Here is a 57,671-nt window from a genome sequence, read left to right as displayed (position 1 = left end):
ATACTGTGATCGGGCTTGCGTCCAACGGCCTGCATACCAACGGTTACTCGCTGGTACGCAAGGTGTTCGGCATCGACCATGATTCGCTAGCTCTCAAGGTGATACATCCAGAGCTGGGCAGAACCCTGGGAGAGGAGCTGCTGGCGCCTCACCTCTGCTATTATAATGATCTCAAACCCTACCTGGGGGAGGTCCACGGCATCGCGCATATAACCGGAGGAGGGCTTGTGGGGAATATACCGCGAATCCTGCCTCAAAGCTGTTCGGTGGAGCTGGACAGGTCATCCTGGACGGCGCCGGCCATATATGAGCTCATCCAGAAGAGAGGCAATATCAAGGATGAAGAGATGTTCCGCGTCTTCAATATGGGCGTGGGCATGGTTGTGCTCTGCGACAAGGACTGTTCCGATAAGATATTGCAGACCGTGACCGGCGCGAGCGTAATCGGCAGGGTTATCAAGGCCAATGGCAGCGAGAGAGTGATAATACGGTAAGGGGGTAGCCATGCGAGCAATCCTGAGCGTTTCCAATAAGTCAGGGCTGGTCGATTTCGCCAAAAAGCTGGAGAGCCTCAAGGTCGAGATATTCAGCACCGGCGGCACCAGGAAATCGTTGACTGATTCAGGCCTCAAAGTATGCAGCATATCGGACATAACCAGATTTCCCGAGATACTGGACGGTCGGGTTAAAACGCTGCACCCAGCGGTGCACGGCGGGATACTTGCGCGGCGCGACCTGGACCGGCATATGCAGGAGCTTGGCAATCATAAGATCGGCTTGATCGACCTGGTGGTGGTCAATCTGTATCCCTTTGTCGAGACTGTTTCCAAAGCGGAAGTGACGCTGGAAGACGCGCTGGAGAATATCGATATCGGCGGCCCGACCATGATCAGGGCTGCGGCCAAGAATTTCCCGGCCGTTCTGGTGGTGGTGGATCCGGCGGACTATGATGAACTGATAGAAAAACTGAAGGCGGGACAGGTCGACATAGCCTTCCGCCGCAAGCTGGCGCAGAAAGCGTTTCAGCATGTTGCGCTCTATGACACGGCTATCTCACAGTACCTGCTGGAAGGAGAGGCCTTCCCCGGGGACCTTACGCTGGCCCTGAGCAAGATGTATAACCTTCGCTACGGCGAAAATCCGCATCAGCCTGCGGCGCTGTACGTCGAGAAGGTGGCGGGGCATAAACCCCGGGGTATCACCCAGGTGAAACGGCACTCCGGGCCAGAGCTTTCCTTTAACAACTTCCTTGATATCGACTCGGCATGGAACGTGGTGAGCGATTTTATGGAGCCCGCCGTGGCGGTCATCAAGCACACCAACCCCTGCGGCCTGTGCAGCAACAATGACCTTGTCGAAGCCTATGGCAGGGCGCTGGCCGGGGACCCCGTGGCGGCCTTTGGGGGCATCGTGGCCGTGAACAGGGTAATGGATATCGCCCTGGCCACCGAGGTGGACAAGACACATTTCGATGCAATCATAACGGGAGGCTATACTGACGAGGCGCTGGCATTGCTGGGACGCAAGAAGAGTTTGCGGCTGCTGTCCATGCCGGTTGAGCCGCCGGCTCCAGGCGGAAGGGCGGTGGAGTTTCGCCCTATCACGGGAGGGTTCCTCGCACAGCTCAAGGATTTTTATACGGAAGAAGAATTCAAGCCCAGGGTCGTAACCAAACGTGCTCCGAGCGAAACTGAATGGGAAGATCTCTTCTTTGCCTGGAAGGTGGTCAAGCATATTAAATCGAACGGCATAACTCTGGCCAGGGACCGCACTCTGCTGGGCATGGGAGCAGGCCAGCCCAACCGGTCGGTCAGCGCCCAGATTGCCCTGGAGCGGGCAGGCGGGAAATCGAAGGGGGCTGTGCTGGGCTCGGATGCCTTCATACCCTTCCCTGATACGGTGGAGCTGGCCGCAGCGGGCGGGGTGACGGCCATAATACAGGTGGGCGGGTCGATCAGGGACCAGCAGTCCATCGATGCGGCCGACAAGCACGGCATGGCTATGGTTTTCACAGGGGTCAGGCATTTCAAGCATTGAGCAAAGGCGGTAAAATAGCAGCAGGCGGTGCAACTATGCTGATGATAAATATCGATACATTTAACCAGGCCCGGGCCAAGCTCGGGAATACTGCCACCAGGCGTGAGGGTATCGAGGAACTGCGCAAATTTCTGGATATCAAGCAGGCGCACCTCTGGCGGTCGGAGGTCATTGCTCCCTGCTGCGGCAACCTGGGCGGATTCGCCTGCCAGCTGAGCGAGGAGACACAGCTTCTGGAGAAAGCGTTGCCCCTGCTGGAAAATGACGACCTGGACGGGGCGAAGCCCATGCTCGACCGGCTGGCGCAGCTGATAAGCTACGGCATGGGACAGAAGGAGACGCCGGATCTCATCCAGCGGCTGACCGACTCACCCGGGCCGGCACGTTAAAAATAAACATAACCGATTGGTTGTCGGAGGAAGATATGAGTAAGAGGCAGGCTATTATTCCCAAAGGCTGGGAGATTTACGAGCACCTTACCTTTGCGCCGGCCGTGCGCAGGGGCAATATGCTCTACATCTCTGGCACCGATGCCACGGAGATCGACCTTCAGACCGGCAAACTGTTAATCAGGGGAGACATCGTGCAGCAGTACAGGACGATCTTCCTCAAGATGAAAACCATACTGGATGCGGCGGGCGCTACCTTCGATGACGTGGTCTGGACCTGCGACTACATAAAAACCAAAGAGGGGTACAAGGGGACGGCGGCTGTGCGGCGGGAGTTCTTCGGCGCCAGCTTCCCCGCCTCCACCGGCATAGTGGTCCAGGACCTTCTGAGCAAGGACGCCCTGGTTGAGATGGATGCCGTAGCCATGCTCGACGGATAACATGCACAGGACTGTAGTCATCGCCCACCGCGGCTTCCACAGGGACTACCCCGAGAACACCATTGAGGCTTTCAAAGCCGCCCTCGATCTCGGGGCGGACGGGGTTGAGTTCGACGTGCAGGAGACCGCGGACGGTGGATTCGTCGTCCATCATGATGCGGATATAGACGGGCGCAGTATCGGCAGCCTTTCGCTGGCCGAGCTGGCTGCGTGCAGGGTGGCGGGCGGCTTCCGCATACCCACGCTTAGTGAAGCGCTGAATATACTGGGCAAAGGCCTGGTGCTGCTGATCGAGCTCAAACAGGTGCGCTCCCCGGACAAATTCCTGACCATACTGCGTGGCTATGTCGATAAGGCGTGGACGGTGCTGGTCTCTTTTGACGCCGCCCTGGTCGAGAGACTGGCAGTGCTGGCGCCTGAGTTGCCCCGCGCTGTGATCAGCGAGCCCACAGATAGCGGGCATAAGATTGCCTCAGCCGGGACCGCCGGTTTCACTCAGTTGGCTGCCGGTATGATGACGGGCGATACGGTTGAAAAAGCGCATGCCGGAGGAGATCTGGTGTTCGTCTGGGACGGCGGGGATGAGGATACGATGAGACGGGCTGTGCGCTGCGGGCCTGACGTGATCATGACCGACCGTCCCGATGCAGTGATCAGGGAAATCCGGAAGCTATAAGTCCCGACTTTTCAGGCGCTCCCGGGCCAGCTCACAGGCGGCCGGGGAGACATCGATGCCGATCCATCGGCGGCCCAGCTTGTGAGCGGCGGCCAGGGCTGTGCCGCTGCCGCAAAAGGCATCCAGCACGATATCCCCCTGATTGCTGCTGGCGGAGACTATTCTTTCCAGCAGGGCCAGCGGCTTCTGTGTGGGATAGTCCAGCCGCTCGCGGCTGGTCCTGCCCACCATGTTTATCTCCCAGTAATCTTTCATACCGACCTGCGTATACCAGCCGGCTTCATCCCGGTACTCAGCCACGCCCTGGAATTTGTATGGCTTGAGCCCGCGGTTGTACGATTTCTCCTTCAGCCCGTTGAAAACGTAATCGCCGGTTTTCGAATAGAAGAGGATAATATCGTGCTTACGCGAGAAGCGCCTGCGCGGGCTGGCGCCTCCCGACCTGTAACACCATACTATTTCGTTCTGAAAATTGCTGTAGCCGAACAGATCGGGACTGTCCAGCAGCACCTTGACGTAATGCGACGCATGCCAGTCGCAGTGATAGTAGAAACTGCCCGTCGGCTTTAAAACGCGGTGCAACTCTTTAATTCGTGGTTTCATATAATCGAGGTATGCGTTTACGCCATCGAACCTGTCTTCAAAGCGCCTGTCGACGGTGGTTTTGGGGGAGGTCCTGTAGTTGCGGTTGGAATTGAAGGGCGGGTCGATATAGATCAGGTCGATGCTGTGCGAGGTTATATCCCTCAGCTTCACCAGGCAGTCGCCGCAGTGGATAATGCCGGTCTTCACAGATTCATTGTATCATGCGGGAGATACCGGTTTAATGCTATTATTGGATAAAATCGATTACGCGAGAGGTTTAGTGTGACGGAATCGACGATCAACCAGGTAAAATCGTTAATTTTACCTTTGACGGCGTTGTTTATCATACCGGCCGCCATCCTGTGGGCGACCGGCTTTAAAATCGGCTGGGGATTGGGTCTGCCCTGGGATGCGGTGATCGTGCTGGCGGGCGGAATATCGATGGGTACCGGGCTGTATTACCTTTCCATTACCATACGGCTTTTCGTCAATATCGGAAAGGGCACGCTGGCGCCCTGGTCGCCCACTAAAAAACTGGTGATCATCGGACCCTATCGCCACGTGCGCAATCCCATGATCAGCGGCGTGCTGATGACGCTGCTGGGTGAATCTGTGGCCTTCGGTTCGATAGGAATATTCATCTGGTTCCTGCTGTTTTTCATCGTCAACCATATTTATTTCATATGTTCGGAGGAGCCGGGCCTGGAGAAGAGGTTTGGCGGGGAATACCTTATATATAAGAAGAACGTGCCCCGCTGGATACCCAGGCTGCAGCCGTGGACCGGACCATAAAAGGGATTAATATGGCATTTCAAAGGTCCGACCTGGTGAATTTCTATTCCCACCTGCTGGGCGCCGCGGCGTCACTGGCGGGCTACATAGTTCTGCTCTGCAACTCCTCCGGCTCCGCGACAAAAATCGTTCTTTCCAGCATTTACAGCCTGTGCGCCGTCTTCATCTTCACCTGCAGCGCCGTTTACCACGGGCAGAAGGCGGGCGAGGACGAGAGAAATCCGTGGCGGCGGCTGGACCACATAGCCATCTTCTTCATGATAGCGGGCACGTATACGCCTATAAGCTATATCTACCTGGACGGCTGGTGGCGCTGGGGCATCATCGGCGCGCAATGGCTGCTGGTCATCCTCGGATTCGTGTTTAAGATGGTTTATATCCACGGCCCGCGCTGGCTCACCACGGTGATCTACGTCGTGATGGGCTGGATGCTAATAGTACCCCTTATATGGGGCCCTTTGCTGTCGACCATGCCGCTTCAATCGCTCATATTGCTGTTGGCCGGCGGCGCTGCCTACACCCTTGGAGCGGTTTTCTACGCCATAAAGAAGCCCAACCCGCTGCCCGGCGTATTCGGGTTCCACGAGATATTCCACCTGCTGGTCATCGCGGGCGCGGTGCTGCACTATATGGTTATTTACTATGCCATAGCAGGATGACGGGACGAGGGTGGAGTATGAGAATCGAGATGCTGGGCGCCCACAATACTGAGACCGATAAGGCCCGGCTGCCATGTGTGCTGGTGGACGGTATCGTCGCGCTGGATGCGGGCGGCCTGACTGCTTCGCTGCCGCTGGAAAGGCAGCAGCAGATAAAGGCCGTATTGCTCACGCACCATCACTTTGATCACTGCAAGGACCTGATTATGCTGGGGGCCAACAGTCTGCCCTCTTCGACGGTTGATGTCTATGGCCTGCGCGACACGCTCGAAGTTGTTTACCCTTACCTGCTGGATGGGAAGCTGTATCGAGATTACACCAGCTGGCCCTCTGCGGAGAATCCGCGCATGAAGCTGAAGCCTGTTGCGCTCTTTCAACCCCTGTACCTGCAACACCTTGAAGTGCTGCCACTGCCCGTCAGCCATTCCGTCCCATCTGTCGGATACTTCATCAAAGCGGACGGCGGTAAAAGCCTCTTTTACGCGGGCGATACGGGGCCGGGTCTGCAGGAGTGCTGGGAGCGGATAGCGCCGGACCTGCTTGTTATCGAGGTTACGCATTTAAATCGCGCACAGAAAGACATGGAGAAGCTGCGCCACATGACGCCGGGGATGCTGGCGCAAGAACTTTTAGAGTTTCGCAAGGCCAGGGGCTACCTGCCCCGGGTGATCGTCAGCCATTTGCCTGTGGCGTACGAAGATGAGATGCGCGATGAGATAGCCGCGGCCGGCAAACAGCTTGAGATGGAACTCGAGGTTGGATACGAGGGACTGACGATCGAGCTATAGCTTGGTTACATCGAAGGGAGTCATCTTCCCATCGGGCGAGTAATCGTAGAAACCCTTGCCGACCTTGCGGCCCAGCCTTCCGGCCTTGAGCATTTTCTCCATCAGCGGCGATGACGCCGCGATATCCGTAGCGCCCAGCGCGGCGAAGGATTTGCCCACTCTTACATAAGTATCGATGCCTGCGTTATCGGCGATCTCGAAGGGGCCGATATTCCAGTTGAATCCGTAACGCATGCCTTTATCCACGTCTTCCACCGTTGCGATGCCGTTCTCTACCAGCGACAGCGCCTCCCTGAATGCTACGCCGCTCACGCGGTTCATGATGAACCCGGGTATATCTTTCATGACCTTGACCGGGTACTGCCCCAGGGAAGCTATAAAGTCCACGCTTTTCCTGAACACTTCATCCGAGGTCTTCTCGCCCTTGATGACCTCCACCAGCCGCATCATCGGCACCGGGCCGAAGAAGTGCAGTCCGACCACCCTCTCCGGATGTACGGTCAGCGAAGCCAGGCGGGTAATGGGTATGCTGGATGTGTTGGAGGCCAGGATGGTATCCACCGGGCAGGCGGCGTCCAGCTCCTTGAACATGTCCTTTTTTATTTTCTCGTCCTCGAAGACGGCTTCGATAACCCATTTACAGCGGGGGGCTGCGGAGAAGTCATTGACCGGATTGATCCTGTTTTGCACCACTTGAGCGCTGTCCCTGATCCTGCCCTTGGAGGCAAGCTTCTCGGTCGACCATTTTATCTGCGCCAGGCTCTTTGTGATCGCCTCTGAACTCATATCCTGCAGGTATACGTTGTAACCGGACTGCGCCGCCACCTGGGCTATGCCACCGCCCATAAAGCCTGCGCCGATGACCATGACGTTGTCCATAATAAAGCCCCCTGAGCGTGTTTTGTCTTCAGACATGAAGCCTGCTTATTGTGCACAAATTTATCAAATTTAGCAATATACTGTACTGGCCCATCGCATCGTTATATAATATTTAGCGTCGCCTCAAAGGGCGTCCTCCCACCGGGCGGTCGACAAATAATTTAATTACGGAGGTATCCCCAATGTCCTTAGTCGAATGGAGCGTTGACGAAAACGTCGCGTTGCTCACCATGAAGAGCGGTGAGAACAGGTTTAACATGGGCTTCTGCAACGAATTGCTCAAAGCGCTGGACGATATCGAGAATAATACCGCCGTCACCGCGCTTGTCGTGAAATCCGCCGACGAAAAGATCTGGTGCAACGGTATGGACCTCGACTGGCTGGTGCCCGCTATCGGACGCAAGGATCCCGACGTGGAGAAGTTTTTTGAGACGCAGGACAGGGTTTACAGGCGATTTACCTTCTATCCCATGAATACGGTGGCGGCGCTGACCGGCCACGCATTCGCCGGGGGCGCCATACTGGCCTGCTCCTTCGATTTTCTTTACATGCGCGCCGACCGCGGCTTCCTGTGTTTCCCCGAAGTCGATCTCAATATCCCCTTCCTGCCGTATATGGATGCTTTGATCAAGAGGACTTTGCCCTCAACCAAAGTGCGCGAAGCCCAGCTGACCGGGAAGCGTTACACCGCTGTAGAGCTGGAGAAGATCAACGTTGTGCGCAAAGCCTGCTCCTCGGCCGATGAGACCGTAAAAGAGGCGGTGGCCTTCGCTAAAAGCCTGAATAAGGGCAGAGGTATCGTGGGCGAGATGAAAAAAGTCATGAACGCACGCATCGGAAATCTCATGGACAATGTGGTTAGACCTAAACTGGATACGGGCGGCGTTCCCATTAAATAGCGGTTGACTCTGTGTGATATAAATTAAGCATATGCGGAATACAGCGGCCCGGCTCTTGATACTGCCGGTTGTTTTCATATCAGCGATGTTGTGCGGCTGCGGCAGCCCCGCAATCGTGGGTTCACTGGTGAAGGTGCAAGCCGACAATGCGGTCGTCAACGGCATAGTCATTAATCAGGACGGCTATATAGCTACCGGCAGCGGCGCGCTGGGCAACTCCACTGCTCTATCGGTTGAGCTCAAGCCCGGGCAGAGCTACGAGGGCCGTTTGGTCTGCAGGGACAGCGAGAGGGACCTGGCCCTGCTCAAAATAGAGGCGCCTGAGATCAAGGCGGCTTTACTGGGAGATTCTGACCTTGTGCGCCAATGGGATGAGGTGACGGTGTGGGGATTTAAACCCGGCGATACCGCTCCGATAGAGTCAAAGGGCAGCGTGACTTCGTTGCCCAAAGACGAGCAGATTACCTATTTACAGACCAACGCAGCCCTGGACCCATCGCTGGCGGGAAGCGCCGTATTGAACAAGGCGGGCGAGATGGTTGGCATGGTTTCATGGAATTCTGACCGGCCGGGTCGCGAAGGGTTCGCGCTGACATCCAACGAGATACAAAGAATGCTGGATCAGGCCGGGGAAGCTGAATCCGACCCGCTTGCCGTCGCTCCGGTCGATTCTCCTTCGGTCTTCAGCGACCGCGCGGTGATTTCCTGGCGGACCAACCGGCCGGCAACCGGCCAGGTTGAGTTCGGATTAAAAGGCTCTTATGGTAACAAGACAGCGCTGGACGAGACCATGCTGAATACACATGCAGCCGTGCTGCAGGGATTGGTGCCTAAAACGACCTATTATTTCCGGGTGCTTTCCGTCGACTGTTGCGGCAATACTGTGGCTTCAAAGGGATATACGCTCACGACCACGGCGGCCGGCGCCCAGGCGGGCGAGTTCAAGATCTCGAATGTTGACGTATACGATATCACCAGCACGGCCGCTTCGGTGAGATGGATTACCAGCAAACCGGCTACGGGCGCGGTTAACTACACTGCGGATAAAGAGACCGAATCCGACAGCGAAATGGATAACAGCTTTGTGTACGAACATAAATTCAGGTTGAACGGCCTCTATCCTCAGACTCGCTACAACGTGACCATAAAGTCCGAAACTGATTTCGATGAGTCTGCGCAACAGACGCTGAATCCTTTCACAACACAGCCGACCTCCCCCGTTTGCTGCAAGTTGAATTGCAGGATATTGGATTTCTCCTTTAAAACCCTTCAGGGAGATGACTTCACCAACAGTGATATAGCGGGCAAGAAGGTGTTTATTATCTTCACCAAGACCACCTGCCCGACCTGCATGCAGCAGGCGCTTTTTCTTAACGACGTCTATCGCGACTGGCCGAAGGACAGCGACCTGTTGATGTTTATGGTGGCAAGCGGCGAAAAGCAGAAGGATGTCGAGGAATGGATAAAGAAATACGGGCTGGTCATGCCCGTTTATATGGATCAGACGGCGAAGCTGGTCAGCGGATGCCAGTTCAGGACCATACCCTCAGCTCTCTTTCTGGATACGGGATCGGTCATAAGGGATTATAAGAGCGGCGGATTCGGTAATAGAAAGGATATGGAAGCTGCACTGAAGTATTTCTATGAACAAGAGCGATAGACTTTCATAAAAGGGAATGAGAGAGGCCGGCGTCCCCTGCGGGACGCCGGCCTTTGATTTAATGGTTAAGACCTGAACACGAAACTGAGAGCGCCTGCAAGATCGATAGTGTCACCATCTTTAATCGCCTGCCTGCCTGTGCCTTTGATGGAGGACCCGTTCAGCCTGGTGCCATTGGTGCTGCCATGGTCCTCGATGTAATACTGGCCGTTTTCATAGGAGACTGTGACATGTTGCCTGGATATAAGGTCTGCCTTATCCGGGGAAACCATATGCTGGAAGTCCCTGCGTCCCAGCGGCGCGCCGTCACCTGCCAGCGAAAGCTCGCTTCCGTTGGAGGCAACGAACTTGGCCGGCGGACCGACGGTTACCGGCGAGGTCTTGGGAGAGCCTGTTGCCGGCAGAGTGGCTACGGGTGAAGTGACAGCCGGCATCGTGCCTGAGCGCGCGCCGCTGTAATGAACGGCCTGCGCAGCGGGTTTCCTCAGCAGAAGGATGACTATGATTATGGCGGCTGCGGCCAGCAGCGCAACGAGCAGGATATAGGGCAGCCACCAGGACAGCGTCCCGTTACTGCTGCCGGTGGTGCTGACCGGGTTGGTGGCGGTGGAGGTGGCTTCGGTTGTGCCGCTATAGGTGCTGCTGGTGTAATAGGTGCTGCCGACATAGGGCGCCACCGTTACCGTGGTGCTGGCCACCACCGAGCCTGCGCTGTTCGACGCGGTAAGTGTATAAGTGGTCGTGTATGCGGGAGTTACAACGTAAACTCCCGTATTGGGCACCGAGCCGACCGAAGGCGATATGCTGACATTAGCCGTGTTGTTGACCGTCCACGACAACGTGGATGATTGCCCCGGCTGGATATAGCTGGGATTGGCCGTGAACGAGCTGATCACAGGCGCATAGACCGGAGAAGGTATGGACGGCACCACCACTACGGGATGGTAAGTGGAGATAAAAGGCCTGTAGTTATAGTAACAGGAATTGTAGGGGTAACACGGATATGGATAGGGCGGCCTGGGTGGCGGTGGCGGCGGAGGTGGAGGCGGAGGCCAAGGCGGAGGCGGCAATGGCGGAGGCGGAGGTGGCAATGGCGGAGGTGGCAATGGCGGAGGCGGAGGTGGCAATGGCGGAGGTGGCAATGGTGGAGGTGGTGGAGGAGGCAACGGTGGAGGTGGAGGAGGAGGCAACGGTGGTGGTGGTGGAGGTATAAAAGAGTCCGGTCCCGGCACCGATATCGCTGGATGGACCTGGACTGTAATTGGCGATGAAGGTGGCAGAGGGGGTGGCGGCAGCGCATCACCCGCAGGTAGTTCAGCCTGGGCGACCAGAATGGGCGGCTCAGGATCAGATGTGACCGTGGCCTCCTCCACAACAGTCGGGGTAGTTGTCTCTGTGGCTATGGACGTTTCCGACGATGCCGGTGCGTCGTCCGCAGAGGCAGGTGCCAGCGGCAGCATTAAGACAGAGCAGACAAGAAGCGCTGCCGCCAGTAACTGAACAATTTTTTTAGCAATCATTTTAACCTCCTCTTTGATTACTATGGTTGCTATATTTTAAAGGTGATAATCAATTTATCGGCCAGCTCAATGACATCGCCGTCCACGAGGGGTTGCTTGCCGCTTTCGCGGATCTCCTCGCCGTTGAGCCTGGTGCCGTTTGTGCTGCCCGGATCCTCGATGTAATATTTTCCATCCTCATACCATATGTTGATGTGCTGTCTTGAGATGAACGATGCCCGATCCGACGGCAGAAGTTGTTCAAAATCCTGGCGGCCGAGCGTTCTGGTATTGCCGGCAAGCAGCATCTCGCCGCCGTCGGGCATGATTAGCTTGGCGGGAGGAGCATCCGTGACGGAAGTCGACGCAGCCGAGGTGCCCGCTGTGGATGTAGCTGCGGCGGATGTAGCTGTACCTGCACTGGCGGCAGATGTGCGTGGCAGCTGCGATACCTTTGGTCTTTTCACCATCATAATCACTATTACGATCGCCGCTATAGCCAGCAGCGCCAGCAGGCCGTAAATGAGGTAGGGCGGTTGCTCGACGGTAACTGCGACGGCTGCCGTCTGCGTCGTGCCGTCGATATAGGTGGCGGTGAGGTTATACGTGGTCGTTTGATTGGGCGCTACTATCGTTGTGCCCGCGGCTTCGAAATTCCCCAGCCCGTCGATGTACACCTGTAAGGCGGCGGGGGCGTTCCATGAAAGCACGGTGGACTGCCCGGACTGTATGGTTGGTTGCTGCACGCTCAATGCAGGCGACACCCTCGGTATAACGTTGATAGTTGCGGAAGACGTCACCGTGCTTCCCGAGCTGCCTGTAGCCGACAGTGTGTAAGTGGTGGTCGCGCCGGGTGTTATGGTTGTCGATCCGGATGTCCCCACCGTGCCTATGCCGGGTGATATGGTAACGCTGCTGGCGTTGCTCGTGGTCCAGGTCAGTGTGACCGTTTGTCCGACGTCTATCGACGATGCATTTGCGCTGAAGGAATTGATCACCGGCTGATAGATCGGCCTGGGTGACGGCCCGCTGTAAGGAGAAATGCTGCCGCGTGTGTAATTGAAGCTCAGAGTGCGCTCCGACCATGAGAAGCCGGAGTTGTACCACATCTTCCAGACATAGAGCCCGTCGGGATCCCAGGACTCGGCACTGAACGGCCCGATGCGCCATACGCCCGCATAAGGCCTGTACCACCTGTAACACAGCCAGTGTCCGTAGGGTGTGGTCCCCGACGGATAGTATTCCCACAGGTAGAAGTAACCCGGGCCGTTAAACGAGACAAGCAGGTAGCACAGGTCGTTACGATAAAGATTGTAAAGTGTTTGGCCATAGCTGGTTACCAGGTAGGCGTTTACGATGGATCCGGCTGCTCCTGCCGGAGGCGAAGGCGGCACCGTCATCTGAAGGCTGGGCCAGGTCTGGTTGTAAGTGTCAACACCAACCGGCGGCTCGACCATTTCCCCACCGTCGTCAGGCGGTTGCCAGCTTTCATCGGGATTAATTGGCGGCGACGGCTGTGCCTGAGCCGGCGAAAATACTGCAGCCGCAGCTGATAAAACCATACACGCGATCAGCAGCGGTATAATTATTCCTTTCATATATATGAAGCGCCTCCCGGTTGGTGGATGTATCTTCATCAAGTATAAGTGCACATTCCACCCTCTGCTTGACCCCGGCCTGACAGGTTCCTGACAAACACCTGATAAAAAGACGGATCGTCGGATTGTACCGGTACCGGACATGGCCCTCATGAAGGAATAAAGAGGCTAATGGTTGGATCGGAACTTCAGGCTGGTCTTGCCGGCCATCTCGATAACGTCCCCGTCTTTCAATTCCACCGGGCCGGTGTCACTGATATCGATGCTGTTGACGACAGTGCCGTTGGCGCTGCCCATGTCCTCGATGGAAGCTTTCCCGTCCGTGAAGCTGATCTTGAAGTGCTGTTTCGATATCATCCCCAGCTCATCCAGTCCCAGCGACCTGGCGACCTGGGCCCGTCCGATAATCTCGCTTTCTTCGCCCAGACGGATATTCAATCCGTTGGGTAATTCCAGGAGGGCCATGGCTGCGCCGTGCAGTGGAGATTTTGGTGTAATACCCGGCTGCTCCAGTAATTCCACCAGCGGCTGCTGTGCAGTATGCTGGACGTTGCTCCGTTCGCGCATGCGGCGTCGCGCGTACAGTGCCAGGAGCACTATAATAACCAGGGCGGAAGGGGCAATCAGCAGGAAAAGGGGATTGGTCAGGAGCTTCAGCAGATTGTTGTCCGCCGGGGCAGGCTGTTCGGGTGTTGAGGGTGTGGCCGGCTGAGCCGGCTCTTGAAGACCCCTTATGTAGTTCCAGTAGACAAGGTGGCTTCTCTGCGCTTCGCTGCTGTCCGCCGCCCATTGGCCGTTTCCGTAAAAGAAAAGCCTGTAAATATGCTGGCCCTCCAGTTCGTCCTCTCCCGGCCGGAAGAGCCCGAGCCTCCATTGGCCCTGCTCTTTCAATTGCCATTTGTAGGTAATCCATCTACCCTGGTCATATGTGTCCGATGGGTAGTATTCATATATATACAGCCAGCCCGGCATATTGATATCGACATCGAGGTACCATTGCTCGTCGCCTGTGAAGCTGGCGCCGCCTTTGGCGGATGACCCGTGTATAGTCGCAACCAGATCAGGCGATTCGTCTGAAGGCAGTGCAGTAGCGCTGTGCAATATGAAATTAACGGGCGGCTTAATTTCAGGATGCTGGGTATCATCCATTGGATCCGGTATTGTGAAGTTGTCGGTCGGCGCGCCCATGGCATATGCGCATACGTGTGCGAGGGCTACTGCGCTGAGGGAAGCGAACAGGACGGCCAGCGCAAATATCAATGCCGTTATCGGCCGTCTCATTTAGATACCCCCACTTCTTTCATCGCGCATTCGTTTGCAGACAGAAGCGCTGACCGCATGGCTGTAGCGCTGGCAAATCTGCTGCCCGGCGAAAACATCACGGCCTGGGCTAGGCAGTGCGATGTCCTCGCCGAGATACCCGCCGAGATCATGTAGTCCGCTACCTTGCCGGCCTCGCCGTAGCTACGCGGCCAGTTGGTGCGGATCAGCTCGATACACAGGTCGTTGGGCTGTCTGAGAGTGAGCAGGTAGATGCAGGTCTGCGCCAGGCCGCACAGGTCGCAGCGCTGGTCGCTCTCGCCGCCTATGAATAATTCGGGTATGTCAAAACCCTTGTTGGCTATTTGGGTGAAGGGATCCGTCTTGACCGTGTCCTTCTTCATACTCTCCAGGCTTTTGGCCGTGCCGAAGTCGATCAGTTTGATGCCGCCGTTTCCGCTGAGCATGATGTTCTTGGGATTGACGTCCCTGTGCACAATACCCGCAGCGTGGATATAGGCCAGGGCGTCCAGCGCCTGTCCGGCCCAGGTCAGGAGCTTCTGCTCGCCGGCTGATGTCCTGGGAGAGGACGACATGATGGTTTCGCCCGTTACGAGCTCCAGTACCAGGTGGAATTCTCCTTTGTAATAGAAATCATCCAGGTAGGTGACTATGTTGGGATGCTGCAGCCTTTTGAGGAAAGCGGCTTCCTGGCGCAGCTTGTCCAGATACACATTATCCATGGTGGTGCCCCTGCGGGGCGTCTTGATGATGCATTTCCTGCCGCTGGTGCGGTCCCTGGCCAGCCAGATGTTGGCCATTCCTCCCTGTTTGAAGGCCGGCGCTTTAAGCTCGTAGCGGCTGTTGATGCGGTGCTTGCTTGCCGGTTGGGCCTGCTGTTGCTGCGATCTGCCCTGGCGCCGGGCTGAGGCGTTCGCCCTGTGCCGCTGGACCGCCTGGATAATGGCCACTGTGACCGGTATGCTGGTGAAGATCAGCGCAAAGACTATGACAAAGATGGTCGGATCGTCCATCAGGCTGTTTTCACCCCCGTCTTTGCCGATACCAGCGCCTGCCAGGAGGGGAGGCCGCCGGGCCGGGCGATGATAACCGATATGTTGTCGGGACCGCCGGACAGGTTAACCTGAGAGATCAGGTCCGCGCAGGCCTGCGCGGGACTCTGCGAGGCAAGCACCGTTTCTTTGATTCTGTCAGCAGGAAGCACCCCGCACAGGCCGTCAGAGCACAGCAGTATGTTATCGCCGGCGTAAAGCTTGATTTGTATCAGGTCCGGCAGGCTATTATCATTGTAACCCAGCACGCGTGTTATCTCGTTGCGGCGTGGATGTGTCAGGGCTTCCTCCGCCGATATATGCCCGGTATCCACCAGCTCCTGCACCACGGAATGGTCCGTTGTGACCTGAATAATCTCCCTGGTATTGATAATATAACAGCGGGAATCTCCTATGTGGGCAACGTACATGTCGGGGCCTGTGACAAGGGCTGCTGTGAGAGTGGTGCCCATGCCCTCCAGCGACCTTTCCGACGCAGCTTCGAGGACGGCCTCGTTAGCCTTGCTGAAGGCGGAGGCCATCACGGGCAATCCGGGCGCCGCCTGTTTGGCCAGCAATCCAGAGACGCATTCGGCCTGGAAAATCCTGATAGCCAGGTCGCTGGCTATCTCTCCGGCATCATGTCCACCCATACCGTCCGCGACCGCAAACAGGCCGGCCGATACGGTACCTGCATGTGTGCGCAGATCAAAGGTGCTGCAGAAAACACTGTCTTCGTTGAGTTTTCTCACCAGGCCGGTGTCCCAGCCGTAACCTGTCTCCAATCAAAGCTCCTTTATGTGCATATCAACTTAACCTGAAGATGAGGGTGGCTCCCGGCTGTCTGGCCAGCTCTATGCTGTCGCCGTCCCTGAGAGCCAGTCTGCCTTTATGATGTATATCGATATTATTTACCCGTGTGTGATTGGTGCTGCCGGTGCCGTCGCGCCCGTGGTCCTGAACAAAATAAGTGCCGTTCTCACGTGTTATCAGCATATGTTGCCGGGAGATGCTCATCAGCGCATCCTGTGGAAGTTTGCCCTCGAAGTTGCTGCGTTGAATAAACTGGGGATTGTCCGTAAGAATGATCTCCTCGCCTCCCTGCATGATCATCCTGGCCGCGGCCACCTGGTCTGCAGCTTCAGCAGCTTCCTCCAAGACGGTCTCGCTGCTTGTACATTCCTTTTCATGCGCCAGGTAATGCCCGCAACTGTAGCAGAAAAAGCTGCCGGCTCCATTCAGGCCCTGGCAGGCCGGGCAGATGACACTGATATCGATTATCTCTTCCATTACGATCACATCATTCTATGCGGCTGAAAAACCGACTGCTTGACAGCTTTCTGACGAATACCTAATATAAATCTGACATCTTTATTATCTATGATGGTTGCCCTTGATATATTATACTGCAAGAGTAAATACAGCCTGCATATAGCAGGAGGTCTGTTGTGGCTTTCATTATAGTCAAAAAGGGCGACGCTGAAGACATCGGCAAGATTTTTACCCTCAGACAGGCGGCCACGGTCGTCGGACGGCGTACTCCCCAGTATAAGCCGGATATCGAATTAAATGACGAGGCGGTATCCAGGCGGCATGTCGAGATACTGGAAAAAGAAGGCCGTTATCAGATAAGAGACCTGGGCAGCACGAACGGGACTGTGCTCAATGACGACAGGATACTGGCGGGCAGGTTGTATGATCTGAAACACAATTGCAAGATCGGGCTGGGTGTGGCAGCGGGGCCGGCGCACTCACTTTTGATCTTCAAAGAGACGGAGAGCACCAATTTACTGGGAGGAAAAGGGGTGGGAGCAAGCCACAAGGCTGTAGCGACGGATGTAAGCTGGCTCAAAGTGGATGAGGCCAGGAAAGAGGTGCATGTGGACGGCGAACCCGTGAAACTATCGCGCAAAGAGTACGAATTACTTAATTACCTTTATGAAAACGCCGGCGTGGTCTGCCTGCGCGACGAGATTATCAAAGCCGTATGGTTCGATAGTCTGGATCCGGCTGCCATTTCGGACGCAACGCTCGACCAGCTCGTGCACCGCCTGCGGGAGAAGATAGAGCCGGACACAGCCAACCCCTGCCGCATTATCAGTCGTAAGGCCTTCGGCTACATGCTGGTATAAACTAATATTTGAACGGCCGGTCCTTCCACCAGGGATAGAATGCAGGCATATCCTTGCTCGGCTTCATGGGGAAGGCGGGCTTCCTCTTCTCGAGAAACGACATGATGCCTTCTTTGGCATCGGGCACGCCGAAGATCCAGTTGAGCGCCTTAGACTCTACCTGGTGGGCTTCCATGGGATGGTCTGCGCCCAGCATCTTCCACATAAGCTGGCGGCAGAACGCCACTGAAATGGGGGATGAGTTGTTGGCGATGCCGGCGGCGATCTCACGTGCCCGTGGCAGCAGAGCCTCGGGCTCCAGCAGTTCGCTCACCAGGCCCTTCTCGAAGGCCTCCTTCGCGCTGAACACCCTGCCGCTGTAAACCCACTCGGTCGCAACGCCCATATTTACCAGCCGCGTTAAAAACCAGCTGGCGCAGCCATCGAAAACGATGCCGCGCCGGCAGAACACCAGTCCCATTTTGGCATTGGTCGAGGCGATACGGATATCCATGGGAAAGGTCATGGTTATACCGAAGCCCACTGCCGGCCCGTTGATGGCTGCTATAAGCGGTTTCTTCATGTCGTATATGCGCAGCACGACGATGCCGCCCTCATCCCGGTGCGGCTGATCGTCCTCCCTGCCCATGAAACGTTCCATGAAGTACGAGCCCTTGGCTTCCTCTCCCCCTCCCAGGGCGGCCCCTGCGCTGAACGCCCTGCCGGAGCCGGTGACTATCACCACACGCACGTCATCGTCGTTATCGGCTCTCTCGAACGCATCAAGCAGCTCCGTGCAGGTGGACGCTGTGATAGAGTTCATCTTGTCCGGATTGTTGAGCGTCAGCGTGAGAATACCCTCCGACACTTCGTATTTAAGCTCCTTGTACTCCATGGGTTCCTCCTTTATCAATAATTTGAATGGCCTTTTGTCTAAGGCCAGGCTCAGGACGAATAAAAACCTATACCTGTATGGAGATACCGTGGTTTCTCAGATCGGTAAGTATCTCAAAAGCCGCCCGGTGCCCGGTGTAAAGCAGTTCCGACACGCCCTTGTCTGGCCCCTGTTTATAGGTGATCCTGAGATCGCATGCGGCCAGCTTGCTGTTGAGACAATGCTTGCTCCCGCCCGGCGGATTGTAGTAATTAAGGCCTGCGAACAGCTCTTTAGGGGCATGCATGCGGCCTTTGATATCGATGTCGTCGTCGCATGAAGCGAAATGCCAGTCGAAATAGGTGAACCTTCCCTCCGCTCTGATCGTCTGCATTACGTTGTTGAGCTTGTATTCCCTGCCTTTGTGCCTGAGCGTGATGAGCGTCATGCGGGGTGTCCAGAGAGGCCCTATTTTAACCCTGGCTGTAGCCACCTCGAGGAAGCTGTCATGGTTGTTATCGAACCCGGCGACCTGCCCCCAGGCGTAAAGGTCGGTATGCTTTGATCCCCAATTGTGGTTCTGGCTGCCTATCCAGTTCTCGATTTTAATCCGGTTGCCGTCGACTTCCAGAGTGCCGTTGAATCTGGCCATGGGAAGCGGAACGCAGAGCTTGGCTTTGGGGAAGTTGCCCGAATACATTTTCATGGGCAGGGGGAAGATGGGCCGGCTGTCCCCGCTATATTTTAGGTCCCAGGTGATAGTATTATTGTGGGATGCGGCGCTGCCCTTGAGCCAGTCCTTCTGCAGAAAAGCGTCTCCGATCGTAACATCGAGGTCTGAACGGCTGAACGAACACTGGCCGATATGCAGTTCCTTTTTTACAGCCGTGCTGGTCGAAGTTTCGCCGTTGAAATAGACAGCCCAGAGCTCGCCGATGGCCTTGTCGGGACGGCCGTGGGGATTGAAGACGGTGTACCTTATCCAGAAAGCCAGGGGGCGTTCAGGATGATTGGCGCGCAGGAAATAGCTCTCGTAGTGGCCTGTCCGCTGTCCCGGTTGGTAGATAGCGCAGTTGGCTGCGTCCAACCATTCTTTCTCTGCTATCTTCATCATTAACCTCCCGTAGCCCGATAATCATAACGTAAAACCGGCTAAAACTAAATGCCGCCCTCGATACAGTATTCCCGCAGTGTGTTCAGGGCTGCGAAAAACTCCTTCATCATGGTACCCACGGGGTACATGCCGCGCCTGGTGACCGAGATCATGCCGTTTTTCTCCTGGATAACACCGGCAATTTTAAAGAAAAGCAGCTCCGCCCACAGCCTGGAGTGGATATCCGAATTGAAGCGACGTTTGAACTGCTGCGTGTTCAGTCTCATGCCGAAGAACCTGGTCAGCATGTAGTAACGGTACTGTTCTGTTGCGGAGAGATGGCGCGTGCGTACTATGGGCAGCCGGTCTTCCGCGATCAGCCTGTGATAGCCCTCCAGCGAGAATGAGTTGACCAGGAAATCGCCTCCCAGGAAGCTGACGGACCCGGCGCCGACGCCGATATAGTCGTCGTAATCGATGATGTATTCGTCGATCATCAGGTCGCCGCGCGAGAAACACCAGGCCGTCGAAGCTTTATATCCGCCGTCCAGCAGCTCCTGCAGGATCAGCTCGTAGAACTGCTTTTCATGCGAGGTATCAACTTTGCGGAACTTCCTGGTCAGCGCGTCCAGTTTATGGGGGGAGGGCATCAGCGGGTAGAAAGTGGCCTGGTCCGTACCGAGCTCCTTGAATATCCTGATGTCGGAGAGGAACTGCTCAGGGGTTTGCGTGGGGAAGTTGAACATCAGGTCCACGTTGACCGTATCGAATTTACCCTGGGCCAGCTTCAGCTTCCGGATCGAGTCCTCGCCCTTGAAGAGTGTCCTGCCCATGGCCCTGAGAAGCGCGTCGTCGAAGCTCTGAACGCCGACGGACAGGCGGTTGACCCCCAGCTGGTGAAGCTGGTCGATGGTCTCCGGAGTCAGCTCGCGCGGGGTGGTCTCAAGGGAGATGCGCCTGATCTCGAATTTCGATCTGAGGAAATCGACGAAGCTGGACAGTTCGTCCATGAGGACGGTGGGCGTGCCGCCCCCGAAATAGAAGTCGTTGAATTTGAAACCCAGCGTGGCGTACATGTCGACCTCCCGCCGCAGGTCTGCGAAGTAAGAGCGAGCCTGCTCCTCCTTGAACAGGTAACGGTTGAAGCAACAGAAGGGGCAGAGCGTTTTACAGAAGGGGATATGGATATAGAGGGAGACATCGCCGCCGCGCACACGTCCTTCACGGGCGATGTGGCCGGTATCGATATCACCTGTAAATCTGAGGAAGCTTTTTCCTGATTGGTGTACAACGGCGCCGACGAACCAGGGGATCATGGGGCAAATTATACCCTAATCCTTCTCCGCCCTGCCCTCTCCCGAAGGGAGTAGCGTCAGCGCAGTGCTTTTGGCCTCAGGTCGGGACAGGTGATCCAATCGGTTATCGGAAGCAACCGGCCCCGTTCGATTTTAAAGATCATGGTCTGATCCGGCGCAGGTTTGCTGTCCGAAAACGAGTAAACGGTCATGCCCAGAGGTTTAAAGTCTTTTAGTTTGAGAAACTCCTCCCGCAATGTAATGCCGTTGAGCTTCTCCCATCCCTGTTCTTTGACTACCTGGTTCATGCAGTGTCCTATAGTGTAAGTGATCGGCCACACGTTGAGATAGCCGATGGTTCGCTCGGAAGGTTGCCTGTTATTCTTATCGAATGCTGTGAGGGCTTTGACAACACCTTCCACCTCTGACATGGACCAGGAAGCTATGCTACGAGGCCCGATCAGTCCTTCCATAAGAGGCCCGCCCAGGATTATGGATGCCTCGTCGATGCCCCAGGGACCTGTGGCGCGATGAACCTTGCCCGGCTCCGTGCTGTAGAGCTCGTGTTCGAGCATGTTCAGTGACTCAGCGGCCGAGCTGATGATGATGGGCCCCTGTCCCAGCGTATTATCGTATACCCAGTTGGCGTCCGCCTCCCTGATTTTCTGCATTTGCGGCGTGACATCCTTCACATCCGTCTTGAAAACATCTTCATAGACAAGCTCAATCCCTCTGGCAGCAATGAACTCCCTGACTTCCTCATTGATAACGGCCTTGCCATAAGGGCTGTCCCAGGTGAGGATGGCAAGCTTTGCCTTTTGACCGGTACGGGGAGTCCAATCGTCGCTCAGCCACATTACGAAGGCGCCCAGGGAATCCGAGTAGGTAGGTATGGTGGCTAACTCGTAGCCTATCGGGTAAATCCCCGGTGTCCCACTGGTAAAGCACAGTATTCCATCATCAGTGAAGTTCCTTTGCAGCCTGACCGACTCCTCGGTGCCGGAAAGCACCATGACCGACGGGTACGGTTTGGACTGTTTAAAAATCTGGTAGGCGGTCAATGCCTCATCAAGCTTGCCGCCCGTATCAATATATTTGTACGTGATGGGAACGCCGTCCACCCCCTGCATCTCCTGGTTATACCAGGCTGCGAAATCAGCGAAGCCGCTCAGCTTGGAAGATGTCGCAGGAGCATAAAGCTGGCTCAGGTCGCCGAAATGATAGATTACGACCGTTTCCGGTTTGCCGGTCAGCGTACTGGACAGATTGCCGCAGGCCGATAAAGCTGCAGGCAGAATTATCAGTGCAAGGGATATCGCGATTACGGCCAGGATTTTTCGTGTACTCATAGTCAACCACCTCCACTTGAGATATGCTCACGATTCCTGACGTAATTGTAGCATATAGCAGTAAGTGTGTCATAACTGACTAAAATGAAGAGGGTTACCCTGCTACTTTTTCTCAAGCAATCCCATGGCGCGGTCCACCTCGCGGGCGCGGTGGTAATCGACGTTGAAATATTTGGAAGACCACAGGTAGCCGAAGCTGCTGAGGAAGCCGATGCCGGATATGACGAGGAATGACGTTTGTATGTTAACGGCGTCGGAAACGGCCCCCATCAATATGGGACCCCACATGCCGCCCAGGATGTAGCCGGTGAGCATATAGAGACCCATGGCCGTGGAGCGCTGATAGGCGGGCACGATCTCCTGCACCGCGTTGAGCTGGGCCGCGACAAAGGCAGTGGTAAAGAACACGCCGATAGCGAATAGCGGCAGAGAAGCCAGGTAAGTGCCGGCTGCCATGAAGATGCTGGCCAGCAGCATGACTACAACGATGACCAGCACCTTGTTGCGCGGGTTGTGCTGGGAGACCTTGTCCGTCACCCATCCGCCCAGCGGCATGGCGATGATGGCCGTTAAAGCCAGGCCGGCCGAGACTGAGCTGGCCAGCACCGTGTCCATACCCATGTAGCGATTCAGCAGCACCGGCACCCAGGGCACGTATCCCAGAACGTAGCACATCTCGAGCGCGATAGTGAGATAGAGGATGGGCAGTGTCTTGATCTTTACGAATTCCTTGAGCGTCGAACCCAGCGCGTTACTGCGGGGAACGTCCCCCGCTTTATTAAGCGCCGATTTGTCTATCTTATAGTCGGGTATGAACCAGGCCAGTAAGCCGAAGATGATGCCCGGAGCGGCCACGGCCATAAACGCCGCCTGCCAGCCGAAGCTCTTGGTGACGAATCCTCCGATCAGGAAGCCGACGGCCGAGCCAAAAGGTATGGCCACTACCCAGATACCGGTAACCAGCGCACGCCGGGCCTTCTTGACCATGGCGGCGATAAGGGCCATGCCGCCCGAGACGAAACTGGCCTCGCCGACTCCCACCACGGTACGTGTGGCCAGCAGCTGCCCGAAGTTTATACAGAAACCGGAAAACAGGCTGGCCACGCTCCAGATAACGGACATTAGCGAGATCATTTTGGACCGGCTCCAGCGGTCGATAAGGTAGGACAGCGGAAGCGCAAAGACCGCTACACCGATAAGCACCACGGACATCAGCCAGCCCACCTCGGTATCGCTCAGCCCCAGGTCGGCCTTTAAGGCCGGCGTCATGGGCCCGATCACCGACCGCAGCGCGTAGTCCATCATATAGAGGACGAAAAGGACTACTATGGTGTACCATACCTGCCACGGCTTAACTTTGATCAGGACATCGCTATTTTCCGTTTGCCCTTTTTTCATCACAACCTCCGGTAATTATTATGGCTCTATCATACAGCAATCAGCCGCCTTATTTTTTTACAACAGTGGCAGAGCAGTTTCCCTGTTTTCCGGCATTAACCGTGAAGCCGACTTTTGCGCCCTCGACCTGCCTAGGTCCGGAAGCGCCCCTCATCTGCCATGTAAGCTCGCATACCTGTGCCATGGCCTGGGCCGGGATAGCTTCTCCAAAAGAGGCACAGCCGCCGCTGGTGTTAACCGGCATCCTGCCGCCAATACCCGTAACGCCTTCCCGCAACAGCTTCTCAGCGTCTCCCCGCTTGCAGAGCCCGATCTCCTCGTACCAGCCCAGCTCGAAGGCGGAGCTGAGATCGTATACTTCCGCCAGGTCCAGATCTTCCGGGCCGATGCCCGCTTCTTCGTAGGCGTTGTAGGCTGCACGCACTCCCATGCCGTTGTTAAAATCGAGGTCACCCGAGTCGCTGGCTATATCCAATCCATAGCCTCCGCTCCTGGGGTCGGGGTATTTAGGAGTAGCTATTCCCACGCTGGCCAATCTGACAGGCTTACGGGTGTGTTTTTTAGCCGCCTTCATGCTGCTCAGGACGATTGCGGCCGCGCCGTCGCTTGTCGCGCACAGCTCATACAAGCGCAGGGGATAAGTTACCATGGGTGATTTGAGCACATCCTCGACGGTAAATGTTTTCTTGAAGCGCGCAAGGGGATTGAGCGATCCGAATTTGGCGTTTTTTACCTTAACCATGGCAAGGTCGTTTTCGGTCATCCCATAATGATGCATCCTGTATGTTGCCATGAAAGCAAACCCGGTGGGATTGGTCAGCCCCAGTACCCTGAAACGCTGTGAATCAAGGTCGTTAGGGTCGTCTTCCCGGCCGACGGTAGTGACACCGAAAAAACCGGAGGGCGAAATGCTGGCCGCAACAACCAGCACATAATCACAGAAGCCGGAGTTGATGTAGGCCTGCGCTGTCTTCAACGCGTATCCGCCCGTTGCGCAGGCATTGTATACATTGACCACCGGTATACCGTTGTTGCCTATTTTCTGCGATAATCTGCAGCCGGCTAACAGGCCGTCGACGCCGCTCCAGGGATCCGAGCCTGCCACGACAAACTGGATGTCCTTCCACTCCAGGCCGGCGTCTTTGAGGGCTTTTTGAGCTACCTCGAGGTTCAGCTCGGGAACGCTCTTATCTTTTATTTTTCCCCAGGGATGCATGGCCACTCCCAGAATAGCTACTTCATTCATTATTTCACCTCATAATTTAATGCTGATATTTGTTTGGCCCGCTATTTGCGAGCAGGCCTGAACTTCCATGCCATAACGTCGTTCCCCTGGCTGTCCTCGTACAGCTTCTCAATCACGACGTCCATATCCATGCCGACCTCCAGGTTTTTTTCATCGAAGCCGGAGGAAATCTGGCCGGTGATGCTGATGCCTTCAGGCAGGCTGACCATTCCGACGCCGAAGGGAACAAAAGGATCGGGGGCGTGGTATGGCGGCGGCGGCGAAAAATAGTTGACGGAATAGGCCTCTAATTTGCCTTTGTTGCCGAGCATTACCAATTCCATGGCCCCGTCTTTTTTACAGTTCGGGTTACGGCATACCTGTGCCGGCGGGAAGAAATAGCCGTTGCACAAAGAGCATTTGCTGGCTATGATATGCGGCTCCCGGGGCGGCATTGTGAACCAACCCTGGATGGCGGGAACCTGCTGTTTTTGCGCGTTTTGATCGCTCATGGATGACCTCCTTAATTCATATCCAATCTTTTTTTCTTACCTAAGCTTCGTGGTATCGAAGGAAGTTTTTGCCCCATCGGGCATGTAGTCGTAGAACCCTTTGCCTGCCTTCTTGCCGAGGCGTCCGGCCTGTACCATCTTGTCGATCAGTGTAGAAGTCGGAGCGTAGGATTCTACTCCCATAGACTTAAATGCCTGGCCGACACGCTGGTAGACATCCAGCCCGGCGTAGTCCGCCATCTCGAACGGCCCCAGGGTCCAGCCATAGCCGTATTTCATACCCGTATCGACATCCTGAACCGTGGCAATGCCCTCTTCCACCAGGTTGAGGGCCTCGCGGAAGGCCGTGCCGGTGATACGGTTCATAATGAAACCGGGTATGTCTTTCATGACTTTCACCGGATATTTATTAAGCGAAAGTATGAAATCCACGCTTTTCTGAAAAACCGCTGCGGATGTTTTTTCACCTTTGATCACTTCAACCAGCAGCATCAGAGGCACCGGACCAAAGAAGTGCAGCCCCACCATCCTCTCCGGATGCAGCGCATCCGAGGCCAGGCGGGTAATACGTATGCTGGACGTATTGCTGGCCAGTATAGTCTCCGCCGGACAGATAGTATCCAGTTCCTTGAAAAGTGCTTTCTTGAGCTTTTCGTCTTCATAAACCGCTTCGATGACCCACCGGCACTTTGAGGCGATGGCAAGATCTTTTACTGCGCTGATCCTTTCCTGCACGGCTTTAGCCGGATCCTTGAGCAGGCCCTTGCTCTCGAGTTTGCCGGTCGACCAGCGGATATTGGCCAGGGCTTTATCCAAAGCCTCCGCATTGGAATCGTGCAGATAGACGCGGTAGCCGTTCTGGGCGGCAACCTGTGCGATGCCGGTGCCCATAAAGCCGGCGCCGATGACGAGAATGTTTTCCATGCAAATTCTCCTTCTGACTTTTATATTCGGCCTGAACGGAAATTGGCCGTCCGGACTAACGGATATACCAGTCCTGAACTGCAACTGGCGATAAATATCATTTCTCGGCCAGCAATTGCTCATGCTTGACCCTGTCCATATCGGCGATATAGGGTCTGGAAGCCATGAAATAGCACAGGCCGCCCAGAACACCGCCCAGGGTAGCAATTATCAGCGCGGTGCCGAGCGCCTGCGCATCCTGCCCCAGCGCGTTGGAGATAGCGCCGACCAGGTAAGGGCTCCAGCCGCCGCCGAATACGTACATGAAAAAGATCATGGCGCCCCATACAAGCCCTTTCTGTGCTACGGGTGCGACATCCTGCGCCATGGCCATGATGCAGGGGATCGCCATCACATTTAAAATGCCGTAGGTGATGATCAGGACCATGCCCAGCGGCCCTTTTAACTGTAAGAACAGGGCTGCCGCAAGGAAAAAGGCGCTGAGTATAATGGTGATCGCCGGCACATAGAGCCTGCCCCTGGGATTTTTCCTGAACCATAAATCCGCCAGGAATCCGCCCAGCGGCGAGCCGATGATGGCGGCCAGCACGATGGGAACAAGTATGCTGTTGGCGGCCTGCACATCCACTCCCCAGGCACGTCCGATAAAAGCCGGCGACCAGAAGAGAAATGACATCGACATAACGTTGGCCAGGCCGTAGCCTACGAAGGTCCAGACCAGGGTGGGGATTTTGAAAAGGCCGGCTATTGAGTGGACGAAATCCACTTTCACGCCGGGCGCCTGGTCTGCATCCACGGTCTTGTAATCCTTCATAAAGAATGCCATCAGGCCCAGGGCGATGCCCGGTATGGCGAAGATGAAGAAGGGCGCCTGCCATCCGTACTGCTTGGCTATGATGCCTCCTGCCAGTGAACCCAGCGCTATTCCCAGCGGCACCGCCGCACCAAATACGCCCATGGCTATGCCGCGCGCCTTTTTCGAGTATGCTGCGCCGATCATGGCCGAGCCGCCCGGCACAAATCCGGCTTCACCCACTCCGACAAGGCTGCGGGGGATGAGGAAGCTCCAGAAATTCCAGGCAAATCCGTTGGCGGCCGTGAACATACTCCAGAGCAGCGCCATTATGCCGACGGCCTTGCGCCTGCTCCAGCGGTCTATCAGATAAGAAATGGGAAAAGAGAAGACGGCGATGCTCAGCAGAAATACCGTCCCCAGGATGCCCATGTCGCCGTCGTTAAGCCCCAGGGCGGCTTTCATGGGCTCTACAACGGCGGCCACGACCTGCCGGTCCATAAAATTAACCATCAGGAGGAGAGTGCAGGTGATCAGTATATAAAGCTTCCCTCCCGCTCCGGCCTTATATTCTTTTGGTGCTCCTGTATCTATCGACACTAACCTCCTCCTTATTTAATGGACTATTATCGTATCGTTCTGCCGATTGCTATTCTTTTTACCAGTCCAGGCCTTTGGATCTGCGGACTTTCCTGTAATGGTCCATGGTCTGCTCGAAGGCCTCGGCCCTGGCCAGCGTATCCTGGGGATTGAAAACACGCTTGTCGATGATATCGCCCTCGACCCACAGGGTAGGCACGTCCAGCTTTTTAAGCAGGAAATCCTGTATCGGTCGGAGATTGGAACTTGCTGCGCGACAGGAGATGAGCGGGTGCAGAAAAAAGCCGTCGGCGCGATATCCCCCGGCGTAATTCAGATAGCATGCTACGATGGGATTATTGATGCTGTTCTTCCTGGCATGCGTGTGTATATTGAATACGAAGTTACGGGAGAGGCGTGCCAGCTTCTCTACGGGATCGCTGATCCTGCTCAGGTCCGGCGGTTTGGGGGCATGATAGCCGTAGCCTTCGAAGACGAAATTCCAGCCCTTCTCGGCCAGGCTGTCGAAGAACTTGAGGCTGTGCCATGGGGGCAGCTCGGCGAAGATCAGCCGGTACCTTTCGGGATAGTTGATGGCTGCTTCTTTATTCTTAATCCTCTCCTGTACCTCGGCCAGCATGTCCCGGTACAGCTTGAGCGCAACCTTCATGTCGCCGGCGAAGAAAAGCGACGGAGGCATGCTGCTCCAGAAGTCCGTGCTGTGCATGGGCCCGGGAATGGCCTTGCGGGCCTCGCTGATCTGCCAGACGGTTTCGTGGATCTGAATTGCTAGCTCCATCAGCTCTTCGAACCTGTTCCAGTCCATCTTTTTCTTGAAAAGCTTCTCCAGGAAAGAGATGTAATCGTTGAGCTCTTTAACCAGGAACTTCACCTGGTACCCTTCGAGGTCCTCCTCCGAGCCCTCGGCAGTGCCCATCACCGGCATCTCAAGGCACCATTGCGGGGTATCGAAATACCTGGCCAGCGCCTGAAACCATTTGAAACGCGCATCGCAGAAAATGCCCGAGCCGAGCAATAGCGATGGTCGGGCCATCCCGCCCAGCGGCGCATCGGGTGGTATCCTTCCCCCGTTTTCCTTCATCATGCGGTACGAATAGCCGATGGTACTCCTGCCGTATCCGCACATATGTGTGGGGAAGCCGTCGGAGTCTGAAGCATCCAGGAACTGCTCGGCTGTGCCGGAGGCTGCCAGCAGCGTGGCGTAATTCTCGGGATAGATGATGTTGAGGTCCATGGCCTTGAGGGGTATATCGCCTTCGAAGATGGTAAGCATGGACCATACTGTAGGTCGGCCCTCTTTGCTGGCCTGCAGCGTGTCGACATAGTCCTGCTGAACCAGGTTGCGCAGCGGGTACATGCTCTTCAGGCGGTTGATGGCCCTTTTCTTTTCGGTTTTTGCCGTAGTTTCCGTTTCACTCATAAAACACTCTCCCTGTGCAGAAGAGAACTCCCCAGGCGGGGGAAGCAACTATTCTCAGAACGCAGTGAATATAAATTGGATAAAATACGAAGTTTCGATACCGGTTGCTATATTATTCTGCTGTCTTTGCCCTTCCAGTATTTTTCCTTGACCAGGCGGCGTAATATCTTGCCGGTGGGAGTCATGGGCAGCTCTGTAACGAAGTCCACCGTGCGCGGACGTTTATAGCCGGCCAGCTTTCCCTTGGTGAATTCGACGATCTCTTCCTGCGTAGCGCTCATCCCGTCCTTCAGCAGGACCACCGCCTTGACCGACTCGCCCCAGAATTCGTCCGGCACGCCGACGATGGCCACCTCTCTGACTGATGGATGTGCATAAATAACGTTCTCAACTTCGGTGGGGTAGATGTTCTCGCCGCCCGAGATGATCATGTCGTTTTTGCGGTCAACCAGGTACAGGTAGTTCTCCTCGTCCACATATCCCATGTCACCCACGGCGCACCAGTCGCCGCGGAAGGCGGCCTTGGTGGCCTCGGGATTCTTAAGGTATCCTTTGAAGATATTTATGCCGCGGGTATATATCTCACCTATCTCTCCCGGTTTCATCTCATTGCCGTCGGGGTCCAGTATCTTGATCTGCTTGCCGAAGACGGCCTGCCCCACAGAATTCAGCTTTCTGAGCTGGTCCTCGGGGCGCAGAGCGGTTACCACGCCCGTCTCGGTGGCGCCGTAGCCCTCGTAGAGTTTGCCGTTTTTAAAAAAGGATAGTATCTCTTTCTTGGTTTTGGCCGATATCGGGGCGGAGGAGGAGAGCAGCGTGGTCATACTCGAGACGTCGTATTTATTGCGCACTTCTTCGGGCAGGGCCAGGATAATGTTGTACATGGTCGGCACCATGCTGGAGATATTGACCTTGTATTTATCGATTATCTGAAGTATCTCCTCGCCGTTGAATCCGCGCAGGTGATATATATGGATGGTCATGCCACTGAGAAAGGAAGCCATGACATTATTGATGGAGTTGGAGTGGAAGGTAGGCATCACGATCAGGTTGACCATATAAGAGGTCACGAACTCAAGGTTCATGACCACGGCGGTCTCCACGCCTGTTTTGTGCAGGGTGACTGCACCCTTGGGGAAACCGGTGGTGCCTGATGTGTAGCCGATACATAAAATGTCTTCGGGATCGATTTTTACATCGGGCTCTGCCGTGGAACCTTCTTTTACCAGGTCCTGATAAAGGCCTCCCGCATCGCGGAACTTCTTACTCCCCACCACCCAATATTTGTCCGCCGGGATCTGTTTAATGTCCTTGGCTGCTGTTTCCATTGTGGGAATGAACTCTTCTCCCATTATCATGGCGCAGGCGTCGGAGTTGTCGACGACATACTTGATCTCGGGCGCCTGGAAGCGCCAGTTGACCGGGACCATGATGATGCCTGATTTAGCGCAGGCCATGATCAACTCGACGAACTGATAGCAGTTCATGAGCAGTATCGCCAGCCTGTCGCCCTTCTTTAATCCGCCGGCCAGCAGGTTATTGGCAATGCGGTTTACACGGCGGTTGAGCTCCTCGTATGTGAAAGAGGCATCATCGCCGACAATGGCATTGCGCTTGGGATACCTGTTGACGCTGTTGAGCAAAAGTTCGCCTACAACCAGGTTCATGTTTGTAATCCTCCTGAATTAATTGAATTTAGTGATCGTAATCTGATCTGGATTTCGCGCCGCCGCCGTTACTGCCGCTTTTTGCCATCGGTCGATTCATCAAAATTTGAGATTATTTTTACGGCGTTCTCCGTCCACTCCAGCAAAGCTTCATACTGTGCAAGGGTCCGGTCCACAACCAGCGTCCAGTAAAGCTTATCCAGCGGGTCCGCCGAGCCCCACAGGTCGGATTCAATGGCAGGTTTGGCCATCGACTTATATTTCTCAACCACGTTTTTCAATTTTTTATTATATTTTTTAATATTGTTAACCATGTCTTTTTTAGGTGCGCGGCTTCCATACCATATCTTCACCAAAAGTGTTTCACGGGGAACAACAAATTCGGGAGGCTCTTTGAGCCATCTCGTCAGTTCAGCCCTGCCCTTGTCGGTGATGGAGAACACGTTTTTATACGGGAGTTTTGCCTGATCCACTCTCTCGCATTCGATCAGTCCATCCTCATTCAAAACGTTTAGTTTACGGTAAATCTGGCTGAGCGAAGGCCGCAGCGGCTCGAAAAACATTTTCGACAGGTCGTATCCTGTTTTAGGACCGTAACTGAGGAATCCCAGCAAGCCGTGTTTCAATGACATGTCAATAAACTCCTATGATAGGTACTCCGATAGACAGTACTCGCTTAAGTATATATAGACCTGGGTCAATATATGACGCCGAATAAGATAACATATGCTTGAAATGCATGTCAAACCCGATAGTAATTGGAAGCAGGCGGGATCAGGTTAATTTTGAATCAGGTGCGGATGATTCGGCCGTGCTAGGCAGCACGGTCCCTTGCGATCAATGCCGCGCCCAGTGCGGCGATGATGCGGGGGTTCTGAGGAACCAGCACCTTGAGCTTCAGCTTTTCCTCGATGCTCCGGACGAGGCCGATATCGAGCGCTCCGCCTCCGATGACAGCCACGTCCGGCCGGATGTTTACGCCGCGCGTCAGAGCGCTGACCTTATCGGCGATGGAGCGGTGGATGCCGGCCACGATGTCCTCCGGCTTGTCGCCCTGCGCGATTCGCGTGATAACCTCGGTCTCCAGGAACACGGTGCAGGATGTGGAGAAGCTGGACGGCTGCGTGGATTTTAAAGAGAGCGGACCCAGGTCCTCGATGTTCAGCTGCAGTATGCGCGCCACCAGCTGCAGCAGGCGGGCGCTGCCCGTGGCGCAGATCTCGGAGATATTGAAGTTGATCACCTGGCCTTTTTCATCGATATCGATGAGCTGGCTGCCCTGTCCGCCGATGTCCACTATTGTGCGGGCGGAAGGGAAGACAAGGTTGACGCCGCGGGCGTTGCAGACGATGACCCCGTGATAGCTGTCGGCCGCAGCATTGCGACCGCCGGTGCCCGTGGAGCTGCCGGCCTTGATGTCCTCCGGCTTGAGGCCGGCCCTGTTCAGTACCTCCTCTTTGAGCGCGGCTGCCGTGGTGGCATAATTGTTGCCCGAAGGTATCACGACTGACGCGATAATTACCCTGTTGTCATCTATGATGACGGCCTTGCCGCCGACGGATCCGATATCGATGCCAAGGTAATAGGCGCTCATTTAGCCTTCTCCCCGAAATCCACACGGGCCTCGGTAAGCTTCTTGTCGCGGTGCGCCTGGTATTCGCCGCGCTGCACCAGCTTGAAGGCCTCGTCGCGCGCCAGAATGGCCGCTCCCAGCGAGCCGGTGATAAGCGGCTCCTCGGGAATGAGCACGGGCACGCCCAGCACGGTCTCCATGGCTTTGACCATGCCGGCGTTCTTGGCCACACCGCCCGTGAAGACCACCGGCGCCTCCACCTTGAGCTGGCGGGCCAGCTTGACCACGCGTGTGGCTATGGCTATATAGACTCCCGCCAGTATATCGGGCAGGGGTTCCCCCGTTGATAGACGTGAGATGATCTCCTGCTGGGCGAAGATGGTGCACAGGCTGTTGATCTTGACCGGCGTATCGGTCTGGAGGGAGATATTGCCCATCTCGTTGAGGTCCAGCCCCAGGGTTTCGGCGGCCACCTCCAGGAACCTGCCTGTGCCGGCGGCGCATTTATCGTTGGTCAGAAAATCCACAAGGCGGCCATTTTTTATTTTAAGCACCTTGGCGTCCTGTCCCCCGATATCAATGGCCGTCTTCACATCGGGAAACAGCGCAGCCACCCCTTTAGCGTGGCAGGTCAGCTCGGTGATCTGCTTGTCGGCAAAGGGCACATTGACACGGCCGTAGCCGGTGGAGACTATATAGGCGATATCCGCGAGCGGCAATCCGCCCTTGCGCAGGGTATCTTCCATGACCTTGTTGGCGCGCAGTCGGTGCTGGGCGCCGGTGGGGCCGACAACATAAGCCAGCATCTTGCCTTCGGCATCCACAATTGTTGCCTTGGACATTGTGGAGCCGATATCGATGCCGGCGAAATAAAGGCGTGAGATCAGATCATCGATGCCGGGCACGGTGCTACCTTATCCCAGCGTCTCCAGGAATGCCTCAACCCTGGTCTTGATGGGCGCCAGTGACCTTTCGCTGTAATCGTGCTCGATATAGATGCTGGGAATGCCCAGCGTATCGAGATAATGCCGCAGGTTGGGCACTTCGTAGCCGTGAGTGTCGCAGTATTTGACGCTCTGCAGGATTGCGCCGTTGACTTTCCAGTCGGTGACGGCCTTCTTGATATAGTTGAACCTGCTGTCCAGATCCCTGTCGTAGTTGCGCTCAAGTTCGTGATGCGCGCTGTCCCGGTACGTGCGAGGACACTTGAGATCGACCAGGTAGCGCTGCGCCAGGGAGTGCAGATTATAAGGGGCTTTAACGTCCGCCCAGAATGCCCTGGTGCCGACGCAGGTGTCATCGACTACGACATCGGCATCTGCGCTCTCTATGAGCTCATAAAGCGACGTGTTGTCGAAAACGGGTCCCCATACCAGCAGGCGAGCCTTCTTTTTAGCAGGCTTTATACTGCGTTCCTTGACCTCTTTGATGACGTCTTCCAGGAGTTCATTGCCTTCATCCACGGGCAGGCTGAAAAGGGCCACCAGTACTTCTATATTCTCCACGGATGTCAGCAGGGGCGGGTCGGACTTGCGCAGATCGTAGAGATCCCTCACCAGCTTGCGCTGTTTATTATGAAGCTCACAGGCTTTCTTCAGCTTATCGTCGGTCAGCTTCTCGCCGGCCAATTCTTCCAGGTGACGTTTGAAGGAGTTGATCTGCCCTTCGAAGTAGTCGACAGCCGGGTCGTGGTCGGTATGCGGCACATCTATCAGGTGTGTGAAGGGCGCGTCCTTGACGTAATCGCGCCAGGAAATGATCAGGGTCATTCCGATATCGCAGGTATGCGCTCCCACGATGCCGTCCAGGAAGTCGAATTTGCCTTTGAGTCCCAGGTCGATGATGCTGCGCAGGAACGGGCAGACCACGGTGGTGGATACCTGGTCGGCGGCGGTGATCGGCTCGCTCATATCGCCGAAGACGCGGAACGGCACGAACCCCAGTGCGCTGATGATCTCGACAGGCGGGTAGAGGCAGATATAGCCGATGATCTTCTTGCCGGCCTTACGCAGCTCGCGCACGCGCAGTCCCCTGTCCGCATACACCTCATGTGCTCTTGAAAGACCCCTGGTTGTAGCTATTACCATTTCAATCTCCCGATTTTATTATTCCCGGATTACCAGTCCAGCCCCTTGGATTTCCTGACCGTCCTGTAATGGTCCATGGTCTGCTCGAAGGCCTCGGCCTTGGCCAGCACCTCCTGAGGATTGAAAACGCGCTTGTCGATGATGTCGCCCTCCACCCACAGGCTGGGTATATCCAGCTTGTCCTGCTCGAAGTGCTGTATCGTCCTGAGGCTGCAGCTGGCTGCGCGGCAGGAGATAAGCGGATGCATGAAGAAGCCGTCGGCCTTAAAGCCACGGGCGATCTTGAGGTAGGTCTCAACGACTGGATTGGAGATACCGTCCTTCTTGGCATCGGGGAAAACGTTGAACCAGAAATTGCGCGAGAAGCGCGCCAGCTTCTCGCAGGGATCGCTGACCTTGCTCAGGTCGAGCGGCCTGGTGTTGTGGTAGCCGAAGCTCTCGAAGACGAAATTCCAGCCCTTCTCGGCCAGATTGTCGAAGAACTTCAGGCTGTGCCAGGGCGGAAGCTCGGCGAAGATCAGGCGGTACCTTTCCGGGAAGTTGATGCCCGATTCCTTGTTCTTAACGCGCTCCCGCACCTCGGCCAGCATGTCCTGGTACAGCTTGAGAGATACATTCATATCGCCGGCAAAAAAGAGGGCGGGCGGCATGCTGCTCCAGAAGTCCGTGCTGTGCATGGGCCCGGGTATGGCCTTGCGGGCCTCGCCGATCTGCCAGGTGGTCTCGTGTATCCTGGTGGCCAGATCGATCAACTCCTCCAGTTTGGCCCAGTCCATCTTCTTCTTCAGCAGTTTTTCCAGGAATTCTATGAAGTCCTTGATCTCCCTGGTCAGGAATTTGACCTGATAATCTTCGATATCAGGCTCGGTACCTTCGAATGTAGCCATCATGGGCATCTCGAGGCACCATTCAGGAGCATCGAAATATCTGGCCAGCGCCTGGAACCACTTGAAGCGGGCGTCGCAGATAATGCCCGATCCGAGCAGCAGCGCCGGTTTGGCCATGCCGCCCAGCGGCGCATCGGGCGGTATCTTGCCGTTGTTTTCCTTCATCATGCGATAGGAGTATCCTATGGTGCTCCTTCCGTATCCGCACATGTGTGTGGGGAAGCCGTCGGAGTCCGACGCGTCCAGGAACGGCTCGGCCGCGCCCGAGGCCGCCAGCAGCGTGGCGTAGTTCTCGGGGTAAACGATGTTGAGCCCCATGGCCTTGAGCGGGAGGTCGCCCTCCCAGTAATTGAGCATGGACCACACTGTCGGCTTGCCCTCGTTGCTGGCCTGCAGAGTGTTGACATAGTCCTGCTGCACCAGGTTGCGCAGCGGATACATGCTCTTGAGACGGTTAATGGCTCTCTTCTTCTCGGTCTTGGCGGGAGTTGCGGTTTCGCTCATTTTGCACCCCTTTATGAATTAAATATAAGTAACATCTTTAATACCGGAATTAAATCTTAGAATATCGCCGGCCTTATTGCAAAGACGTAAATGAAACGTTTCATCACAGGTTCGATCCGTCACTTTATCTGGCCGTCGTTCAGCATCTTGACCAGCTCTTTTTTCAGTATCTTTCCCATCGGGTTGCGCGGCACCTGTTGCAGTATATAGACGTGACGCGGCACCTTGAAGCGCGCCAGCTTATCGCCCAAAAAGTCGGTGATATCCTTCTCTGTTAATGTCGCACCAGGCTTGGGCACCACGATGGCTACGGGTATCTCCCCCAGGCGGACGTCCCGCTGCGGCACCAGCGCCGCATCGGCCACGGAAGGGTGCTTGTACATTAATTCCTCCACCTCGCGCGGGAATACCTTCTCGCCTCCGACATTGATCAGCTCCTTCTTGCGGTCGACCATGAAGAAGTAGCCGTCCTTATCGTAATACCCCATATCTCCGGTATGCAGCCAACCCCCGCGCAACGTCTCGGCGGTTTCTTTGGGCTTTTTATAATAGCCTTTCATCACAATCGGGCCCTGGATGACCAACTCGCCCACTTCTCCTGCTGCCAGAAGCTTGCCCGATTCGTCCATGACGCCCACTTTCACGCCGGGATAGGCCAACCCGACGCTGCCCTGTTTATAGGCCAGGCCCGAGCGCTGCATGGTGGCCGAGGCCGAGCATTCGGTTAATCCCCAGGCCTCGAGTATCACGACGTTAAGTGCAGTAGAGGAGTCCTTCATGAGCTGCGCGGGCATGGCCGAGGCTCCTGAGATGCCGATTCGCAGCGACGAGAGGTCGTACTTGCCGCGGTCCGGGTGGTTGATCAGCATGAAATACATGGCAACAACCATGGGCAGGAAGGTGACCTTGTGTTTCTCAATCTGTTCGAAGATCTCGACGGGATTGAAGGGGTCCAGCAGCACGAACGATGAGCCGGTGACCAGCGAGCAGAGTATCACGGTGATACCGAAGCCGTGGAATGCCGGGACCACCATCAGCGCGCGGTCGTTGTCTCCCAGTTTGAGCAGGCTGACGATGATGTCGGCATGGAAAAACAGGTTGGCGTGCGTCAGCATGGTGCCCTTTGGTTCGCCGGTGGTGCCCGATGTGTAGAGGATCTCCACCACGTCTTTTTCCTTACACAGGGCTTTAAAAGGAGTTGACGGCGCCTCCGCCTCGAGCTTGGAGAACTCCAGCCCTTCGCGATAGGCGCCGTTTACGATCAGGTGTTTGAAGAGGGGAGGTTTATTTGTGATTTTGCTGAAATGCTCGGCAAAGGCCGGGTTCGCCACCAGGGCGACCGAGTCGCTGTCCCTCAGCAGGTATTCCAGCTCCCGCTCCTTGTAAAAAATATTGACCGGCACGGCCACCGCTCCCAGGTAGGCACAGGCGAAATAGGTCACGATAAACTCGGGACAGTTATTGAGCATGATGGCGACTTTGTCATCGGATTTGACGCCGAGCTTTTTGAGGGCATGCGCGAACTTCTGTACCCTGGTCAGAAGCTGGCTGTAGGTTACAGGCTGGTCCTTGTAAATCAGGGCAGGCTTGTCTCCAATCTTGGAGGCCCTGGCCTCCAGCATACCGGGCAGATGCATTTTAACCTCCTCTATGAGTTATCCGGACCTGATCAATATGGTGTTCTATGGAGGTACAGCCCCGCGAGGATCATAACAGGGCAGGCTGAGCCCGCATAAAATGGTAAAGCATCGCCTGTCGAAATGTAAAGAAGTATGTATTTATATTTAAATATTAATATTGTATCTCCCGTCGTCAGATACTTGACTATTGATATCCTTCTGTTAGAATAAGCGACTGTCAGTCAGTTATATCCAGCTTATTTCAGGGTGTTTTGCACAGCCTGGACTTGTCCTGGCATCGCAGTGTGAAGCTGCGATGAATATCAGCAGGAGGTGTTGGGATGAACCTGGCCAACCTTGTAGTTGAAGGGATCAGGAAATTCGGGGAATACCAGTGCTGTTATTTCGAGGGTAAATGGTATACCAACGTTGAATTGGACGAGATGTCCAGCCGCCTGGGCAACGCGCTCAAATCGATCGGCATCAGCAGAGGAGACCGCGTGGTCACCCAGCTGCCGAACTGCCCTGAGATCGGCTGTGCGTTCAATGCCGCCTATAAAATCGGCGCCATCGCCGTGCCCATGAATCCCATATTGCGGCCGGACCAGATATCCCATATTTACAGGGATTGCGGCGCCGGGGTGACCATAACGACGTCCGATTACCTGCCCTGGATCAGGGAGGCACAGAAAAGCGCGCCGGGCCTCAAGAACATAATCCTGATAGACAAGGACGATGAGCCGGGCACCCTCTCTCTGAGAAAGCTGCTGGAGAGCTCCGGCAGTGAATTGAAGGTTGAGGAGATGGATTCCGACGACCTGGCGGCGCTCATCTATACTTCCGGCACGACCGGGAATCCCAAGGGGGTGATGCATACCCACTTCTCGCTGTGGATCAACGCGGTTTGCTTCGCTGATTTTACAGCCATGTGCTCCCCCACTACACTGACCAATGTACACCGGGATCTTAACAAACTGACTTATCAGATCGAGGAGACGCAACAGGTAGTTACGGGACACGACCGGCAGGTATTATTTCTGGCAGTATTGCCGCTATCTCATTCGTACGGCCTGTCTTTTATGAATTTCGGCAACCTGGTCGGATCCAGATATGTGGTGATGAAGTGGTGGAATCCGGCGGCGGCGCTCAAATTCATCCAGGAGATGCGCATCGAGTACCTTGCTATGGTGCCGACCATGTACGTTCACATGCTGGACCAACCCGATTTCGATAAGTATGACCTCAGTTCCCTTAAATACTGCAACTCGGGGGCTGCGGCGCTCGATCCGGGCATCGCATCCAGGTGGAAGGATAAGACCGGCGTCCACATACACGAGGGCTGGGGACTGACGGAGTCCGGCGCTCTGACAGCGGGCAATCCCACCACGCGCCCTCCCAAGATCGGCTCCATCGGCGTCAACATGCTCAAGTGCAACACAATGAAAATATTCGACGACCAGGACTGCGAGTTGCCGCCTGAAGGAAGGGGGGAGCTGGTTATCAGGGGGCTCGCTGTAATGAAAGGTTACTGGAATATGCCGGAAGAGACGGCCGAGACGCTTAAAAACGGCTGGCTGCATACGGGTGACATCGGTTACATGGACGGAGACGGCTACTTTTATATCACTGACAGAAAGAAGGACATAATCATCCGCGGAGGAGAAAACGTTTCGCCCAGGGAAGTCGAAGAAGTTGTCGGCAGGCATCCCAAGGTGCTTGAAGCGGGCTGCGTGGGGATCAAGGACAGGGTATACGGGGAGGAGATAAAGGCGTTCGTCGTGATCAGAGAGGGTGAGCAGTGCAGCGAGGACGAAATCATCGAGCATTGCAAGAAACACCTGCCCTCGTTTAAAACGCCCGGCAAGGTGCAGTTTATAAACGCGCTGCCCAAGAATATCCTGGGCAAGTTATTGCGGGCTGATCTGCGCAAGATGGAATAGAAGGGAGAAGGCAAATGATAGGAGAGACGAGCGGCATAAAAACTGCGCTTGTAACTGTACTGGTGTCGATAGTCACGGCTACCGCCTTGTCCTGCCAGACCTGGCAGGGAGAACCCCGGACGATTACTGACACACCTGCTCTGGATACTATCAGCAGGCATTGCGCGGAGCAGGTGGGAGCCCCCAGGGTCGAGAGGGTATCGGAGCATGTCTGGGCGGCCCAGGGCTATGACCTCGCCAGCACGGTGCTTATTCATACGGATGAGGGAAATGTCATTGTTGATACCTCCATCAACCCGGCAGCCGCCGGCGCTGTGAAGCAGGCTCTTGCAGTGGCCGCGCCGTCCGGGCCTGTTAAGGCAATTATTTACACACACAGCCATGTCGATCACACTATGGGGACAACGGTCTGGGCGGAAGACGGTACACGCATATGGGCCACGGATTCATTCCTCTCTCACTGGTTTAAGCAGTTCGGCATGTTCGGCAGGTCGGAAGCGGTTAGAGGTATGAGGCAGATGGGGTACCACATTTCACGGGAGGAAGTACCCTGCTCGGCGGTCGGACCGGTTATGCTCACCTTCACCCTGAATGATATGTCGGAGCTGGGCCCCCTCATGCCGACCGATACTTTTTCAGGTGTGAAGGTTCTGGATATCGGCGGGCTGAAAATAGAGCTGCATTCCGCCCCCGGGGAGACGCATGACCAGTTGATCGTCTGGATTCCCGAAGATGAGACGCTGCTGGCAGCGGATAATTTCTACTGGGCCTTCCCCAACCTTTACACGATCCGCGGCGCCAGTCCGAGGCCGACAGACGGATGGATACAAAGCATCGATGACATGCGCCGTCTCGAGGCGGAACACCTTGTGCCCAGCCATACGTCCACACTGCACGGGAAAGATAAGATTGCGCAGGCGCTGACCAACTACAGGGATGCTATCCAGTACGTCCGTGACGATGTTATCCGCCGCGCCAACCGTGGTGAGGATATCGATACCATCGCTGAAAGCGTCAAGCTCCCCGACCATCTCGCAAGTCTACCGTACCTCTGGGAAGGATACGGCCAGGTGGACTGGTCCGCCCGGGCTATCTACACTAACAACCTTGGTTGGTTTGATGGCAGTGCCGGCAAGCTGTATCCCATGAACCATACGGAAGCGGTCAAACGTGAGATAGAGATGATGGGCGGAACCGACGTCGTTGTTGGCAAGGCGAGCCAGGCGCTCAAAGAAGGCGATGCCAGGTGGGCTGTTCACCTTTTAACCAAGCTAAATGACTGCGGGCTTGCCGCCGGACCTGTGCAGGGCCGGGTGAAGGAGATGCTGGCCGAGGCCTATCGGCAGCTTGCCGCTGATACTGTTAACACCAATGGCCGCGCCTATTTGCTGGAATCAGCCCTTGAGCTAACGCAGGGTCCACCATCTCAACTGGGCTCCAGTCTTCCGGTGGAAACCGTAGCATCGATGCCTGTCGACTTTGTTTTCGATAATATGGCTCCCAGGCTGGATACGGGAAAAGCCGCCGGTGTATATGAATCGGTGCTGTATATATTCCCCGATATCGGAAGGAAGTTTACCGTCACTGTCCGGAACGGCGTGGCTGAGGTGATCGAAGGGACGCCCCTGCCGGGCACGCCAGCACCTCTGGCTACCCTGACCGCCGACTCACTTACATATAAGCTGGTCGCGCTCAAGATGCTTGGCCTTCCAGCAGCCTTTGCGCAGGGCAAGATCAGGGTGGAAGGGGATTTGCCTGCATTGATCGTGTTTATGGGACGTTTTCAGACCTGATAGCGGCCCCGGAGGGAATAAGCAGGTGATAAATACACTGTACAGGAGACTGGTATGAAAAACACCGGCAATTATGATAAGAGTACTTCAGCAGTATGCGGCCTGTTCTGCCCTGCCTGCACGCTTTACATCGGGACTCAGGAAGATCCGCAGAGGCTGCAATTCCTGGCTGATAGATTCAAGCTCCCGCTGGAGGAGGTTCGCTGCGGCGGATGCCGTTCTGAATTGCGCTCCTTTTACTGCCGCCAGATGTGTTATATGTACAGGTGCGCGGACGAAAAGGGGATCGAGTTTTGCGGAAGTTGTGAATCATATCCCTGCCGGGAGTTAAAGGATTTCCAGTGCGCCATGCCGCACAGGATCGAACTCTGGAGTTCCCTGGACCGTATACGGGAAGCCGGCCCCGAGGTATGGTACGCGGAGATGCTGCAGCATTACGCCTGCCCGGCCTGCGGGACGATCAATTCAGCTTATGATTTTCAGTGCAGGAAGTGCGGTAATGAGCCCGGTTCCGCTTACGTTGCGGATCATAAGGACGAGATAATCAGGCAGCTCGGTGAGATGAAGTAGGGGCGGACCTTCAGGTCCGCCCTCCAACACAAATCATTGGCAATAGTTCTTTATCAACTGGATATAGAAATCGATCATCTCACCGTAGTTGTCGACCGAGATTCGCTCGTTAATACCGTGTATCATAGCCAGGTCCTCGCTGGTCAGTCTCTGAGGCAGAAAGCGCAGGATGTTGGGTGATAGGCCGATGTAGTGTGTCACATCGGAGGCCGAGTTTGCCAGCGCCGGGGCTATCACAGCCTCGGGGAAGATCTCATGAATCGTCTGACTGTAAATTTCAAAAGCCCTGCTATCAGTGCTCGATACCGGAGATGCCTCGTTGGCGCTCTGGCCATACTGCGCAACAGTAACACGTGGATCGTCGATCACCTTGATAACGCGATTCGTAACGCTTTCGATGGTGTCTCCAGGCAAGAGGCGGAAGTTGACTATGGCCGAAGAGCGCGTCGGCAGGACGTTTGCGCGGTCACTACCCTTTAACATAGTGGGAGCGGTAGTGGTCCTCAATGTCGCATCGGTGGCCGGCGACGCTGCAAGCTGGCTTTCGATGACCGGCCCCAGCAGCCACATATTGGCGAAGATGGTTTTATAAAGCGGTGACATTTCCGGTCCCAGGTAATCGAACATCCATGATGCCGGTCCCGCCAGGTTGCCCGGGAAGGGATTTTTCTCAAGCTTATCGACGGCTGCAGCGATGATACCGGCAGTTGTCTGCCTGGGTGGCATCGAGGCGTGTCCACCTTCTGACTCGGCCGCAAGTTCCAGGTTGAGGTAACCTTTCTCCGCCAGGCCTATAAGTGCGACAGGAACCTTAATGCCGGGAACGGCCCCGCTGATGACCACGAAACCCTCGTCTGTGATCAATTCGAAATCCTGGCCATTGTCCTTGAAGTATTGCGCGATCTTGCCCGCCCCCTGTTGGCCGGTTATCTCCTCGTCAAAACCCGAGGCCAGGTAGATGGAGCGCGTTGGTTGGAAGCCGTCCTTGATCAGGTATTCCATGGCTTCCAGCATGCCGAGCAGGGTGCATTTGTCATCCAGCGTGCCGCGACCCCAGATATAGCCGTCGGCGATAGTGCCGGAGAAGGGCGGGTACGTCCATCCTTCGTCAAGCGCCGGCACCACGTCCTGGTGTGCCAGCAGCAGGATGGGCTTCTTCTGGGGATCGCTGCCTTCCCACATATAGAGCAGGCCGTAATCGTTGATTATCTTCAGTTCCGTGGTCGAGTGCACCAGGGGATAGGTCTGCTTGAGGTATTCCTGCAGCTTGGCGAATGGTTCATAATCCACTTTGGAGATATCTTCGTTGAAGATGGTCTTGAACTTGATAGATTCCGACAGCCTCTGCGCGGCCTGGTTTTTATCGATATTGTAGGTTACCTTGTCGCCGGCCGGCAGCTGTTTTGAGCTGAATGTCATTGTCCTGAAGGCGATAATGCCCCCCAGAATAACGATGACGGCCAGGATACATAGAATGACGATGACCCAGGTCTTCATTTTACCAACCTCCTCGGACAAGAAATTTACAGCATTCTAACACGATGGCTGCGGTGCTACAAAAGTGCGACGAAGGTCAACAAAGAATCGCTTCGCTTCCTGCATTGAACATATTTATCATCGCAGCGCCGCTCATTCTACGGGCATGCGGGCGCTGCCGGTGGCCCTGATCATCCAGTTGACCTTGCTGCGGTCGCTGTACCAGAAGCTCGAGTTATAGTAAGTATCGATAGCTATCGGCACCATATTGGGCGGGCGCCCGCTGGCCAGGTCGGAATGCTCGTTGATGATGCTATCGTCCACACCAACATGTATGCCCTTGTGCATGCCTGTGCCGGTGAACAGGTAAACCTGGAAATCGTTTTCAAGGGGAAGCGGCGGTATGTCGAAATCCACCCAGGACGGCTCCTGGTAGGGGAAGGCGCCTTTGACGGGAAATTTAGCTATGGCATATACCTGGCTAAAGAATGGAGTATAAAATTTATCCAGGACGGAAAGCTCAAAAGTCTTGCCTTCCCAGGCCACGCCGTAGATGCCGCCGCAGATGCTGACCTTTTTCAGTACGAAAGGTTTAGCCGGAGGGGAGAAGCTGATGAGGAAGCCGTTGTTGTAGCCCGCCCACAGGGCATCCTGCGAGACACCGCTATCGTATTTGAGCTCTACATCCCTCTCCTCCACGGCAGTGACGGTGAGGGTTGCACTGGCGCTTTCCAGCCGGATTTCGTATTTTCCCGGCTTCTCCCTGGATATATCGAATGTTATTTTAGCGATTTTTTCCGGCTGGATTGTAACGGTTTTACTGGCCACATTGTCGCCGTTCATGGTGAGCTCGGCGGTGTAATTGCCCGCCAGCCCGCCAGTGTTGGTCACCTGGGCTACGACGGTAGCTTCTTCGTCAACCTGTACCTGTGCAGGCGTGACTCCCAGCGATACGACCTGGAACGAGGCGGGCTGCAACTGCGGCTGCTGGGAGCAGGCAAAGCCTATCACGGCAACCAGCGGCATCAGAGGCAGGAACGTAAAAGCTTTAATCCGGCGGTACATTTGCAGCAGGGCAAGTATAATGCACTCGCCCTGCTGCAGGCAACCAGGCGCTATTTCTTAGTCTTGAGTATCTCTCTCAGTTCGCGTTTAAGTATCTTGCCCACGGCGCTCAAAGGAAGCTCATCCATGAAGATGATCTGCTTGGGCACCTTGTAGGGAGCGACCCTCTCGCGCATGAAGCTGGTTATAGACTGCCTTGCCGTATCGTTGGGCTCCACCCCCTTTTTAAGCACGATGGCTGAGGCCACGATCTCGGTGAATTCCCTGCCGGGGTCAGGCACGCCCACCGATGCGCACATCTCCACGTCCGGGTGCTGGGCCAGGATATCGTCCAGTTCGCGTGTGAAGACCTTCATGCCGCTGACGCTGACCATGTCCTTGAGCCTGTCGACGATATAGAAGAAACCGTCCTCATCCATGGTTGCGACATCACCTGTATGCATGTATCCGTCGCGTATAGAGTTGGCCGTCTCTTCTGGTTTGTTGTGGTAGCCTTTCATGATCTGCGGGCCGCGGGCGCAGAACTCGCCCGGCTCTCCCAGCTTGGCCAGCTCGCCTGTTGCCGGATCGACCAGCTTGACCTCCGTGTCAGGGAGCGGCATGCCCACCGAGCCGACCTTCTTTTTACCCAGATACGGCTGGCAGGTTATTAAAGGGCTGGTCTCCGTCATGCCGTAGACCTCGATCAGCTTGTTATCTCCCACGATTTCATAGAACTGCTTGATCAGCTCGGCTGGGAAGGGCGCCGCCCCGCTGGCGTAGAACTTGACGAACGAAAGATCCATCTTCTGGAAATCCTCGTTCTTCATCATCTCCATGAAAAGGGTGGGGACATTGGCCACCACCGTAGGCCTGTATTTCTTGATCTGGTTGATGATGAACGCGACATCACGGGGATTGGGAATAAGCACCTGGGTCATGCCGATGGACATACCCACGAAAGCATAGAGCAGTCCGGCCTGGTGGAAGAGCGGGAAAGCGGATACTCCCACCTCCTCGCCGATCTTGGCCTCGGTCCAGGTTACCCATTGCGATATCTGGTGCGATACGTTGCGGTTGGTCAGCACCGCGCCTTTAGAAGGTCCAGTTGTGCCACCGGTGTATTGCATCAGGCAATCTGAGTCACGGTCCACCCAGGTATTGACCTCTTTGTCAGGGTATTTCTTGAATATGTCTATATGGTTAAATACATCGATGCCATCCTGTTTCTTAACCTCGCCGGGGGGCGCATTCCAATCGACAGGACCCATGAAGTCGAAAACACCGGCCACTACCAGTGTCTTCACCTTTGTCTTGGCCAATATGGCGTTGACCCGTGCCAGGTTAACATCGAAAGTCACCAGCGCTTTGGCGCCCGAGTCGTTAAGCTGGTGCTCCAGTTCATGTTCGGTCAGCAGAGGGCTGACGCCTGTTGTGATGCAGCCCACCTTTTGAGCGCCAACGAAACAGATGAGGTAAGCCGGGATATTGGGCATGTTCAATCCGACGACATCGCCCTGCTTTACGCCCCTGTCAAGCAGGAAACCCGCGAATTTGTTAGACATGACATCCAGCTCTTTAAAGCTGATGACCGTGTCGATGTAGATCATGGCCGCCCGGTCGGGCACTTCGCGGAAACTCCTGCGGGCCATGTCGATAAAGGATATCCAGGGATAGTAGAGATTCGCGGGGACATGGGCATCGTAGTGCTTGAGCCAGGGTTTGGCGGAATACGGATCAGACATAGGTACCTCCTGTTTTTTTATTTTCCAGGCGCAGCTTATGCTACGCTCCTACGGCCTTAGTAGGGGCGGGTTTTTAAACCCGCCCGTTATAATATTTCAGCCTCCGAAGATCCGTTTCGGATTCTCCACCATCATCTGTCCTATCTGCGCATCGGTCACGCCCGCCTGCTTGAGCTGCGGGATGATGTTCTTGAAAAGATGAGTGTAAGACCAGTCGGCAATCAGCGCCTGTATGAAATCGGGCATGATGGTTTGCCGTCCCATGATACGCGTTACACAATCCTGAGAGAGCATGATGCGATCGGCGAATCCCAGCCCCAGCAGGCCGAGTATCGTAGCCCTGCGCAGGTTGTCGGGGAAGATGAAACCGATGCCCCAGCGATCGAATCCAAGGTAGACGCCTTTATCTATCACCGACATCTGGTACTCGAAGCCGGCGTTGCCGCACATGTGGCCGATGACTATTCTCTTGGGATTAACCCCCTCGCCAATCAACAACGCTGCCTGCTCGGGTCCCATGGTTCCCTGCTGAGTATGAGTTAATATGGGCACCCCCGTCTCCTTTTGTGCCCTAGCCGCAGCCTTCAGAACCTTCTCCTCGTAGGGGGTAATGCAACCGTGGCTGGTCGCCACCTTGATAACACCCGCCCTTACACCGGTTTTGCCTATACCCACCGTCAACTCCTGCATGAAGGTTTCGTACAGCTCGGTGGTGATATCCATCACCTGACTGCGGAACTTAAGGTAAGCCGGCGTGCCCTCGGCCTCGAAGTACATACCTGTGGCGCAAATAATATTCAGGCCGGTCTTCTCTGCGACCATCCTGTCCAGGTCTATGTTTCTCCACAGGTCGCAGGGTGTGGCGTCCACCACGGTTTTGATACCGAATTTTCTCGCCTCTCCCACGGCCTCCGCACAGGCGGATGCCAGCTCTTTGAGGTCGACGGGAGGCGCTACGGCATCATGTTCCCAACCCGGATAAGCCAGCACCATGTGCTCGTGCATGAGAGTGGGCCCCATCTGGTCGGCGGGTAACGTACCGAGCACAGTATTGATCTTTACCATTCCTGCCTCCTAACAACTGCCTCAATCAGGTAAATTAATAGACCGTACCGCAATATAACATCGAGAATAGGCAAAGTCAATATGCGCCCACGATTAAAAACAGGGGGTTGACAGACGGATCAACCGAGAGTAATATATAAAACAAGCGCTTGATTTATATATTTCCTGGGTCAGATTGTAAATAAAGGGGGCTTGAAAGGCATTGGGTCGTAAAAGTCTGGCAACGGAGCGGCGGAGGCAGATACTGCGGGGTGCAGCGTCTCTTTTCATCAGGAAGGGTTATATCAATACGTCGGTGCGCGATATCGCCGGTGAGCTCGGTATGAACGTGGCGACGCTCTACCACTACGTTGGTTCCAAGAACGGTATACTCGGCCTCTTCCACGAATATACCATGAACGCCATTGATTTCTTCAGTAAGAAATACCGGGCGGTGCTTGAGAAAATGGAGCCTTCGCGAGCCTTGAAATATGCTGTGAGCGAATATTTAAAATGGGTGGAAGAATACCAGGATTTGACGGTTTTCTGGTATCAGGAAGCAAAAAACCTTAGCCCCGCCCAGTTCAAGGCGTTGAAGATGCAGGAAGAGTGCACAATTCAGATATTCCAGACCATACTTGAAAGGGGTATCAAATCAGGCAAGTTTAAGGTCAAAGATCCTGCGCTGGCCGCCAATAACATCGTCGTCCTCTGCGATATGTGGGCTTTCCGCAGGTGGCTGCTGAAGGAGCACTATACGCTGGATCAGTATATAAACGAGCAGATGGATTTGATTATGGCGCAGGTTTCCCGTTCGGGGCGCTGAGTGCGCGGAAGGTCGAATTAGTTCAAGGAGGCCGGTGACATGAAATTTGTAACGGGTGAGAAATACGTCCTGGGTAATATGCTGGAAGAAGCGGCCGGGAAGTATCCCCGGGCAACTTTTTTCTGGTTTGAAGGCAAGCAGTATACCTACGGCCAGGTGCTGGAACAATCCAGGCGGGTTGCGAGCGGCTTCGCCGCAATGGGCGTAAAAAAAGGCAGCCACATCGCAATACTGATGGAGAACTGCCCCGAATTCATTTTCACCTGGTTCGGGCTGTCCCTGCTGGGCGCTATCGAAGCACCCTTCAACCCTTTTCATAAAGGCAACATACTTGAATACCTTATCAATTACTCGGATGCTGAGATACTGGTCATCAGCAGCAGCTTCATCGATGAGATCAAGTCTGTAGAGGACCGTATCAAAAAGGTTAAGACCATCGTTATCGAGGGGCAGTTTGCAGGCAATCCTTTTAAAAAGATACAGGCCGTGCCGTTTGCCGGGCTAATGCAGGAAAAAGACCTGCCGCCGGATGTAGAAGTGCGATATAACGACATCATGGCGCTGATGTTTACCTCCGGCACGACCGGACCTTCCAAGGGCGTGCTGATCACGCATAACCAGGCCTTCTTCGTCGCCAGCCAGTATGTGACCGTGAACGGAGCCAAGAAAGGAGATATCGGTTACGGCTACATACCGCTTTTCCACGAAGCGCCGCAGTTCGGGCTGGTGCTGGGCGCCATGCTCTACGGAGGGAGCTTTCTGCTGACGCGCGGCTTCAGCCCGGCGGATTTCTGGCAGGACATCAGAAAATACAACTGCACCATATCCGGCATGTTCGAGGTCGTAATCAAGATCCTGCTGATGGCGCCCGAACAACCGGACGATGCGGACAATCCTATGAGGGCCTTCTCGACGGCGCACATCACCCGGGAGAGCCAGGAGGCGTTTGAGAAAAGGTTCAACGTGAGACTGGTCAATACATACGGGCTGACGGAGGGGGATTGTACTATAGCGGCTACATACGATGACATCAGGCCCGGCTCCTTCGGCAAGCCGCGCGGCTATTTCGACGTTCAGCTCTTCGACTCCATGGACCATAAAGTACCGCGGGGAAAGGTTGGGGAGATAGTACTGCGTCCGCGGCAACCGCACACCATATTCGAAGGCTATTACAAAATGCCTGAGAAAACACTGGAGGCCTTCCGCAACCTGTGGTGGCACACGGGTGACCTGGCTTACCAGGATGAGGACGGGTACTTTTTCTTTGTCGGCCGTGAAAAGGACATGATCAGGCGCGGCGACGAAAATATCTCGGCGCTCGAGGTGGAAAAGGTGGTGGAATCTCATCCGGACATTGCTGAATGCGCCGCTGTTGCCGCTCATTCGGAAGTGTGGGGTGAGGAGGTCAAGCTTGCCATAGTCTGTCACGAAGGTAAGCAAGTCGATCCGGCGGAACTGGTGGCCTACTGCGATGAGCGCATGGCTTATTTTATGGTGCCCCGTTATATCGAGTTTGTCGCAAGCATACCGCGTACGGGAGGCAGTGGCAGGCCTATCAAAGAGCAGTTGAAACAGGTAACGGATAAAACCTGGGATAGAGTTAAGGAGGGAGTAAAAATCAAGCGCGAAAAGGAAAAAAAGAAATAAGTCAACAAGGGCAAAATGGTTATGAAAAGTTAAAGGGAGGTTTGTTGTGGATTATCAGGATATCAGGCTGAAAAAGATGGTCTTTTTGAATCATTGCCTATTGAACGTGGATGCGCGAGGGCCGGGTGTGGCTTTCAGACGGGGCCCATCCAGTGAATTAATCCAGGCTTTTCTGAAAAAAGATATAAATATAGTACAGCTCCCTTGTTGCGAATGCCTCGGGTGGGGTGGGGCTGCCAGGAAAGAGTTCGATAAATTTTTACCCATAATCACGCATGCCGTCAGGTTCGGGTGGTTCCCTTTGTTCATTCCGATAGCGAAAGCCTCGCTTTCATCGTACGACAGCTTGTGTAAGAAAGAAGCTGTCAAGGTGGTCGACAGGATGGAGGATTACCTGCGTGAAGGTTTTACCATCTGCGGAGTGATCGGCATGAACGACAGCCCGACCTGCGGGGTTACCAAAAAAGTGAATATGGTTGAATACATGAAACAAATGGCAATTGCCATACGTGCGGGAAATGCTGTAGACCCCGTTAAAATGAACCTCGACCAATTAATGGACGGCAAATCGTTCTTTATGGGAAATCTAATAGAGGAGATGGGAAAAAGGCGTTTGGATATTAAAGTAATAGGATTTGAACCATGGGCTGAATCACTGGAGGCTGAATCCGAAAGGGTCGTCAAGCTTCTCAATTTATAGACATGAATTTGGTAGCAATGGCATAGCAGATTAAAAGCTGCGAACTGATTTTAATAAGACATAGGAGGTAAATCCGGCATGAAAAAGATAACGGTACTGGGCGGTGCGGGGACCATGGGATCCGAGGCGGTGAAACTGCTGCTCGAAAGGACAGACGCAGAGATCACTGTAGCCGACGCCAGCGTCAAGGGTCTGAAACGCGTGGAAGCCGAGCTGGGTAAAAAAGTTAAAACGGCCGGCGCCGACGTGAACGACAGGGAATCGCTGGTCAAACTGCTCAAGGGCGCCGATGTGGTTATCAGCACGGTCGGCCCTTTCTACAAGTATGCAGCAGCCGTGATCAAGGCGGCCATCGAGGCGCGGGTGAACATGGTCGACATAGACGACGACTTCGATGCCACCAAAGACTCTCTGGAGCTGGATGAAGCCGCCAGAAAAGCCGGCGTGACCGCCATTATCGGCATGGGCGCCAGCCCCGGTGTAACAAACCTGGTGGCCAAGCTGGGCGCCAGCCGTTTGGACAGGACAGACGATATCCGGCTTTACTGGGGCGAGAGTGCGATCGATCCGACCGGCTCAGCGGCCATGATGCACTGGTTCCATATCACAGCCGAGAAGGTGCCCGTTTTTATCAACGGCAAATGGGTCGAGCAACAGGGTTTCACGCAGCCCGAGGTCATCGAATTCATGCCTCCGGTGGGTAAACTGGAAGTGGTCCTGACCGGACATCCCGAGCCGGTCTCTTTGCCCAGGTATATCAAAGGCGTGAAAAACGTCAGCATCAAGGGCGCACTTTATCCTCCCAAGATGATGGAGCTGTACCGCTGGCTGATCGATACGGGTTTCGGCAGCAACGACACATTCATGGTAAACGAAAACGTATCGATGCCGTTCCGCGAACTGGCTGTCAGGATAATCAGGTCCATGCCGCGCTTCGCCCCCGATTACTTCAAGGATGTGCTGGACGACGCGCTGGGTAAATATGAAGCATGCGCCGGCACTTTTAAGATCGTGGTCAGCGGGAAGAAGGGCGACAGCCTGACCACCATTACCTATGACCTGATGGCGAATAACGTGGCGCACAGCACCGCGCTTCCGGCTGTAATCGCCGCACTATCCCTGCTGGATGGCAAGGTCAGTCAATCAGGTGTTATGGCTCCCGAGGGCGCCCTGGATGCCGCCATGTTCCTTGAGAACCTCAGCAAGGACGCCACTGTGAAGGAAACAGTCACCATCGCCAGAGATAAGATCAGCTTCCAATAGGCGAGGATGAAAATGAGCAGACAGGAATCGTTTGATATCGTAGTAAACAACGGCATAGTGCTGGACCCGTTGACAAGGTTCTACGGACGGGCCAATGTGGGCATCAGCAAAGGTGTTATTCAGATGATTGCCGACGGGGCGGAGCCGCTGGCCGGGAAAAAGGTAATCGATGCCGGAGGGCTGGTCGTGGCGCCCGGCTTTATTAACATACACGGGCACGATTGCGGCGCCGGTGTCGGAGCTGAGTTCCACGTCCGCGACGGCATCACAACCGAGATCACGGGAAACTGCGGAAAATCCGGCACTTTTTTTGAGATAGCCGGCGTCAAGGACAGGCCGCATTATCCCATCCGCGATTTCTTCATGACAATAGAAAAGGAAGGCCTGATCATCAACGTCGCTTCATTCATCGGCCACAACACCATACGCGAGGCGGCAGGGGCTAAAGACCCCAATACGGCGGCGACACCGGACCAGTTAAAGGAAATGCTCAATCTTGTAAGGCAGGAGATGGAATCAGGAGGCGCCGGTATATCCTTTGGTCCTTTTTACGCACCGGGAGCGACATTTGAGGAAATGGCGACCGTCGCCGGGTGCGCTGAAAAGCTGGGCGGCGGCGCTTCAATGCACGTCCGGCACGCCGGCCCGTCTCCCAAGGATATCGAGGCGGTGGAGGAGGCTATACGTATATCCCGCGAATCCTCCATACCGCTGACGATCTCGCACAGGGGAGGCAGCATAGTTACCCGCAGGAACACGGGTATCGCACTTGAGTTGATCGTCACCGCGCGGAATGAAGGCGTGAAAGTCACAACCGATCAGACGCCGTTCACCGCCGGCACGGCCATCATAGGCGGAGAGTTCTTTAACCAGCCGCTGGAGCCCCTGGCTGAGATGATGGGCGTGGAAGTCTGGGAGCTTGAATGCCCGACAACAGTGGTGATCGATGGCAAGACCATAATTAAGGCCAACGAGCGGTTTTCCAGCTTTGAACAGTTTTATACAGTCCGTGACCGGGTCAGGGACGGCACGATAGCCGAACCGACGCTGCTGTTCCACCTGCACAAACCGGAATTCATCTGGCTTTACTATTCCGCGCCGTTCACCATGGTGGAGAATGACGATGCTATCTACATGGATGTGAATTCAGGCAAATACGGCGGCCACCCGCGCGGGGCCGGCGCATTTGCCTATTTTCTGGGCCACTGGGTGCGCGAAATGGGAGTATGCGACCTGATAACAGGTGTCTCCAAATGTTCAACCAATGCAGCTGTGTGGCTGGGACTGAAAAAGAAAGGACGTGTGCAGGTCGGTTGCGATGCGGACCTCACCCTTTTTAACCCCAAGACGATCATGAACGGGTCCAGCTATCTTGAGCCGGGTATTCCCTCACGCGGCATCCCATACGTTATCATCGGCGGTGTTGTCGCTGTCGATCAGGGTAAACTGACGGGCTCAAAGTCCGGCAAGGTCCTCAGGCGTAACTGGAAGGTGACGGGCGACCTGCCGGATATTGCGCATGCGCCCGAGATAAACATAAATGCCCTGCAATCCCGATCAGCCGATTAAGCATGGCATAAAAAAAGGAGGCTGTTTTTAATGTCCACACACGATAACAATCAAGAATACGGTACCGGGGGCAGGAACGCCACTTACATACTGGTGATCTGTACCCTGCTTTACATGGTTAATTTTATGGACAGGCAGGTGCTCTCGGCGGTATTGCAGCCGATGAAGATCGAGCTCGGGCTTACCGATGCGGAATGCGGCCTGGTGCAGACCGTTTTTATCCTGGGCGTGGCCCTTTTCACATTTCCAGTATCTTACCTGATGGACCGCTGGAACAGGAAAAAACCTATGGCGATTATGGCCATATTATGGAGTGTCTTTACGTATGTCACCGGCCTTGCCACCAGCTTTATCAGCCTGATTATACCCCGTGCGCTGGTCGGTGTAGGTGAAGCCGGCTTTTCGTCCGGCGGTACGGCCATGATTTCGGGGGCTTATCCTAAAGAAAAGCGCGGGAGGGTCCTTGGCATATTCACTGTGGCAGTTCCGCTGGGAGCCGTAATAGGCACCATAGCAGGAGGGATGCTTTCGGCTAAATTCGGCTGGCGTATGCCTTTCTTCTTATTTGCCATACCCGGCATTATCCTGGGCATCATGGCCCTGTTTATGAAGGACTATAAAGTTGAGGAATCCACCGTATCTCAGAATTCCCGCAAGGATATCGGAAGCTCTTTTGTGACACTACTGAAAATTCCCACATTGCAGTGGCTATACCTGGGCCTGGGCATCTCAACGATCATGATCAATACATTCTTATCCTGGATGCCTGCCCTGATCATGCGCGTGCTGAATGTAAACGAGTCGACCGCGGGTCTGATCGTCGGAGGCATGGGCATGATGGCTTTGATCGGCGCCCCGCTGGGAGGCTGGCTGACCGACCTCTGGCATAAACATAATCCCAGAGGCAGGGTTTATCTGCCGGCTATCGCACTGGCGTCGGCGGCCGTCGTATTAATAGCTGCTATCATGACCGGTTTCAATACGCTGGGCATTGTGCTGGGCATGCTCTACGGCATTCTCAACGTGATGGCGGTCCCTGCCTTCGGGGCTATCTCGCAGGATGTTGTCCCGGCGGCCCACAAAGGATTCTCCTTCGGCCTGGCTGTATTCTTCCAGTACATGCTGGGCGGCGCCTGGGCTCCCTGGGTGGTTGGAATCATGTCTGATGCGCTGGGCGGTGGAGCAAGCGGGTTAAGCACAGCCATTACAATTGCAACCGCTTTCGGCGTAGTCGGCGGCGCGTGTTTCTACATTGCTTCCAGGCACTACGTCTCAGATGTCGGCAAGGCCGGCCAGGACAAATTGGTCACCTCAAATTGAACTAATTAAGAATAACTGATTGTTTATGAATGAAAAATGAGGAGGTAGAATTAATGGCAGAAAAAAAGAAAAAAGAAGTCCGGGTAGACCCGCTTTTGATGGTGGTGCTATCCAAAAGGCTGGAGGCCATCAGCCGCGAGATGGCCAATACGCTTACGCGTACGGGGCGCTCCGGCAATATCAACACGGCCAAGGATTTCTCCTGCGGCATAACCGATGCTCAGGCACGCATGGTCTGTGTGGACGAAGGCCTGCCTGTCCACATCGTGGGGGCCGGGCTGGCCGCTCAATCGATGACCGACATGTTCGATGACATCAAGCCCGGGGATTGTTACCTCAACAACTCACCCTATTACGGCAACAGCCACCACGCCGATTTCACATTCTTGGCGCCGGTCTTCTACAAGGGCAAGCATGTCTTTACCACGATAACCAGGGCGCACCAGGGCGATATCGGTAACCACGATCCTTCGACCTATATGCCCTTTGCGACAGACGTGTATACCGAGGGAGGACTGGACTTCCCCTGCGTCCGCATACAACGTGACTACAAGGACCTGGCGGACATTATCAGGATGGCTAAAGTCAGGATCCGCGCGCCGGAACAATGGTACGGCGATTACCTGGCTGCTGTGGGATCGGTGCGCACAGGCGAGAAAAGGATCATCGAGATGTGCGACAAATACGACCTGGATACTGTGGTGGCCTTTACCGAGCGCTGGCAGGAGTATGGACGTACAAGGATGATCGAGGCCATTAAAAAACTGCCGGCCGGGACATGGGAAAACGAAACCTGCCACGATCCGCTGCCGATAGTTGCGCAGGATGGGATACCCATCCGTGTCAAAATGACGATAGATCCGGTCGAGGCCTATATAACGCTGGATTTCACGGGCAATATCGGCAGCCTGCCCTGTGGCATGAACATGAGCGAATCAACAGTCATGGCCTGTGGTGTGGCCGGTGTGTTAAACAATCTCGATCCCACGCTGCCGCATAACTGGGGCGCTTTCAGCCGCATTATCCTTAAAATGCGCGAGGGTAGTGTGGTTGGTAAAGCCAAACATCCTATTTCCTCGTCGATGGCAACGACCAATGTTGCTGACCGTGTGATCAATGTGGTGCAGGCCTGCTTCGGCAAGGTCCGGAAAGACCTGGGACTGGCGGACGGCGCCTTCATGCCGGCCGCAGCCGGCAGCGTCTTCGGCATCGACTGGCGCAAGAACAATGCAATCTATGTCAGGCAGCTAATGATGGGAGGCGCAGGCGGGCCGGGGCATTACGGATACGACGGATGGTTAGGCTACGGCATACCGGTCACCGCAGGCGTAGTACACATGGACAGCATTGAGGTCGACGAGCAGGCCATGCCGCTTTTGATTGCCAAGCACGAGATCATCCCGGATTCAGCCGGCGCGGGACAGTGGCGCGGCGCCATCGGGATGGAGTGCTGGCAGAAACCGCGGCACGATGCCGGTTCCTGGGGCTTTATCGCCGACGGCCATTTCAATCCGCCGCAGGGGATCAACGGCGGCCTGCCGGGAAGCGCCCTGCAATTGTATAAATTCGACATCCCTAGGGGCCCGGATGCCAGGACAGAGCTGCCCACGGTATCCATGGAAACGCTTCAGCCAAATGAGATGATGATATCGCTGTCCTCCGGTGGTGGCGGCTTCGGCGATCCGCTGGACCGCGATACTGAAAAAGTACGTCACGACGTACGCGAGGGCTATGTCACACTGGAAAAAGCACGTGGAATATATGGTGTCGTCATCAAGACCGACACGGAGCTTTACTCAGTCGACAGCGAGGCCACCAAAGCTTTGAGAAAAGAGATGAAAAAGAACAGGGAGGCTGCGAAATGAGCTACAGGCTTTGTATAGATATCGGGGGCACATTCACCGACCTGGTGGTGGCAGACCAGAAAGGAAAAGTTGATATATTTAAATCGCCCACCACTCCGGGCAATTACACGGACGCTTTTATCGAAACCGTGAAGATGGCGGCGGACAATTACAACCTGCCTCTCAAGGAATTCATGGGGCAGTGCAGCACGATCGAGGGTGGGTACTTCGGACACGGCTCCACGGTCAGCACCAATGCCATCATCGAGGGCAAGGCGGCCAAGACCGGCCTGATTTGCACCGGAGGCTTCCGTGACATACTGCTCGCCCGCGAGGGCGGCAAGGAAAACCCTTATAACTGGCAGATGGAGTACCCCGAGCCCTACATACCCCGTTATCTGACCTTCGGCGTGGGCGAGAGGATCAATGCCGAGGGTGGGATAGAGGTAAAGCTCAACGAGGACGATGTACGTCAGGCTATACGCTGGTTAGAAGAATACAACGTCCGCGCCATAGCGGTGGCTCTGCTGTGGTCAATTGTCAATCCGGTTCACGAATTGAAAATCGCCGAGATCATAAAAAAAGAATGGCCGGGCATCCCTTACAGCCTCAGTCACCAGGTAAATCCCTGCATCAGGGAATACCGTCGCTTTTCATCGACCGCAATCGATGCCTCGCTCAAGCCGCTGGTCGGCAGCTATGTGGCTCAACTTGAGAAAAGGCTGGAGGCCATAGGTTACAGAGGGCAGCTCTCACTGCTAACGTCCAGCGGCGGCGTTGTATCAGCGGAGGAGTTTGTAAAGAAGCCGATCTTTAGCGTCGACTGTGGTCCGGCGCTGGCGCCCAGCGCCGGCAGGCTGATAGCGGAAACCGACCTCGGCATAGATAATATCATCACCACCGACATGGGCGGTACCAGCTTCGATGTGGCCTGCATAACCGGCGGTGAGATCGCGGTCTCGCGGGAGACGGAGGTCGGCGGCTATATGCTGGGCATCAATAAGGTGGACAGCAAGTCCATCGGCGCAGGCGGAGGCAGCATCGCCTGGGTGGATAGCGGCGGCCTACTGCACATCGGTCCGAACAGCGCCGGCGCTGTGCCCGGCCCGGCCTGCTACAACAAGGGCGGCACGGAGCCGACCATCACCGATGCCAACGTTGTGCTTGGCTATCTCGACCCTTCGTACTTCCTGGGCGGAGGCATGAAGCTGGATAAAAAGCTGGCCGTTAAAGCAATTGAGGAAAAGGTCGCAGAGCCACTGAAGCTCAGCGTTGAAGAGGCGGCCTATGCCATGTGGGGCGCTGTCAATGCCAGCATGTCGAACGTAATTCAGGATATCACAATCTGGCGGGGCATCGATCCCAGGGAATACACGATAGTATCCGGCGGCGGCGCGGGCGGTATGCATATAGCCGCCATAGCTGAAGAACTTGGAGTAAAAAAAGTGCTCATACCCAGGGTGGCCGGGGCGCTCAGCGCCTTCGGCGGCGCTTTCGCAGACATTACCTGTGAGTTCAGCCTGAGTAAATTCACCGAAAGCGGCAGTTTCGATTTTGAAGGCATTAACCAGGCATTGGACGGTCTGAAAAAGCAGGCGGAGGAATTCTTCGAGCACATGAGGGTGCCGAAAAAACAGAGGAAGTTGCAGATATATGCGGAGGCAAGGTATCCCTTCCAGGTCTGGGAGCTCTCGGTTCCTCTTCGCAGCAACAGCATAAGTAATCAGAAGCAACTCGATGCGCTGG

53 protein-coding genes (2 of these 53 cut by a window edge) are annotated in these 57,671 nt (G+C 55.3%); 24 read left to right on the top strand and 29 right to left on the bottom strand.

The features are described from left to right. The 5 genes in view from purM to WC359_11500 are tightly spaced (at most 35 nt apart) and all read left to right on the top strand, a layout consistent with a single transcriptional unit that may run on beyond the window. Nucleotides 1-494, top strand: the 3' end of a protein-coding gene (purM, locus tag WC359_11520; protein ID MFA5401064.1) for a phosphoribosylformylglycinamidine cyclo-ligase. 532 nt of this gene lie to the left of the window's left edge; the window shows 494 of its 1,026 coding nt (coding positions 533-1,026); its start codon lies off the left edge, out of view; its stop codon occupies nt 492-494. A 10-nt stretch (nt 495-504) separates the two neighbouring features. After that, nucleotides 505-2,037, top strand: a complete 1,533-nt coding sequence (gene purH / locus WC359_11515; GenBank protein ID MFA5401063.1) for a bifunctional phosphoribosylaminoimidazolecarboxamide formyltransferase/IMP cyclohydrolase — start codon at nt 505-507, stop codon at nt 2,035-2,037. A gap of 35 nt (nt 2,038-2,072) precedes the next feature. After that, nucleotides 2,073-2,426, top strand: coding sequence for a hypothetical protein (locus WC359_11510; GenBank protein ID MFA5401062.1), 354 nt, complete (start codon nt 2,073-2,075; stop codon nt 2,424-2,426). A gap of 35 nt (nt 2,427-2,461) precedes the next feature. Next, the gene (locus WC359_11505) at nt 2,462-2,866 is read left to right on the top strand and encodes a RidA family protein (GenBank protein MFA5401061.1); all 405 of its coding nucleotides are present in this window, start codon (nt 2,462-2,464) and stop codon (nt 2,864-2,866) included. Nucleotide 2,867: 1 nt separating this feature from the next. Next, on the top strand, nt 2,868-3,542 hold the full coding sequence (locus WC359_11500; protein MFA5401060.1) for a glycerophosphodiester phosphodiesterase: 675 nt from the start codon (nt 2,868-2,870) through the stop codon (nt 3,540-3,542). On the opposite strand, the gene WC359_11495 is transcribed toward WC359_11500, so the two are convergent. Beyond that, nucleotides 3,537-4,334: a site-specific DNA-methyltransferase gene (locus WC359_11495; protein MFA5401059.1), complete on the bottom strand. Its 798-nt coding sequence runs from the start codon at nt 4,332-4,334 to the stop codon at nt 3,537-3,539. The genes WC359_11500 and WC359_11495 overlap by 6 nt on opposite strands. 75 nt (nt 4,335-4,409) lie before the next feature. Between WC359_11495 and WC359_11490 the strand changes: the two genes are divergently transcribed. The 3 genes from WC359_11490 to WC359_11480 are packed head-to-tail and all read left to right on the top strand — an operon-like array spanning nt 4,410 to nt 6,366. Next, on the top strand, nt 4,410-4,919 hold the full coding sequence (locus tag WC359_11490; GenBank protein ID MFA5401058.1) for an isoprenylcysteine carboxylmethyltransferase family protein: 510 nt from the start codon (nt 4,410-4,412) through the stop codon (nt 4,917-4,919). 11 nt (nt 4,920-4,930) lie between these two features. Further along, a complete protein-coding gene (locus tag WC359_11485; protein ID MFA5401057.1) occupies nt 4,931-5,578 on the top strand; it encodes a hemolysin III family protein in 648 nt (215 codons plus the stop codon). Nucleotides 5,579-5,595: 17 nt separating this feature from the next. After that, nucleotides 5,596-6,366 carry an MBL fold metallo-hydrolase gene (locus WC359_11480; protein MFA5401056.1) on the top strand — a complete coding sequence of 257 codons (771 nt, stop codon included), beginning with the start codon at nt 5,596-5,598 and terminating at the stop codon, nt 6,364-6,366. On the opposite strand, the gene WC359_11475 is transcribed toward WC359_11480, so the two are convergent. Next, complete coding sequence (locus WC359_11475) at nt 6,361-7,281, bottom strand: 3-hydroxyacyl-CoA dehydrogenase family protein (protein ID MFA5401055.1); 921 nt, start codon at nt 7,279-7,281, stop codon at nt 6,361-6,363. The genes WC359_11480 and WC359_11475 overlap by 6 nt on opposite strands. 146 nt (nt 7,282-7,427) lie before the next feature. Between WC359_11475 and WC359_11470 the strand changes: the two genes are divergently transcribed. Then, nucleotides 7,428-8,144, top strand: coding sequence for an enoyl-CoA hydratase/isomerase family protein (locus WC359_11470; protein MFA5401054.1), 717 nt, complete (start codon nt 7,428-7,430; stop codon nt 8,142-8,144). A gap of 31 nt (nt 8,145-8,175) precedes the next feature. Further along, entirely contained in the window at nt 8,176-9,804 is a 1,629-nt protein-coding gene (locus WC359_11465) for a trypsin-like peptidase domain-containing protein (protein MFA5401053.1), read from the top strand. 65 nt (nt 9,805-9,869) lie between these two features. On the opposite strand, the gene WC359_11460 is transcribed toward WC359_11465, so the two are convergent. After that, nucleotides 9,870-10,733 carry an FHA domain-containing protein gene (locus WC359_11460; protein MFA5401052.1) on the bottom strand — a complete coding sequence of 288 codons (864 nt, stop codon included), beginning with the start codon at nt 10,731-10,733 and terminating at the stop codon, nt 9,870-9,872. A 74-nt stretch (nt 10,734-10,807) separates the two neighbouring features. Between WC359_11460 and WC359_11455 the strand changes: the two genes are divergently transcribed. Together WC359_11455 and WC359_11450 are read left to right on the top strand one after the other, a co-directional pair. Next, entirely contained in the window at nt 10,808-11,017 is a 210-nt protein-coding gene (locus WC359_11455; protein MFA5401051.1) for a hypothetical protein, read from the top strand. 119 nt (nt 11,018-11,136) lie between these two features. After that, nucleotides 11,137-11,304, top strand: coding sequence for a hypothetical protein (locus WC359_11450; protein MFA5401050.1), 168 nt, complete (start codon nt 11,137-11,139; stop codon nt 11,302-11,304). 49 nt (nt 11,305-11,353) lie between these two features. Here WC359_11450 and WC359_11445 read toward each other — a convergent pair whose 3' ends face one another. The 5 genes from WC359_11445 to WC359_11425 all read right to left on the bottom strand — a co-directional run bounded on the left by WC359_11445 (nt 11,354) and on the right by WC359_11425 (nt 16,503). Then, complete coding sequence (locus tag WC359_11445) at nt 11,354-12,901, bottom strand: FHA domain-containing protein (protein MFA5401049.1); 1,548 nt, start codon at nt 12,899-12,901, stop codon at nt 11,354-11,356. Between the two features lie 168 nt (nt 12,902-13,069). Then, nucleotides 13,070-14,182: an FHA domain-containing protein gene (locus WC359_11440; GenBank protein MFA5401048.1), complete on the bottom strand. Its 1,113-nt coding sequence runs from the start codon at nt 14,180-14,182 to the stop codon at nt 13,070-13,072. Continuing rightward, a complete protein-coding gene (locus tag WC359_11435) occupies nt 14,179-15,195 on the bottom strand; it encodes a serine/threonine-protein kinase (protein MFA5401047.1) in 1,017 nt (338 codons plus the stop codon). Before WC359_11435 ends, WC359_11440 begins: the two co-directional genes overlap by 4 nt. Then, nucleotides 15,195-15,998, bottom strand: a complete 804-nt coding sequence (locus tag WC359_11430; GenBank protein MFA5401046.1) for a Stp1/IreP family PP2C-type Ser/Thr phosphatase — start codon at nt 15,996-15,998, stop codon at nt 15,195-15,197. The genes WC359_11435 and WC359_11430 overlap by 1 nt, the downstream gene beginning before the upstream one ends. A 22-nt stretch (nt 15,999-16,020) precedes the next feature. Then, on the bottom strand, nt 16,021-16,503 hold the full coding sequence (locus WC359_11425) for an FHA domain-containing protein (protein ID MFA5401045.1): 483 nt from the start codon (nt 16,501-16,503) through the stop codon (nt 16,021-16,023). Nucleotides 16,504-16,661: 158 nt separating this feature from the next. On the opposite strand from WC359_11425, the gene WC359_11420 reads away from it, so the two are divergent. Then, on the top strand, nt 16,662-17,345 hold the full coding sequence (locus WC359_11420; GenBank protein ID MFA5401044.1) for a winged helix-turn-helix domain-containing protein: 684 nt from the start codon (nt 16,662-16,664) through the stop codon (nt 17,343-17,345). 1 nt (nt 17,346) lies between these two features. Here WC359_11420 and WC359_11415 read toward each other — a convergent pair whose 3' ends face one another. The 17 genes from WC359_11415 to WC359_11335 all read right to left on the bottom strand — a co-directional run bounded on the left by WC359_11415 (nt 17,347) and on the right by WC359_11335 (nt 37,162). Next, a complete protein-coding gene (locus WC359_11415; protein ID MFA5401043.1) occupies nt 17,347-18,219 on the bottom strand; it encodes a crotonase/enoyl-CoA hydratase family protein in 873 nt (290 codons plus the stop codon). 67 nt (nt 18,220-18,286) lie between these two features. Next, nucleotides 18,287-19,312, bottom strand: a complete 1,026-nt coding sequence (locus WC359_11410; protein ID MFA5401042.1) for a hypothetical protein — start codon at nt 19,310-19,312, stop codon at nt 18,287-18,289. Nucleotides 19,313-19,356: 44 nt separating this feature from the next. Further along, nucleotides 19,357-20,607, bottom strand: coding sequence for a coproporphyrinogen III oxidase family protein (locus tag WC359_11405; GenBank protein MFA5401041.1), 1,251 nt, complete (start codon nt 20,605-20,607; stop codon nt 19,357-19,359). Between the two features lie 56 nt (nt 20,608-20,663). Further along, nucleotides 20,664-21,935 (bottom strand): ABC transporter substrate-binding protein, encoded by a 1,272-nt coding sequence (locus WC359_11400; protein ID MFA5401040.1) that lies wholly within the window; start codon nt 21,933-21,935, stop codon nt 20,664-20,666. Between the two features lie 102 nt (nt 21,936-22,037). Continuing rightward, the gene (locus WC359_11395) at nt 22,038-23,333 is read right to left on the bottom strand and encodes an MFS transporter (GenBank protein ID MFA5401039.1); all 1,296 of its coding nucleotides are present in this window, start codon (nt 23,331-23,333) and stop codon (nt 22,038-22,040) included. Nucleotides 23,334-23,382: 49 nt separating this feature from the next. Continuing rightward, entirely contained in the window at nt 23,383-24,579 is a 1,197-nt protein-coding gene (locus WC359_11390; protein MFA5401038.1) for a lipid-transfer protein, read from the bottom strand. Between the two features lie 41 nt (nt 24,580-24,620). Beyond that, complete coding sequence (locus tag WC359_11385; GenBank protein ID MFA5401037.1) at nt 24,621-25,070, bottom strand: OB-fold domain-containing protein; 450 nt, start codon at nt 25,068-25,070, stop codon at nt 24,621-24,623. Nucleotides 25,071-25,106: 36 nt separating this feature from the next. Continuing rightward, nucleotides 25,107-25,994, bottom strand: coding sequence for a 3-hydroxyacyl-CoA dehydrogenase family protein (locus WC359_11380; GenBank protein MFA5401036.1), 888 nt, complete (start codon nt 25,992-25,994; stop codon nt 25,107-25,109). Between the two features lie 97 nt (nt 25,995-26,091). Further along, complete coding sequence (locus WC359_11375; GenBank protein MFA5401035.1) at nt 26,092-27,387, bottom strand: MFS transporter; 1,296 nt, start codon at nt 27,385-27,387, stop codon at nt 26,092-26,094. Between the two features lie 58 nt (nt 27,388-27,445). Continuing rightward, nucleotides 27,446-28,807, bottom strand: coding sequence for a 2-hydroxyacyl-CoA dehydratase family protein (locus tag WC359_11370; protein MFA5401034.1), 1,362 nt, complete (start codon nt 28,805-28,807; stop codon nt 27,446-27,448). Between the two features lie 107 nt (nt 28,808-28,914). Next, nucleotides 28,915-30,474 (bottom strand): long-chain-fatty-acid--CoA ligase, encoded by a 1,560-nt coding sequence (locus WC359_11365; protein ID MFA5401033.1) that lies wholly within the window; start codon nt 30,472-30,474, stop codon nt 28,915-28,917. A gap of 68 nt (nt 30,475-30,542) precedes the next feature. Continuing rightward, nucleotides 30,543-31,106, bottom strand: a complete 564-nt coding sequence (locus WC359_11360) for a helix-turn-helix transcriptional regulator (protein ID MFA5401032.1) — start codon at nt 31,104-31,106, stop codon at nt 30,543-30,545. A 182-nt stretch (nt 31,107-31,288) separates the two neighbouring features. Next, nucleotides 31,289-32,068 carry an acyl-CoA dehydratase activase gene (locus WC359_11355; GenBank protein ID MFA5401031.1) on the bottom strand — a complete coding sequence of 260 codons (780 nt, stop codon included), beginning with the start codon at nt 32,066-32,068 and terminating at the stop codon, nt 31,289-31,291. After that, nucleotides 32,065-32,952 (bottom strand): acyl-CoA dehydratase activase, encoded by an 888-nt coding sequence (locus tag WC359_11350; GenBank protein MFA5401030.1) that lies wholly within the window; start codon nt 32,950-32,952, stop codon nt 32,065-32,067. Before WC359_11350 ends, WC359_11355 begins: the two co-directional genes overlap by 4 nt. Before the next feature lie 9 nt (nt 32,953-32,961). Continuing rightward, nucleotides 32,962-34,134 carry a 2-hydroxyacyl-CoA dehydratase family protein gene (locus tag WC359_11345; GenBank protein MFA5401029.1) on the bottom strand — a complete coding sequence of 391 codons (1,173 nt, stop codon included), beginning with the start codon at nt 34,132-34,134 and terminating at the stop codon, nt 32,962-32,964. A gap of 29 nt (nt 34,135-34,163) precedes the next feature. Continuing rightward, complete coding sequence (locus tag WC359_11340; protein MFA5401028.1) at nt 34,164-35,525, bottom strand: 2-hydroxyacyl-CoA dehydratase family protein; 1,362 nt, start codon at nt 35,523-35,525, stop codon at nt 34,164-34,166. A gap of 119 nt (nt 35,526-35,644) precedes the next feature. Further along, nucleotides 35,645-37,162 carry a long-chain-fatty-acid--CoA ligase gene (locus WC359_11335; protein ID MFA5401027.1) on the bottom strand — a complete coding sequence of 506 codons (1,518 nt, stop codon included), beginning with the start codon at nt 37,160-37,162 and terminating at the stop codon, nt 35,645-35,647. 323 nt (nt 37,163-37,485) lie between these two features. Between WC359_11335 and WC359_11330 the strand changes: the two genes are divergently transcribed. The 3 genes from WC359_11330 to WC359_11320 are packed head-to-tail and all read left to right on the top strand — an operon-like array spanning nt 37,486 to nt 41,447. Beyond that, complete coding sequence (locus WC359_11330; GenBank protein MFA5401026.1) at nt 37,486-39,084, top strand: AMP-binding protein; 1,599 nt, start codon at nt 37,486-37,488, stop codon at nt 39,082-39,084. A 14-nt stretch (nt 39,085-39,098) separates the two neighbouring features. Beyond that, nucleotides 39,099-40,877, top strand: a complete 1,779-nt coding sequence (locus tag WC359_11325; GenBank protein MFA5401025.1) for an alkyl sulfatase dimerization domain-containing protein — start codon at nt 39,099-39,101, stop codon at nt 40,875-40,877. A 54-nt stretch (nt 40,878-40,931) separates the two neighbouring features. Then, nucleotides 40,932-41,447 carry a DUF3795 domain-containing protein gene (locus WC359_11320; GenBank protein MFA5401024.1) on the top strand — a complete coding sequence of 172 codons (516 nt, stop codon included), beginning with the start codon at nt 40,932-40,934 and terminating at the stop codon, nt 41,445-41,447. 33 nt (nt 41,448-41,480) lie between these two features. On the opposite strand, the gene WC359_11315 is transcribed toward WC359_11320, so the two are convergent. The 4 genes from WC359_11315 to WC359_11300 form a co-directional block, all read right to left on the bottom strand. Further along, nucleotides 41,481-42,944: a M20 family peptidase gene (locus tag WC359_11315; GenBank protein ID MFA5401023.1), complete on the bottom strand. Its 1,464-nt coding sequence runs from the start codon at nt 42,942-42,944 to the stop codon at nt 41,481-41,483. 132 nt (nt 42,945-43,076) lie between these two features. Next, a complete protein-coding gene (locus tag WC359_11310; protein ID MFA5401022.1) occupies nt 43,077-43,988 on the bottom strand; it encodes a CARDB domain-containing protein in 912 nt (303 codons plus the stop codon). 50 nt (nt 43,989-44,038) lie between these two features. After that, nucleotides 44,039-45,712: an AMP-binding protein gene (locus tag WC359_11305; GenBank protein ID MFA5401021.1), complete on the bottom strand. Its 1,674-nt coding sequence runs from the start codon at nt 45,710-45,712 to the stop codon at nt 44,039-44,041. 96 nt (nt 45,713-45,808) lie between these two features. Then, nucleotides 45,809-46,777, bottom strand: coding sequence for a phosphotriesterase-related protein (locus WC359_11300; GenBank protein MFA5401020.1), 969 nt, complete (start codon nt 46,775-46,777; stop codon nt 45,809-45,811). Between the two features lie 202 nt (nt 46,778-46,979). Between WC359_11300 and WC359_11295 the strand changes: the two genes are divergently transcribed. From WC359_11295 to WC359_11260, 8 genes are all read left to right on the top strand, one after another. Then, entirely contained in the window at nt 46,980-47,582 is a 603-nt protein-coding gene (locus tag WC359_11295; GenBank protein MFA5401019.1) for a TetR/AcrR family transcriptional regulator, read from the top strand. Nucleotides 47,583-47,621: 39 nt separating this feature from the next. After that, nucleotides 47,622-49,229, top strand: a complete 1,608-nt coding sequence (locus tag WC359_11290) for an AMP-binding protein (protein ID MFA5401018.1) — start codon at nt 47,622-47,624, stop codon at nt 49,227-49,229. A gap of 46 nt (nt 49,230-49,275) precedes the next feature. Further along, nucleotides 49,276-49,929, top strand: coding sequence for a hypothetical protein (locus WC359_11285; protein ID MFA5401017.1), 654 nt, complete (start codon nt 49,276-49,278; stop codon nt 49,927-49,929). Between the two features lie 78 nt (nt 49,930-50,007). Further along, nucleotides 50,008-51,192 (top strand): saccharopine dehydrogenase NADP-binding domain-containing protein, encoded by a 1,185-nt coding sequence (locus tag WC359_11280; GenBank protein MFA5401016.1) that lies wholly within the window; start codon nt 50,008-50,010, stop codon nt 51,190-51,192. Between the two features lie 12 nt (nt 51,193-51,204). Next, complete coding sequence (locus tag WC359_11275) at nt 51,205-52,761, top strand: amidohydrolase family protein (protein ID MFA5401015.1); 1,557 nt, start codon at nt 51,205-51,207, stop codon at nt 52,759-52,761. A gap of 30 nt (nt 52,762-52,791) precedes the next feature. Next, nucleotides 52,792-54,081, top strand: a complete 1,290-nt coding sequence (locus WC359_11270; GenBank protein MFA5401014.1) for an MFS transporter — start codon at nt 52,792-52,794, stop codon at nt 54,079-54,081. Nucleotides 54,082-54,134: 53 nt separating this feature from the next. Further along, nucleotides 54,135-55,946: a hydantoinase B/oxoprolinase family protein gene (locus WC359_11265; protein MFA5401013.1), complete on the top strand. Its 1,812-nt coding sequence runs from the start codon at nt 54,135-54,137 to the stop codon at nt 55,944-55,946. Further along, nucleotides 55,943-57,671, top strand: the 5' portion of a protein-coding gene (locus tag WC359_11260) for a hydantoinase/oxoprolinase family protein (GenBank protein MFA5401012.1). It continues 380 nt past the right edge of the window; only the first 1,729 of its 2,109 coding nucleotides appear in the window; its start codon is at nt 55,943-55,945; its stop codon lies off the right edge, out of view. Before WC359_11265 ends, WC359_11260 begins: the two co-directional genes overlap by 4 nt.

The organism is Dehalococcoidia bacterium, from assembly GCA_041653995.1.
In the GTDB taxonomy this organism is placed as follows: Bacteria; Chloroflexota; Dehalococcoidia; order GIF9; family UBA5629; genus CAIMUM01.
This window is presented reverse-complemented; position numbering and strand designations above follow the sequence as displayed.

Bases quoted from the DNA above. Each gene is read 5' to 3' on its own strand.
- purH (MFA5401063.1), top strand. From the start codon at position 505: ATGCGAGCAATCCTGAGCGTTTCCAATAAGTCAGGGCTGGTCGATTTC.
- WC359_11510 (MFA5401062.1), top strand. From the start codon at position 2,073: ATGCTGATGATAAATATCGATACATTTAACCAGGCCCGGGCCAAGCTC.
- WC359_11505 (MFA5401061.1), top strand. From the start codon at position 2,462: ATGAGTAAGAGGCAGGCTATTATTCCCAAAGGCTGGGAGATTTACGAG.
- WC359_11500 (MFA5401060.1), top strand. From the start codon at position 2,868: ATGCACAGGACTGTAGTCATCGCCCACCGCGGCTTCCACAGGGACTAC.
- WC359_11485 (MFA5401057.1), top strand. From the start codon at position 4,931: ATGGCATTTCAAAGGTCCGACCTGGTGAATTTCTATTCCCACCTGCTG.
- WC359_11480 (MFA5401056.1), top strand. From the start codon at position 5,596: ATGAGAATCGAGATGCTGGGCGCCCACAATACTGAGACCGATAAGGCC.
- WC359_11475 (MFA5401055.1), bottom strand. From the start codon at position 7,281: ATGTCTGAAGACAAAACACGCTCAGGGGGCTTTATTATGGACAACGTC.
- WC359_11470 (MFA5401054.1), top strand. From the start codon at position 7,428: ATGTCCTTAGTCGAATGGAGCGTTGACGAAAACGTCGCGTTGCTCACC.
- WC359_11465 (MFA5401053.1), top strand. From the start codon at position 8,176: ATGCGGAATACAGCGGCCCGGCTCTTGATACTGCCGGTTGTTTTCATA.
- WC359_11455 (MFA5401051.1), top strand. From the start codon at position 10,808: ATGGATAGGGCGGCCTGGGTGGCGGTGGCGGCGGAGGTGGAGGCGGAG.
- WC359_11450 (MFA5401050.1), top strand. From the start codon at position 11,137: ATGGGCGGCTCAGGATCAGATGTGACCGTGGCCTCCTCCACAACAGTC.
- WC359_11445 (MFA5401049.1), bottom strand. From the start codon at position 12,901: ATGAAAGGAATAATTATACCGCTGCTGATCGCGTGTATGGTTTTATCA.
- WC359_11440 (MFA5401048.1), bottom strand. From the start codon at position 14,182: ATGAGACGGCCGATAACGGCATTGATATTTGCGCTGGCCGTCCTGTTC.
- WC359_11435 (MFA5401047.1), bottom strand. From the start codon at position 15,195: ATGGACGATCCGACCATCTTTGTCATAGTCTTTGCGCTGATCTTCACC.
- WC359_11425 (MFA5401045.1), bottom strand. From the start codon at position 16,503: ATGGAAGAGATAATCGATATCAGTGTCATCTGCCCGGCCTGCCAGGGC.
- WC359_11415 (MFA5401043.1), bottom strand. From the start codon at position 18,219: ATGGAGTACAAGGAGCTTAAATACGAAGTGTCGGAGGGTATTCTCACG.
- WC359_11410 (MFA5401042.1), bottom strand. From the start codon at position 19,312: ATGATGAAGATAGCAGAGAAAGAATGGTTGGACGCAGCCAACTGCGCT.
- WC359_11405 (MFA5401041.1), bottom strand. From the start codon at position 20,607: ATGATCCCCTGGTTCGTCGGCGCCGTTGTACACCAATCAGGAAAAAGC.
- WC359_11400 (MFA5401040.1), bottom strand. From the start codon at position 21,935: ATGAGTACACGAAAAATCCTGGCCGTAATCGCGATATCCCTTGCACTG.
- WC359_11395 (MFA5401039.1), bottom strand. From the start codon at position 23,333: ATGAAAAAAGGGCAAACGGAAAATAGCGATGTCCTGATCAAAGTTAAG.
- WC359_11390 (MFA5401038.1), bottom strand. From the start codon at position 24,579: ATGAATGAAGTAGCTATTCTGGGAGTGGCCATGCATCCCTGGGGAAAA.
- WC359_11385 (MFA5401037.1), bottom strand. From the start codon at position 25,070: ATGAGCGATCAAAACGCGCAAAAACAGCAGGTTCCCGCCATCCAGGGT.
- WC359_11380 (MFA5401036.1), bottom strand. From the start codon at position 25,994: ATGGAAAACATTCTCGTCATCGGCGCCGGCTTTATGGGCACCGGCATC.
- WC359_11370 (MFA5401034.1), bottom strand. From the start codon at position 28,807: ATGAGTGAAACGGAAACTACGGCAAAAACCGAAAAGAAAAGGGCCATC.
- WC359_11365 (MFA5401033.1), bottom strand. From the start codon at position 30,474: ATGAACCTGGTTGTAGGCGAACTTTTGCTCAACAGCGTCAACAGGTAT.
- WC359_11360 (MFA5401032.1), bottom strand. From the start codon at position 31,106: ATGTCATTGAAACACGGCTTGCTGGGATTCCTCAGTTACGGTCCTAAA.
- WC359_11355 (MFA5401031.1), bottom strand. From the start codon at position 32,068: ATGAGCGCCTATTACCTTGGCATCGATATCGGATCCGTCGGCGGCAAG.
- WC359_11345 (MFA5401029.1), bottom strand. From the start codon at position 34,134: ATGGTAATAGCTACAACCAGGGGTCTTTCAAGAGCACATGAGGTGTAT.
- WC359_11340 (MFA5401028.1), bottom strand. From the start codon at position 35,525: ATGAGCGAAACCGCAACTCCCGCCAAGACCGAGAAGAAGAGAGCCATT.
- WC359_11335 (MFA5401027.1), bottom strand. From the start codon at position 37,162: ATGCATCTGCCCGGTATGCTGGAGGCCAGGGCCTCCAAGATTGGAGAC.
- WC359_11330 (MFA5401026.1), top strand. From the start codon at position 37,486: ATGAACCTGGCCAACCTTGTAGTTGAAGGGATCAGGAAATTCGGGGAA.
- WC359_11325 (MFA5401025.1), top strand. From the start codon at position 39,099: ATGATAGGAGAGACGAGCGGCATAAAAACTGCGCTTGTAACTGTACTG.
- WC359_11320 (MFA5401024.1), top strand. From the start codon at position 40,932: ATGAAAAACACCGGCAATTATGATAAGAGTACTTCAGCAGTATGCGGC.
- WC359_11315 (MFA5401023.1), bottom strand. From the start codon at position 42,944: ATGAAGACCTGGGTCATCGTCATTCTATGTATCCTGGCCGTCATCGTT.
- WC359_11310 (MFA5401022.1), bottom strand. From the start codon at position 43,988: ATGTACCGCCGGATTAAAGCTTTTACGTTCCTGCCTCTGATGCCGCTG.
- WC359_11305 (MFA5401021.1), bottom strand. From the start codon at position 45,712: ATGTCTGATCCGTATTCCGCCAAACCCTGGCTCAAGCACTACGATGCC.
- WC359_11300 (MFA5401020.1), bottom strand. From the start codon at position 46,777: ATGGTAAAGATCAATACTGTGCTCGGTACGTTACCCGCCGACCAGATG.
- WC359_11290 (MFA5401018.1), top strand. From the start codon at position 47,622: ATGAAATTTGTAACGGGTGAGAAATACGTCCTGGGTAATATGCTGGAA.
- WC359_11280 (MFA5401016.1), top strand. From the start codon at position 50,008: ATGAAAAAGATAACGGTACTGGGCGGTGCGGGGACCATGGGATCCGAG.
- WC359_11275 (MFA5401015.1), top strand. From the start codon at position 51,205: ATGAGCAGACAGGAATCGTTTGATATCGTAGTAAACAACGGCATAGTG.
- WC359_11270 (MFA5401014.1), top strand. From the start codon at position 52,792: ATGTCCACACACGATAACAATCAAGAATACGGTACCGGGGGCAGGAAC.
- WC359_11265 (MFA5401013.1), top strand. From the start codon at position 54,135: ATGGCAGAAAAAAAGAAAAAAGAAGTCCGGGTAGACCCGCTTTTGATG.